Here is a 57,671-nt window from a genome sequence, read left to right as displayed (position 1 = left end):
CGTGCCACAGCTTGCCGCTGTGGAACTGATCCCGGTCGTACTCGGCGAGGCCCTCGGCCTCGCTGAACCCGCCGTCCTCGTCGAGCGAGTCGCGCTCGCGCGTCAGCCCCTGGAGCGCACGCACCATCTGTCGGTGCATGCGGTAGGCGCCGATGATGTCGCGGTTCTTCGACTGGAGCACGAAGTCGAGGTACTTCGTCGAGGTCTCGAAGACGTCGGGCAGCGGATCGCCCTTCATCGTCTTCGTGAACATGGTGAACAAGATCGCCCACACGACGAACAGGAACTCGTCGACTTGCGGTGCGACCTCGATGGTGGTCGCGTAGTACTGGAGGTTGGTCTCGAGCGGGTTGAAGTAGGCGTTGAGCGTGTGTGCGAAGATGTTGCCCGCCTTCGCGGTGATCCCCGCGTCGGGGTAGAGCTGGTTGAGCCGCATCGCGAGCCGCCCGAACTGGTAGCCGCGGGGGTAGTCCCCCTCCAGCCCCTGCATCAGCCCGTAGATGACGTAGCCGAACGGCGAGATCGTCGTGTGGCCGTGCTCGAGCGACGTCGTCACCATGAGGTAGGCCATCAGGCTGCTCACGGTCAGATCCCGCGCCAGGTAGGCCGCGCTCCAGCCCACCATCATCAGGTCCATCGCGGCCCGCCTCGTTGGATCGGTCATCGCGAAGTGACCCTCGAGCTCGGCGATCTCGCGACCCTCCATCAGACGATCGAGCCTGGCGATTTCTCGGTCCACGGCGGCCTTGCGCTCGTCCTCGGTGGCCGGGATCGCGTAGCCGAGCAGGCCGAGCGCCTCGATGGCGATCTCGGTGGCTCTGACGAAGCTCGCCCCCTCGGACATGTAGAGCTGGACCCGCATGGAGTGGATCGCGGCCTTGTCCAGGGGCGTCTTGCTCCGGGCGCTCGCGATTGCGGCGATCTCGTCGGCGCGGGAGAAGTTGCCGATGATGTACTCGCACTCCGCACGCTCGCGGTGCAGCTCGAGCGCGAGTCGATCGTCGAGCGACCAGACCTCGGACCCGAGCAGATCCATCGCGATGGCATAGTGCGACACGGCCGTTCGGTAGGCGGTGGCCGCCCTCGCGCGCTGAGCGGCCCGATGGTTCAGCCGCGCGATGCGAAAGCGCTCCTCGGAGTCGGTCACCAGCTCGATCCCGAGGTTCAGATGCGACACGATGTCGAAGATCTTGTCGCTCAGCGGATCGGCGATGCCGTCCCCGAGCAACAGCCGCCCCAGCTCGAGGTGCGTCACCTTGCGCTCTTCGGGCGGAATCAGGGCGTACGCGGCCTGCTGCACGCGATCGTGGAGGAACCGATACACGACCCGCAGATCGCCGTCCCTGACGGCACGCTCGACCTGCTCGTGGAGCTCCTCGTGCGCCAGGCCCGTGCTCGCCGAGAGCCCGGAGCCCAGCAGCACCGCGTAGTCGTTGGTGAGCGGCAGGACCAGCCCGTCCTCGAGCGTCGGCCACAGGCTCGCCGCCACGTCCCGGAGCGGCCGGCCGCTGGCCCTCGCCAGCACGCCCAGGTCGAACTGGTTGCCGATGCAGCTCGCCAGCCGCAGCAGCGCCTTGGTCGACTCGGGCAGCCGCGTCAGGCGCGACGCCATGAGGTCGACGACGTCGTCGGTGAGCCCGAGCGCCAGGATCTGCGGCATGTCCCACGTCCAGCGGCCGTGGTCGTCGAGCGAGAACAGGCCGTCCTCGTGCAGCGTTCGCAGCAGCTGCACGAGGAAGAAGGGGTTGCCCGCGGTCCGGCGGTGGAGCAACGTGGCCAGCGGCAGCGCAACGTCATCGCTGCCGCGCACCGTGGCTCCCACCAGGGCGGTGACGTCCGGCAGCGCCAGCGGTCCGAGCTCGATGCGATCGACGGTCGTCGCCGACCGCTCGATCTCCTGGACCGCCAGCGTGAAGGGGTGTGCGGCGTCGACCTCGTTGTCGCGGTACGCGGCAATGACGAGCAGGCCCGGCGTGTCCGCGTCGACGAGCAGCGACTCGAGCAGGCCGAGCGACGAGCGATTCGCCCACTGCATGTCGTCGAGGAACAGCACCAGCGGGTGCCCGGGCCGAGCCAGCGCACGCACGAACGCCCGAAAGGTTGCGGTGAAGCGATTGCGTGCCTCGGTCGCGGAGAGCGGGGACAGCGGCGCCGGCGGTCCGATGAGCAGCTCCAGCGAGGGCACGATGTCGACGACGACCTTGCCGTTGGCCCCCAGCGCCTCCTGGATCCGGGCACGCCAGTGCTCGACGTGCTGCGGCGGCTCCATCAAGATGGCCTCCACCATGCCCTCGAACGCCTGGGTGATGGCCGAGTAGGGCACGTCGCGCTTGTATTGATCGTGCTTGCCCTTGATGAAGTGGCCCCCGCGCGCGGCGATCGGCTTGTGGACCTCGTTGACCAGCGATGACTTGCCGATGCCGGAGTAGCCGGCGAGCAGCAGCAGCTCCGAGCCCCCGCGGGCCACGCGGTCGAAGGCCCCGAGCAGCAGCGACAGCTCCTCGGAGCGGCCGTACAGCGTCTGCGGTACCTCGAAGCGAGGAGACGCATCACGGGTCCCCAGGACGAACGGCGCCACGGTGCCGTGCTCGCGCAGCTGCGCGAGGCAGTGCTCGAGGTCGTGCAGCAGCCCCCGCGCGCTCTGGTAGCGGTGCTCTGCCGACTTGGCCAGCAGCTTGGTGACGATCTGGGAGACGCTCGGCGGGATCCAGGGAACCTCGCCGTGGAGCGGCTCCGGTTCCTTGGCGATGTGATGATGGATGAGCTCGAGCAGGTCCTCCGACTCGAACGGCGGCGCGCCCTGGGCGAGGGCGTGGAGGGTCGCGCCCATCGAGTAGAAGTCGGAGCGATAGTCCTGCGTGCGATTCATGCGCCCCGTCTGCTCGGGAGACATGTACTCGAGCGTTCCTTCGATGCGCTCGGGGTGCCTCAGATCCCGGGCCTCCCGCGAGAGCATGGTGGAGATGCCGAAGTCGATGAGCTTGACCTCGCCCGAGCGCGGGTCGACCAGCACGTTGGTCGGGTTGATGTCCTTGTGGACGACCCCTCGCTCGTGGATGAAGGCGAGCGCGCGAGCGAGCCCGATGGCCAGCTGGAGGAAGCGCTCGAGCGTCGGCTCCCGTGCCCCGAAGTACTCCCGCAGCGTCACGCCGCCGAAGTCCTCGGTCACCAGCACGAGCCGATTCCCGACGCGCTCCAGCGACAGCGCGCGGATGACCCACGGGCCCTCGAGCCGCGTGAGCACCTCGAACTCGTGTCGATAGCGAAGAACCTCCGAGAGCGATGGGTACTCGGTGTTCGGGTACTTGAGCGCAACCGCGGCGCCGCTCGTCTCACTCGTGGCGCTGCACACGACCGTGTGGTGGCCTGCGTAGAGCGTCTTGCCAAGCACGTAGTTGGGGAACTCCACCGTCTGCTCCTCGGCCCGTCATGCAGGCGGCGACCCCACCACCGGGTGAGCCGGTGGGGTCGCCGTCGAGGGCCTCGTGTGCGCTCAGACCCTGCTCAGGCTCTGCCAGCCTCGGTTCGCGAGCGCCTGCATCCCCGCGCGCTCCACGATGGCCGCCGAGGCGGCCTGGGCGGCTTCGAAGAAGTCGCGGCGATCCGCGTTGGGCAGGAAGGAGAGCTCGCGATTCCGAAGGATCACCTGGCCATCGATGAGCACGGTGCGGACGTCGTCCGCGTGCGCCTGGTAGACGATCACCGACGGCAGGTGATGCCGCGGGTACCACCACGGGCGGTTCGTGTTGAACAGGACGATGTCGGCTTTCTTGCCGACCTCGAGCGATCCGATCTGATCCTGGAGGCCGATCGCGCGGGCGCCATCGATCGTGGCCATCTCGAGCACCTTCTCCGCGGTCATGGCCCCGGCGTCACGCAGGTGCCCCTTCTGCACCAGCGCCGCGTTCCGCATCTCGGTCAGGATCGAGATGTTCGAGTTGGTGTTCGTGTCGTCGGTGCCGAGCCCCACCGTGAGCCCCGCGGCGAGGAACTTGGGCACGGGCGCGATCCCGGAGGCGAGGAACATGTTGCTCGACGGACAGTGCGAGATCTTGCAGTCGTGCACCTTGAAGTAGCGAATGTCCCGATCGTCGAGGTGCACGCAGTGGGAGCCGAGCAGGCGCGGGTGGAGACCGCCGATGCAGTTCAGGTAGTCGGTGCACGACAGCCCCGGGCCCGACTCTCGGAAGATGCGCGCGTCGGTCTCCGACTCGCAGTGGTGGAGGGCGACGATCGTGTCGAACTGCTCCGCGAGTGCGAGCGAGCCGAGGTGGCCCTGCGGCGTGACCGTTTGAGGCAGGATCGGGCCCGGGCAGACGCTGATGCGTCCGTTCTCCGAGCCGTGGTGCTGGTTCATCAGGGCCTCGATCCTGGTCAGCGCGTCCTCGGTGGGCTCCACGAGCGTCGCCGGGTTGAGCACGATGCCGGGCACCTTCTGCAGCAACGCGCCCACGAGCGGCCCCCAGTAGTCGGGGAAGGTGTCGCTGAACATGCGCGCGAACATCATGCGGATGCCCGTGGTCTTGTACATCTCGATCGTGGCCTGAGCGCACTCGTTGACGCGGATGGGATCGTCGCCGTTGTTGACCCCCCAGTTGTCGGTGATCGTGGTCACCCCCGAGGAGATCGCCTCCGAGACGTTGAGCTTGGCCGCGATGGCGCAGTCGTCGGGGGTGTAGGCGGACGTGCCGGCATAGTAGACGTTGACCAGCCAGTCGAAGAGCCCGCGATCGACCTCCAGGCCGCCTCGGATCAGCGAGTCGATCACGTGCTGGTGCGTGCTGATCATCCCGGGCATCAGCACGCCGTGGTGGCCGTTGATGTGCTCCACCGCGGGCGCGGGCCCCATGTAGTTGCCCTCGCCGATCCCGTCGATCAGGTTGCCCGTGACGGAGATCCACCCATCTTGGATGATCTGGCGCGCCGGGTTCATGGTCAGGATGGTTGCGTTCGAAATGATGATGTCCGGCATCTCCTACCCTCGCTCTGGCCTGCTTGGCCGCTTCGAAACCGCTCCTACGGAAAACGTGGACGGCACACGTGGACGATGTCTCGTAGAAACGTCGCCGCGAGAGATCATAGAACTCGGATCGTCATGGGGAGTCAAGTCGGTTGCTCGCGGAGGATGCCTCGGTGGGAGCGAATCCAGGGCGACCCAACGTGATCGAATGATCGAACGGCTCGAGCCACGCGGTAGGCGGCCGACCACCCGCTACCACCTGTGCCGACCCTGACGGTGGCGCGAAGCTGCGCAGGACTCCGAGAGCACCGACGGGTGTGCCTGGCTACGGAGGCGGCGGGCACCCGTACGTTGCATCCAGCAGCCCCTCGGCCGCCACCGCCTCGCACGCGCCGCCGCAGAGCTGGATGCGGTCGTAGGGTCCATCGGCGCTGGTCCACCGCCAGCCGTCTCCGTCGGCGCAGTCTTGCACCTGCTCGATCCGCTCGCCGCCGAGCTCGAATTGCACGTAGTCCGGGTGCTCGGGCACGGGCTCGATTGCCACCGTGCAGTCGAACTGCTCGGCGGCGATCTCCGCGAGCGCGTTCTCGAGCTCGACCTGGTCGTTGGCCGCGTAGTACTGCGTGGGACCGTCGGCCCGCGGTCGGCCGCCCTGCTGCGCGAGCAGCTGCAGCTGCTCGTGCGGGTTGATCCCGTCGGGCGACCCGTCGACGGTGTTGGGCAGCATCTGGTCGCGGATCGCAATGCCGACCACGTAGGTCGGGATGCCCTCATCGCTCCACGCGTCCTCGACCACCGTGTGCAACGAGTGATCGTAGATCTCGAACAGCTCGGGGCCCACCTCGGCGTCCGCCCGGCAATTGGCCTCGCCGTCGGTGATGAACAGGATCGCCTGTCGGCCGCCGTCATCGCCGTCTCGCAGGGTCTGCAACGCCACCGTCACCGCCGCCGCCGAGGGCGTTCCCCCCTGGATCACGTCGGTCTGCCACGGGCCTGGCAGCGCGTCCATGATCGCGGCCGCGTTGTCGGGGGCGGGCAGGATCTCGGGCGAGTCTGCGACCCAGCACGCGTTCGCGTCGTAGGACGAGGTCGCACCGATCGAGGGATAGAGCAGCGCACCGAACTCGATCGAGCCCCCGAAGCTCGAGGTGACCACGTCGACCGTGGCATGGAGACTGGTCCAGCGCGGGATCTCGCCCGTGGTGGGGTCGCCGTCGTGATCCCAGCTGTTGGCGGCCATGCTGCCCGACTTGTCGAGCACGAGCATCACGCGCGACGGTGCGACCTCGAGCGCCAGGTGGCTCTCTCCACAGTTGGGCACGTTGGGCTCGTCGCCGCTGGAGCCATCGGTCGAGTCCGACGAGTCGGCGTCGGTGTCGGTGTCGGTATCGCCGGTGCCACCGCCGGTCCAGTCGGTGTCGAAGGGGCTGTCGGTGTCCGTGGCACCAGCATCGGCGCCCGGTTCGCCCTCGCACGCCGAGATCGCGAGCACGGCGAGCAACCCGAGGTGTTGGAGCGCCGCAATGGCGGGGGTGGAGGTGAAGAGGGTACGAAATGAACGATTGCGATGCTGCGCGAAGGACATGGTGTCTACATGGCGAGCTCGTGCAGGTGCTGCTCCTACGTCATCGTGAACAGCGAGCACACGAGCGGCTCTCGATTGGAAACGCGGCGACCCGGACTTGGATGACGCTTTGCGTGAATTCCTGGCAGAACGATACGACTGACGATTTACCACACGCACGAGCACACGCCAGAGTTCCCCGCGTGCGCGTCCCGATTCGGGCGATCGTGACGCGATCCGGGATTTCCCGACCGGTGTCGCTCACCGCAGTGGCACATGCGTTCGTGCCACCACGCTCCCACCGAGAGCCTACTAGAGGCGCACCGTCGCGCCCGCGCGAACCGATAGATTGCGGTCGAGGAACACGTTGCCCGACACGTTGCCCGCGGTCTTCCCATCGAGCGAGAGATCGAGCGACGCACGGCGGTGGTATGGTGCCGCACCGATGCAACGCCTCGCCATCCTGGTCGCCCTCGCGCTGCCGCTCTGCGCTTGCAAGAAGTCTCCCGAGCAGGAGCAGGCGCAGGCGCAGGCCGACGCCAAGGCCCAGGTCGACCGGATCTGCGACGCGATGAACGACCTGAGCCTGCTGTACGTGGCCGGCCTGCAGGACATGGAGGTCGAGTCGCTCGACGAGCCGGCGGGCACGCGCGAGAAGCTGCGCGAGGTCTGCAAGACGCTGCCGCTGACGGTCGCCCAGTGTGCCGATCGGCTCGCCATCGACGACGCCACCTGCGACGAGGCACTCGAGCAGCACATGGGCATGACCGACAGCGCGCCGCAAGGGACTGGCCCCACGCCGCGCTGGGTGGTCGAGACGCCGTTCGAGGCGTTCGACATGGCGGTGTCCTCCGACGGCCAGGTGGCGCTCGCGGGGGAGCCAGGACTGGCGGTGGTGGCCGACGGCGAGGTGCGATGGTCGGTGGAGCTGACGGGAGGCGCGACCCGGGTGGGCTGGTCCAGGGACTGCGTGCTCGCGGGCGTGGGCGGCGAGCTGCGCTGCTACGACGCCGAGGGCAAGGCGAGCTGGTCGACCCGCGTGGCCAAGGGTGAGTATGGGTGGCTCTCGGCCATCGAGGTCGGGGACGAGGGCTCGATCACGGTGATCACGGACGCGGGCGCGATCGTTCGCGTCGACGCGGCCGAGTGCGCGGCTTCGTCCGAGGACTGTGCGACGCCGGTCGCGACCGTGGAGTCGCTCGGCGGGGCCTCGATCGTGCTGCTTTCCTCGGGGGCGATCCTGGGGTCGAGCGACACGAGGGTCACGCTCGTGTCGGCCACCGGCACCGTGCTCGCCTCGCGGTCCGCCGATTATGACGCGAGCGTGCCGAGCGGCGAGCTCATCGTGGTGGGCAAGGAGGTGCTGCGAGCCAACCCCTCGTGCAGCCCCAGCGCCGAGGATTGCTTCACGGTGGTCACGACCAACGAGGACATCGAGCTCGTGGCGCCGGTGGAGCTGCCCGAGGGCGTGGTCATTGCCGACACCTACGGGGTGATCCGCATGGTGGGCAAGAGCGAGTGGAAGATCGATGCGGGCAACGACGCCGATCTCTTCAGCGATGGGGCCACGATCTACTCGGTCGGCCACGAGCTGGGCCTGGGTGACGCGCTGGAGGCACCGCCCCGGTTGCGGGCGATCGATCCAAGGTCCGGTCGCACGCGGTGGATCACCACGCTGGGCACCCAGCGTGCGAGCTTGCTGGCCGCCTACCTGGTCGAGCTTCGAGCCGGCAGCCTGGTGGTGGCCACCAAGACGCAGCTCGTCTCGGTTCCGCTCGAGTAGGGCGCCCCGAGCCACGCACCGCGCTACCATGCGGGTCATGCCTTCACCACGCTGGCACGCGCGCTGCCTCGCCCTCGTGCTCCTGCTGCCCGGACTCGCGTGCGACTCCAAGCCGACCAAGGCCGATGGCAAGGCCGAGTCGGCGGACGCCAAGGGCGAGCCCGACGCGAGCGAGGCCAAGCCCGCGCAGAGCGAGGCCAAGCCCGCGCCCATGGCCCCGGCCCCCGAGGGAGCGGTGGTGATCGATCGCGTCTACGTGCACACCTGCGCCGCGACCGACTCGTGCCCCGCGCTGCTGCAGGACGCCGGAGCCGCGCACTGCAAGTCGCTGACGCTCGGGGGCCTCTCGTGGCGGCTGCCCACGGTGGAGGAGCTCGAGTCGTGGCGGGGCAACGAGGCGCTCTCGGGCTACGACGTGTTCCACTGGAGCGGCAGCGCCTGGGACGAAGACCCGGGGCAATTTTGGATGTACGACCCGGGCTCGGGCAGCAAGACCACGGCCAAGCCCGACCGCAAGCCGTTCACGATCCGCTGCGTCGCGCAGCCGTGAGCGCGCCCCCGTTTCGTCTGCCCGGAGGCGCGCCCCCGCGGGACGCGATGCGCTCGGCCGCGACGAGGGCCTACGGACCCACGTTGCCGCAGGCGTTGTTCGAGAACGTCACCGAGCCGAGCGCGGGCGCCCCGACGTCGTCGAGCCAGATGCCCCAGCAATCGCTGTCGGCGATGAGCGTGTTCGACAGGGTCGGCGAGGCACCGACGAGCTGGAGATTGGCGTGCGAGTTGAAGCCGCCGCCCGAGCGGATCTGCACGTGGTCGAACGTGGTCTGGGCATCGACGGCGTCGTCGTAGATCCAGATCCCACCCCAGGCCCCGGGATCGAGCGAGTCGGCGCCGGTGAACACGATCGGCTGCGCGGGGGTGCCAACGGCCACGAGACCCGAGGCGCCCTCGTGGTAGCTCATGCGCAGCGCGGTGTCGGCCGCGAACGCGAGCGTGACCCCGGGCTCGAGCGTGAGGATCCCAGGGCTCACGCCGGTGCCCTCGAGGTCGAGGTGGGTCTCCATCCGGTAGGGCACGCCGAGGTTGGCCCAGGTGACGGCATGATCGACCTCGTGGCCGGAGAAGCCCCACACGGCGATCAGGTCCTGGTCGTTGCCGGTCAGCGCCACGCCCTCGGTGGGGATCGTGTGGACCTGGTTGGAGCGCAGCTCGCCGCTGCGATCGCTGTCGTCGACGACCAGGTGGGTGCTGCCGTCCTGGAAGCGGGCGTCACCGTCGAACACGAACCCGGCGCTCACGCAGCCGCGCAGCTCGAGGTGATCGGCGAGCACGGCGGCGTCCTCGACGTAGAGACAGCCGTCGCTGTTGAAGCCGCCGCCCCACTCGATGACGGTGTGGGTGAGGCGGAAGGAGGCATCGACGGTGTTGTCGTAGGCGCGAATGCCCGGCCAGGCGCCGCGGTCGAGCGAATTCATCGAGCTGAGCACGACCGGGGCGTTGGCGTCGCCGAGTGTGACCAGGCCGGCCGCGCCGTCGTGGTAGGCGAGGTCGAGCGGGATCTTCTCGTCGAAGCGCACCGCCACGCCCGGACCGAGCTCGAGCACCGCGGGGGCGAGCCCGGTGCCCTCGAGCCGCACGGGGGTGAAGGCGAAGTAGTCCACGCCGAGATCCTCCCAGCTCACCTGCTTGGTGATCTCGTACTCGGGCAGGCCGGAGGCGCTCATGTAGATCCCGTCGAAGTCGTTGCCGGTGTAGTCGCTGTCGGTGGCGGGCAGGGTGTGGGCCTGGCCGGGATCGACGAGCACGGGCCAGCCGGCGGTGTCGTGGATCTGGAGCGCGGTGCTGGCGGGCGCGAGTGATGCGCTGTCGCGCAGCGACAGGCCCCACTCCTCGGCGCGGGTGAGGGTGACGTGATCGAGGAGCACCTCGGTGCCCTCCACGTGCAGGTTGGCCTCGGTGTTGAAGCCACCGCCCGAGTCGATCACGGTGTGGTGCAGCTCCACGGTGCCGGCGGCCGAGAACACGCTGATGCCCTTCCACAGGCCCGCGTCGGTGCCCGAATCGGAGTGGATCTCCACCGGGGCCCCGGCGTCGCCGAGCACGAGCAGGTCGGCGGTGCCGCCGTCGCGCGAGATGAACAGGCCCACGTCGTTCTCGGCGCGGAGCTCCACGCCGGGGCCGATGGTGAGGGTGCCGCCCTCCACGAACACGTCGCAGGTGATGACGTGGGGGTTGCGATCGGCGGCCCAGACCTGATCTCCGGTGATCTCGCCGCAGTGCTCGGGGCCATCGGTGCTGGTCCAGACTTCGCCGGTCTCGTCGCCGGTCTCGTCGGGGTCGGTGCCGGTCTCGTCGGGGTCCATGGTGTCGGCCGTGTCGGCCGTGCCACCGGTGCCATCGCTGCCTTCGGTGCCGGTCGCGTCCTCGGTGTCGCCGGCACCGTCGCCGAGATCGATGACGCAGCCCAGCGCGGGCGCGAGAATGAGGAGGGCCGAGCACACGGTCGGGAGGGTGGTTCGCATGGCCGCCTCCGACGACGGCCCCCGCCCGGGAATGCCTCGTAAGGGGCTTAAACGGGCGTTAAGCGGGCTTAATCTCGAGCTCGAGCTCGGGCGCGAGCAGGTAGCCGTTGTCGGTGCGCTGGATGTGATCGCGCAGGCCCAGCTTGCGCAGGGTGGTGAGCGCCACGTAGACGCGATTGGCGCCCGCGCGCTCGACCACCTGGTCGTCGGGCCAGCCGAGCGCGAGCAGCTCGCGGGGGCGCAGGGGCTGGCCGGGGCTGGCGATGCGCTGCTCGGCCAGGCCCCGCACGAGCCGGGCGAGGGGCTTGCGATGGCCGATCTCCACGCGCGGCTCACCGGGCTCTTCGAACCAGCTGCCGTCGGCGGCGATCCGAAGGCGCGGCAGCGCACGACCGGGCTCGGGCGGCACGCGCACGCCGTCGTCGCGGCCGAGCCGCGCGTGCACCCGGGGCGACAGCGGCAGCGGGCGATCGGGCTGGGCGTCGATGCAGGCGCACTCGATCACCGCCTCGAGCTCGTGCAGGTTGCCGCGCCAGTCGTGCAGCAGCAGCGCGAGCGCGAGCTTGGCGTGCAGGGGGCGAGCCTCGCCCGCGTGGCGCTCGACGAAGGCACGGGCGAGCAGGGTCACGTCCTCGCGGCGGGCGAGCAGGGGCGGCACGTGGATCAGCCAGCGCTCGAGCCGGAGCGCGAGGTCGTCGCGAACGTTGCCGCCCGCGCTGGCGCGGTGCAGGGGCGTGCGGCTGGCGGCGAGGATCCGCGGGGCGTGCTCGCGGCCGTCGTCGAGCCGCGCGAGCAGCTGGGCCTGCAGGGCGGGGGTGGCCTCGTCGACGTTGTCGAGCAAGAGCGTGGAGCCGGGCGCGACCGTGTCGAGGGCAGCCTCGCGCTCGGGCACGCCGCAGTGGATCACCTGAAGCGGTCCTGGCCGCGCACCGTGGTGGTGGATCGCCTCGGCGAGGTGGGACTTGCCCGCGCCGCTCGGCCCAATGAGCAGCACGGGGGTGGATCGCGCGGCGACCTTGTCGATCGCATCGCACAGCACGGCGTGGGCGGAGCCACTGCCGACCATGCCGAGGATCGCAGGCGCATCGGGGAGCCGGACGGGGCCGCGGTGCAGCAGCACCAGCGTGCGACCCAGGCCGATCACGGCGCCGGCCTCGAGCGCGGCTCGCTCCACGCGGTGGCCGTCGACGAAGCTGCCGTTGTGGCTGCCGAGATCCTCGAGCGCCACGCGCTCGCCGGGGGTCAGGCGCAGGTGCTCGCGCGAGATCCGGTCGTCCTCGAGCGCACCCGGGCCGAGCACCTGGGCGCCGCGGCCCAGCGTGATCGTCTCGCCGGGCTCGAGCACGCGACGGCGGCCGAGCGCGCCGGGGTCGTGGGCATGCACGAGCGTGAGGCACCACCGCTCGGGCTCGACCCCGCGCGTGCTGGGGTCGGCGCAGGTGGTGGCGGTGCCGGCCATCGTCCCCCGGTCTTAGCGCGCCTTGGCGTTGGCGGCCAACCACGCCTCGCCGCGGGCGACGACGGCGGCGTGCATGGGGCCGGCGTTGCGCAGCACCTCGAGCGCCTCGCGGATCTGCTCGAGCCCGGCCGCACGCTGGCCCTGCTGCCACCGCGCGCGCCCCAGGGCCAGCTCGGCGAGCGCTCGCTCGATGGGCTGCTGCTCGCCCGCCAACGCCAGCGCGCGCTCGAGCCGGGCGATGCCCTCGGTCAGCTCGCCCAGCTCCACCCGCGCATCGCCGCCGCCCGTGAGCGGCTGGACGAGCGAGGGATGCTGGTCGCCCAGGCTGCGCTCGAGCATCTCCAGCGCGCGATCGTGGCCGTCGCGTGCGCGCTCGGGCCGGCCGCTCTGCGCGTGGGCCTGCGCGAGGTTGGTGATCACGTAGGCGATCTGCGGGTGGCCGGGCGACAGCGTGCGCTCGCGGATCGCCAGCGCGCGCTCGAGCATGGCGATCGCCTCGTCGTGCCGCCCGAGCGCGCCCTGGAGGGTGGCGAGGTTGTTGAGCGTGGCGGCCACCTGCGGGTGCTCGAGCCCCAGCGTGGCCTCGTAGGCTTGCAGCGCGGCCTCGATGTGCGCGGCCGCCTCGGACAAGCGGCCGGCTCGGAGCTCCGTGGCCCCCAGGTTGTTGAGCGCCGCGCCCACGCTGGGGTGGTGATCGCCGTAGGTCTCGCGCACGATCGCCACCACGCGTTCGAACTCCCGGCGGGCCTCCTCGAGCGCGTCGCGCTCGCCGTAGGCCGCACCCAGGCTGAGCCGCGCCGCGGCGACCCGCGGGTGCAGCGGCCCCAGGTGCGCCTCGTAGAGCATCACCGCGCGATGGAGCTGCTCGATCGCACGCTCGCCCTCGCCGCGGCGCATGGCCAGGGTGCCGAAGGTGACGAGCAGATCGGCACGGGTCGAGCCGTCGGAGCCGATCGCGTCCACGAGCGCCTCGGCCTTGCGCGCCCACAGCAGGCCCTCGTCGGTACGAGCCAGCCGCACGCCGGTCACGAACGCGAGCAACTTGGCGGCATGCAGCCGGATCATCGGGTGGTGCGAGGCCTCGGCATCGAGGTAGGCGTCGACGAGCGTGCGCTCGGCCTCGTCGTAGCGCGCGAGCGCCTCGAACAAGAAGCCCACGCGCAGCCCGGCCTCGGCCACCAGCGGTCGATGGCCGAGCGTGCGGGCCTCGTCGAGGACGGCGAGGGCCAGCTCGAGGCCCGGCTCGAAGCGACCAGCGCGCTCCTCGGCCGCGGCGTGGGCCAGCCGGGCGCGCTGGGCTTCCACCTGCTGGGCGAGCGCAGGGTCGTCGGGTGGGCCGAGCTCCATGCGCAGCGCGACGAGATCGCCGCACTCGCGCACCTCGGGCAGCGCCAGCGTGGCGCGCACCGACTGCTCCACCACGCGTGCATCGGCATCGGCGAGCACGTCGACCAGCGCGGCCAGCTCCACGCGGCGGCTGGCCAGGCACGCCATGCGGCGATCGAGCAGCGTCTCGGATTGCTCGCCGCGGTGATGGGCCAGGCAGGCGTCGCGGTGCATGGCCACCCACGCCTCGGCGTAGGCCCCGAGGTGCGCCTGGATGCGCGGCCAGGCCTGCTCGGCGTAGGCCGACGCGCCGAGCAGGGCGGTGCGCACCTGCTGCGCGCGCTCGGGGTCCCACACGCCCGCCAGGGCCGACGCCGCGTCTTCGCAGGGTGGCGTGGGCTCGGGCTGCCGCGGGCGCGACCACGCCACGGCGGCGAGCGCTCCGATGCCGAGCACCGCGATCGACCCGAGCACGCGCCGGCGTCGGCGCAGCCGCGGATCGTCGCGCAGCGCGGTCAGCAGCGCGCCGAGCTCGGGCCAGCGGTCCTCGGGCCGCAGCGCCAGTCCGCGACGGACCACGGCGGAGAGCCAGCCCGGCACGTCGCGATCGTCGGGCACGCTCGGCTCGCCCTGCGGGATGCCCTCGAACGGTCGGCGGCCATGGAGCGCCTCGAACAGCGACACGCACAGGCCGAACTGATCCGAGCGGGCATCGGCCGGATGCCCTCGATGCTGCTCGGGCGCCATGTAGCCGGGCGTGCCCACGATCCTCGCCGGGTGCTCGTGCCCGTCGGCGAGCTGGGCCAGCCCGAAGTCGAGCACGCGCACGCGGCCGTCGTCGCCGAGGATCGCGTTGTCGGGCTTGAAGTCGCGGTGCACCAGCCCGGCCGAGTGGGCGGCGCGCAGGCCCTCGCCGCACTGCAGGTACACCGCCACGATCTCCGGCCACCGCCGCGGCGCCTCGGAGAGCCACGCCCGCAGCGTGCGACCCGGCACGTGCTCCATGGCCAGGTACACGCGCTCGTCGTGCTCGCCCACGTCGTACACGTGCACCACGTTGGGATGGGACAGCCGCGCCAGCGCCCGCGCCTCGTCGAGCACGCGCTGGCGCAGCCGTGGATCGCCGACCCCGCGATCGCGCACCAGCTTGATCGCCACGCGACGATCGAGCTGACCGTCGTAGGCGGTGTAGACCACGCCCATCCCACCGCGCCCGAGCTCCTCGAGCACCACGAACCGGCCGATGCGGCTCGAGGGCAACAGCGGCTCGGCCCGGTGCACGAGTCCCATCGGCGCGTCCTCGGGCTGCGTGGCCGACAGCGATCGCTCGGGCAGCCGCACGTCGAGCGAGCCGCTCGCGGTCTTGGTGGGCTCGGAGGGCAGGGGAGGATCGTAGCGCGGCGTCACGCCGTGGGTGGTGCACGCGGCGGAATCAGGCACAGATAGAACGCCAGGCTGATGAGCGAGAACGGTCCCACGTTGATCGACACGAGGATCCCCAGGTGCAGCCCCACGCCGATCGTGGCCCACACCTTGCGTAGATCGTGGCGATTGAGCACCCGCCGCAGCCATCCGCCGCGCTCGGCCGTGGCCCTGGCCCAGTAGACCAGCAGCAGCAGGGGCGCCAGCACCTCCCACCACCACGTCACCGCGGTCATGAGCTGCATCAGCGGAAATGCCGAGGCGGTCCACGACATGTCGAAGCGACGCCACGTGGGCTCCTGGAACACCCAGTAGAGCGCCGAGCAGTCGCCGCCCGGGGTCCAGGTGGGGCTGAGCTTGTGCAGGCCGGTGGTGGTGTAGATGACCACGAGCTGCAGGATCACCAGGTAGCGCGGCCACGCGGGCACGAGCTCGTCGCTTCGCAGGCGCCGGGTTCGAATCCAGCAATCGGCCGAGAGGGTGGCGGTGCTGCGAGCCAGCAGCAGCAGCCACAGCGCATTGGTGATCATCGTGTCGTAGCCACCGGTGAGCACGGGGCTGGCGGTGGTCAGCGCGTAGTAGACCTGCAAGGTGGCCAGGATCACCAGCCGGCCGCCCAGGCCCAGCACGACCAGGGTGGCGAGCAACAGACCGCTGCCCACCAGCGTCCACGCGGTGCTCGCGGTGCGACCGCCCAGCAGCGGAACGAGCCAGTGGCGGGTGGAGAGCGTGAGCAGCCCGCCGTGCTCGGCGTCGACCCACATCACCTCGACCAGGTCGGCCGCGATCATCGACAGCAGCGAGTAGAGGATCACCAGGCCGACGGCGATGCGAAACCACGCCAGCGTGGTGCCGAGCTCGCGGGTCGAGGTGAGCTCGACCCATGCGGACCAGCGGCGGCGCAGCCAGCCGATGAAGCCGATGCGACCGGCGGGGCTCAACGCAGGGCCTCCGCGTCGAAGACCCGCTCGTGCTCGTACTTGTCCAGGGCCGGTCGCTCGCCGGCACGTACTCGCTCGGGGGGCAGGGTCTCGTAGCGAGCAAGCCGCACCCTCACGCGCGAGGCCTCCGGGTGCTCGCGCGCGGCCTTGGTGGCGATCCAGCGGGCGGATTGATCGTAGTGCGAGCGGATGAAGCCCCGCGCGAAGCGACCGAAGAACTTGCGGAAGCGGTTGTGATCGAATTGCTCGCGGTTCCAGGCGTGCTCGTCGGAGTGCGGGCGGTAGAGCAGCTGCCACTGCGAGCCCGCCGGCCCGGAGAGCTCGATGTCCACGTGGACCTCGGCCGGGTGCCGCTGCGGGCTGGCGAACATCTGCCATGCCTGGCGCGAGCCGGTCAGCTCGGCGTAGCGCTGGAACGGAGCGGCGATCGGGCGCTGCACCCGAAGGTAGGCGTCACCGGCCGACCACAGCGCTTGCTCGAGCTGGTGCTCGTCGGTGGCGAGGCCCCACGCGGTCAGGCGCGCGGCCATTCGGCGCAGGTCGTCGCGGGCATTGGCGGTCTGCCAGCGCCGGCGATCGTGGATGGCCCCGGCGGTCGGCAGCGACAGCACCACGAGCGACAGCACGTGGAGGGCGATGAGGATCGCTCGAACGTGCGGCCACGCCGGGTGGTCGAGCCAACGACGCATGGGTGAGGGACGATACCCCACCACTCGCGGGCGTCGGGCCGGACGGCTATCATGCCGCTCCAGGGCCGCCACGAACGAAGCCCCGCCGCCGATGCCCGCCACCCTGTTCGAGCCGCACCCCGTCACCGGCTATCGCTTCGCCCCCGGTCTGCACGTCCGCGTTCCCCACGAGGGCGGCGGCTACCTCGTGCGCACCAATTCGATCGGCCAGCGCTGCCGCCACGAACCCACCCCCCAAAGGCCCCCCGGCATGTTCCGCATCCTGGTGTTCGGCGACGGCTGCGTGGCGGGCACGGGGCTCGACGACACGGAGCGCTTCACCGAGCTGCTCGAGCGTCGGCTCGGCAACTACGTGCAGGTGCTGAACTTCGGCCTGCCGGGCTCGGGCACCGATCAGCAGCTGCTCGCGTTTCGCCACCATGGCCGCGAGCTCGAGCACGACCTGCTGCTGCTGTGCCCGCAGGTCGAGAACATCCTGCGCAACCTCGAAGGCCACGCCCCGGTGCCTTCGGCCGATCCCGAGGCCGACCCCACCGCGCCGCCGCTGCTGCCCAAGCCGCGGTTCTCCCTCGAGGGCGAGGAGCTGGTGCTGCACCCGCCCCCCACCGAGCCGCCCGCGCAGACCCCCGAGGGCCCCGCGCCGCCGCCCAGCCTGGTGCGGGGCATCTTGCGGCGCGTCACGACCGAGGTCGACAAGAAGGTGCCGGGCTTCCATGCGTTCGCCCGGCGCCTGCGTGGGATCGGCTACCCCGAGGAGTACGCCGACCCGCAGCAGCCCGCGTGGCGGCTGATGCGGGCCATCCTGCATGCATTCATCGGCGAGGCGCGCACGCCCGTGGTGCTCGCGCCCATCCCCACGTTCGAGCACGTCGACGGGGGGCTGGCCGCCGATCCCTACCTGGCCCGCTTTGGCGAGGTCGCGTTCGAGACCCAATGCGAGCTGGTCAACCTGTTGCCGAGGTTCTTCGACGAGCCGAGGAGCGTGCGCGAGCAGTGCCGCTTCGCCCGCGACCACCGGCCCACCGCGTTGGGACATGCGATGTACGCGGACGGGCTGCTGCCGCATCTCAAGCGTTATCTACCGTAGGCCGAACTTCGCCCCCTTGCGTGTCGCTGCGCTTGCGGTATTCAGCGGCGTCCCTCCCGGAGCCCCCCCACCATGGACGTCGTCTTCATCGCCCCCGCCTATCCCCCCGAGATGCCCGAGTTCACCCGTGGCCTGGCCGAGGTGGGTGCGCGCGTGCATGGCATCGGCGACACGCCGCTCGCCCAGCTCTCGCCCAAGGTCAAGGCGGCACTCACGAGCTACCTGCAGGTGCCGGCGCTGCTGCACGAGGACGACGTGCTGGAGCGCGCCCATCACTGGCTGCGCGGGCGCAGCGTCGACCGGGTGGAGTCGCTGTGGGAGCCCACGGTGCTGCTGGCCGCCCGCATGCGCGAGCGCTTCGGCGTGCCGGGCATGAGCGTCGACTGCGTCACCGGCTTTCGCGACAAGCAGCTGATGAAGGAGCGGATCGCCGCTGCGGGCTTGCGGGTGCCGCACTCGGCCCGCTGCCGCACCAACACCGAGGTCCGCGACGCAGCCGAGCGCATCGGCTACCCGCTCATCATCAAGCCGATCGACGGGGCCGGCAGCGCCAACACCTACCGCGTGGACTCCGAGGACGAGCTCGACCGCGTGCTCCCGCGCCTCGCTCGCGTGCCCGAGGTCAGCACCGAGGAATTCATCGAGGGCGAGGAGTTCACCTACGACACCATCTGCATCGAGGGCACTCCCGTCTACGAGAACGTGGCGCAGTACCTGCCGCGCCCGCTCATCGCCCGCACCGTGCACGACATCAGCCCGGTGATCTGCACCGTGCGCAACCTCGACCAGCCGGCGATCCGCCGCGGCATCGAGCTCGGCCGCGGAGTGCTCGAGGCCCTCTCCATGGGCACCGGCTTCACCCACCTCGAGTGGTACCTCAAGGCCAACGGCGAGGTGGTGTTCGGCGAGGTGGGCTGCCGCGTGGGCGGGGCGCGGCTCATCGACCAGATGAACTACACCTCCGACTGCGACCTCTACCGCGAGTGGGCGCGCGCGGTGTGCTGGCATGCGTTCGAGGCCGACACCACGCGCCAGTACAACGCGGCGATCGTGTTCAAGCGGGCCTACGGGCGCGGCCGGATCCACCGCATCGAGGGCCTGCGCGAGTTCGTCGCGCGCAACCGCCAGTGGCTGTGCACCGAGGACCTGCTGCCGGTGGGCGCCCACCGGCGCGACTGGACGCAGACGCTGGTGAGCGACGGCTATGTGATCGTGCGGCACCCCGAGTGGGCACAGGCGCTGCGCATCGCCAAGGACGCGGCGGACAACGTGCGGCTGTTCGCGGGGTGAGGCGCGGGGGCGAGGCCTGGCGCCGTCGATTTCGGGTCGAGGGGAGCATGCGCCATTGCGCGCCCGACAGCAGCCCGTTTGGTGCTAGACATGAACCCCGGTGACCACTCGCCCCCTCACGGCCACCCACGACGAGCTGCAAGCTCCTCGCTGGCAGCTCCGCGTCCTCAGCGGCCCGCTGCGCGGTGCCGTCCACCAGCTCGGTGATCGCCTGAGCATCGGTCGATCCGGCAGCAACGACCTCCAGCTCGCGCACGAGGTGATCTCTCGCCAGCACGTCCACGTGGCCGACGACGGCCAGGGGCGCCACGTGGTCATCGACCTGGTCAGCCGCAACGGCACCTTCGTCGACGGCCGGCGAGTCGAGCGGCAGGTGCTGCGCCCGCATGCCGTGATCCGCATCGCCGACATCGAGCTGATCTACGAGCCGGCCAATCCTCGCGCGACCATCACCTGGATTCGCTGGGGACGAGATCGCCACCCCATCCGCTTCGTGGCCCCCGACGGCACCGAGCACGGACCGCGGCTGCTCGACGAGATCATCGAGTACCGCACGCTGCGCGCCCAGTCTCGCCGCGGCGAGCTGCCCAACCCGCGGCAGCAGGCCCGCCACGACGCGCTGCTCGCCCACCTGCGCCAGCCGGCGGGAGTGGGCGCCGACGAGCGCCGCACGTTCTGCCGCTTCGAGTGCCGGTTCCCGGCCCACCTGCGCCTGGCCTCGGGCTACGAGCGCGACTGCCAGATCGACGACCTCGGGGTCGACGGGGCCCGCATCACCGTCGCCGGGCTCGACCTCGGCCCCGACCAGAGCAGCGCCGATGGCCTGGGCTTCGACGAGTTCGTGTGGCTGAGCATCCCGCTCGAGGGCAACGGCCATCCTCGCGACGAGATCCTCACCAGCCGCATCGCCTGGGCCGCCGGCAGCACCGTGGGCCTGGCCTTCGCCGGTGCCCCTCGCTCCGAGCGTCACCGTGCGGCCGCCGGCTCGCCCGAGGCGTTCCGCGAGGATGCCCCCACCATGAAGCTCGAGTCCCGACCGGCCGCGGCCACCCTGCGCTTCGAACGACTGCTCGCGCAGGGCCTGACACGAGGCCCTTCGCGCGACGGGTCCGGCGACGCGAGCTGACGGCTACCCGACGGGCACGATGTCCTCGGGCGGCACCAGGATGAACACCTCGCGGGTGTCCAGATAGCTGCAGTCGTCGGCCAGCACGGTGATCTCCGCGACGAACAGCCGCGGCTCCGGCCCCTGGGGAAGGAACGAGTTGAACGCCTCCACCGTGAAGGTGACCGAGGTGTTGGGAATCACGCCGAGGAACGCATCCGGGGTGAGGATCGGGTCCGGCACCCCGGGCAACGGCACCGGTCCGTGCTCGAGCGGGGTCACCGAGAGGATGAAGTCGGCCGAGCTCGTGCCGGGCGGCAGCGGCAGCCCATTGCTGTCTTCGGTGCTGCCGCTGACCTGCGTGGTCACGTCGAAGGCGGCGTAGGCCGCCATGTTCTGCACCCCGTCCACCACGCCCGCACCCAGCCCCGAGCCGTCGAAGCTCACGCGGTAGACCAGCGGGCACAACCCCATGCCATCGGTCGGAACCCCCGCTCCGTCGATCCCCGTGCAGCACTGATCGGGGGCACAGCCGGGCGGGCGCCCGCCCGGCGCGGAGTCCCAGGCCACCGGGGGAATGACCGCGCCCGTCTCGGCGGCCAGCATCTGCCCGTCGGGCAGCGGCCCGCACATCTCGTTGAAGTTGCTGACCACCACCGTGACCACGCGCGCGCAGATCGCCGCCAGCGCATCGAGGGCCTCCTGGCTGTCGTGGGCCGCGGCCGCCACCATGGGGTTGCTGGCGTACGACTGCATGCCCAGGCACATGTTGCCGGCGGCGTCCTCGTTGGAGATCGCATCGGTGATCGACACCACCACCGGCATCGAGCCCTCGCGGAAGCCCACCCCGCCGATCCCGGTCATGTTGGGTGCAACGCTGGTGGGCCCCGGGCCCATCAAGCCCTCGCCGGTGGCGATCTGGTAGAGCGACTCGAAGTGAGACTCGGGCCCGTCGTTGCCGCAGCCGATGGGCTGACCGCCCGGCAGGGTCATGCTGTTGACGGCCGCCTGCACGTCGGCGCTCACGTTGGTCATCGCCACCAGCAGCTCGAACGGCTGATCGGTCCCCGAGGGCTCGAAGTAGTCGCACACCTCCTCGCCGAACGGATCGACGGGGAAGTCCTCGAAGATGCCCGCCCCGAAGTAGGTGTCGGGGATCTGCGCCTCGATCCCCGGGATCACCTCGGCCGTGAGCGAGGCCTGCAGGTTGGCGATGGGGCTGCCCATCGAGCCCGTGGTGTCCATGTTCACGAACACGTCGAGCGCCTTGATGTCGGTGCTGAACGTCAGGGGCTTCTCCTGCGGCCCGGCTGGATCGGCAAACGGCAGCACGAAGAAGAAGTCCTGCTGGTCCCCGGTCTGACGGTAGGCAGCCACCGTCAGCTGCGCCTGCCCCTCGATGTCGCCGATGTTGGCGGTGACCAGGGTCGAGGCGAAGAACGAGTCGGCGAACGCCGGCACCTCGAGGGTGGCCCCGTTCATCATGCCGACCTCGGGGTTGGAGACCACCCAGCCCTCGACCTCCGCCGTCACGTCCATCTCGGAGCCGTCGGCGAACACGCCAATGACCGCGTAGTCGAAGGTCCCGGGGGTATCGAGGTCGAGCTCGAGCACCGCGTTGGGCGGCTCGATCCGCAGCAGCTCGAGCACCCCGGGCTCGCCCACGGTGGTCCCGGTGTCATCGGGATCGATGGTATCGGTCGCGTCCCCGGTGACATCCGTCGCGGTGCCGATCGTAGGGTCGGTGTCGGTGTCGGTATCCAGCGGCGTGACCTCCGGATCGAACGGGCAGCCGACGACGAAGGGCAACGCAAGGAGCAAGGGATAGGGAAGTACGCGCATCATGACCAATGGCCTCGAGGTTCGTGGCACGCCCATGGTCCCTCGCCGCGCTCGCGCCGTCGAGCGGGATGTCGATCACGGCGAACGCCGTGCGGCGCCGCGTCGTCGTGGGCCTGCGATTTCGCGCCCGAGCACGGTCCTGCTCGCGGATTGCGGCCCGAGATCGCGCCTGCACTCATCCGGCCGGCTCATAGCCCACGTCGCAGCCAAAGCGCACGTCGAGCGCCGCGCCCGAGTCCGATTGCACGCTCGTGCACGCCTCGGGACACAAGAAGATCACCCCGCCCGAGATGTAGAATGCATCGGGCTCGCAAGCACCCGGTCCCGTGACCTGGTGGAACGACTGCAGTGGCCCTCCGCCGCCCGGTTGATAGTCGATCTCCACCGTGTCGGGATCGATGGTCTCGCCGGGCGGTGGCTCGGGGATCTGGAACGAGCACGAGATCGGCACCACGTCCACCACGCCCTGGGCGATCTGCTGGAACACCACGTCGAAGCTGCCGGCCTCGCTGAGCGGAAAACGCCAGCCTCCCGAGATCACGCTCACCTGCTGGATCGACTGTCCCGAGCCCTGGAGCGGATCGCCCGGCAGCCACGGAGCGGTGGGTGGCATGTTGGGTGCCATCGAGATGATGCTGTGGAACACGTACTGGCGATCACCCGGGACCCCGAACAAGGGTGGCACCAGCGACAGCAGCTGCTGGTCGAAGGCATCGCCGTCCGCGGTGCCGTTGCTGGCCGAGGTCCCGTCGGTCATGGCCAGGATCACCTTGAGCGAGTCCTCGCGCAGCCACCCGGAGTAGCCGGTGGGCGCCAGGCCGTGGGGATCGGGCGCCGAGTACCACGCGACGATGTTGTTCAGGAACGCGCCCGAGCCGGTGATCCCGTCGTAGTGCTCGTACACATCGGTCACGGCCGGCACCGCCGGCGGCGGATTGCAATCGGTCCCCGACAGCGGCGCCGTGATGCAGATGTCGAGCTGCTCTCCGGGCGGGTAGTCGCCGGCCACGATCACCTGGTAGGGAATCCCGCTCGCGCCCAGGATCGCCGCGAAGTCGTCGTTGATGCTGGCCTCGACCGCATCGATCGCCGCGGCCATGGAGTTGGAGGTGTCGACCACCACCAGCACGTCGACCGGGCGCAGCTGCAGCTCGGGCTCGAGACTCTGCGACACGCACTCGCCGGTGGTCTGACCGTCGTCGGCCATCCCGCTGGTGGCCGGCACGTCCAGCCGCATGCCTGCGGTCTCGTCGCTCGCCTCGGTGGTGCCCGAGGTCCCGGGTCCGATGGTGATGCCGACCGTCGACTCGCTGCCGTCCTCGCGACCGCCGTTGCCGCAGGCGGCCAGCACCAAGCCCGCCCCGATCCAGAAGCCTCGTCCTCTGCCCATCCGCATCGATACCCTCTTCGGTCGGGTGAGACACCGACTCACGGGATCCTTCCGAGCGTGTGTATTCGCCGTGAGCCACACCGCGCCCCAGGCAGGAGACGCGCGCCGCCGAGACCCCATGAGCCGCTCCTCCCCTCGGAACGAGCGTGCCCGAGCCGGTCCAAGCACTCGTCTCCGTTGCGAGCGGCTGCGCACGACCGCCCAAGCGGTGTGCGCGAGCCTTCGCTATCCTCCCGGTTCCCCCATGAAGCGCGTCACCGTACCGTCTCGTCGTCGCCCCTCCCGCTGGGCCCCACTGGCTCTGGCGCTGGGTCTGCTCCCCGTGGCTTCCGGCTGCACGGGCAAGCTGCAGGTCACTCGCCTGAACTCCGAGCAGAAGAAGCCCAACAACGTGTGGGTGTTCTTCACCGTGGAGGATGACGAGGAGCCCGTGGGGGGGCTGACCGCCGACGACTTCGCGATCTACGAGGACGACCAGCTCGTCTCCACCTTCGAGAGCAAGCAGACGATCCAAAACCCCGACGTCGCGGCGGTGATGTACACGCTGCTGTTGCTCGACATGAGCGGCAGCATCACCGAGTCGGGCCAGAGCGACCTGGTGGTCGACGCCGCCGAGGGCTTCGTGGAGCGGGTGGGTCAGTCGCAGAAGGTGGCCGTCTATGCGTTCGACGGGGGCAAGGACATCCGCTCGGTGGTGCGCTTCACCGAGGCCAAGGGCTCGGTCGAGGGCGGCCTCGAGGGCCTGCGCACCTACAAGGCGCGCGACCCCTCCACCAACCTCCATGGCGCCATCGTGCAGGGCCTCGACGAGCTGCACGAGGCGCTCGAGAAGGACGATCGCCCGCTCAAGTTCGGCACCATGGTGGTGTTCACCGACGGCACCGACCGCGCCGCGCGGGTGAGCGCCGAGGAGATGAAGGAGGCGCTCGAGGACGAGAAGCACGCCGACTACGAGATCTTCGCGATCGGCGTGGGGGCCGACGTGGAGGAGGGCGAGGGCAGCCTCAAGACCATCGGGCGCGACGGCACCGAGATGGCCGCCAACGACAGCGACGTCAAGCTCGCGTTCGAGAAGGTCGCCCAGCGCATCGACAACCACAGCAAGCGCTTCTACCTGCTGTCGTACTGCACCCCCGCTCGCAACGGCGAGCACACCGTGCGCATCGAGGCCCAGGCCGACCGCAACAACAAGGGCAAGGCCCGCAAGAAGGGCGAGACCACGTGGACCTTCGACGCCGCCGGCTTCGGACCGCCGCCCGACTGCGACCCGAACCGTCAGCCGACCTTCAAGCTCGATGCCGTGACGCCCAAGGACGGCGAGGACAGCGGCGGTGGCGGCAGCAAGGGGAGCAGCGGCAAGGGGAGCGGCAAGGCCAGCGCCAGCAAGGGCGACGGCAAGGCCGAGGGCAAGGCCAAGGGCGGGTTCACCTTCGGCAAGCCCAGCGGGCCGGGAGGTGGAGGCGAGTAGGTGGATATCACCAGCTCGTAGCATCACGCCAAGAACGGCGTTCCTGTGCCTTATCAACAAGACGAAATCGTCATATGACGATTTCGTCTTGAAATTTTGAAACATCCGAGGCAGCGTCGACGGGTGCTCGGCAGCGACATGCGCTCGGTTCCGCCCAATCCTGGTGGGAGCCTGCCACCCGACCAGATCCTCGGCCGTGATTCCCTGATCGACGGCTACTGGTCTCGCCTCGAGCACCAGAGCCTGGCGTTGTTCTCGCCTCGGCGGGTGGGGAAGACATCCATCCTGCGCCGCATGGAGCACCGCGCTCCCGTGGGATGGCATGTGCGCCATCGCGACCTCGAAGGGCTCGACTCGGCGCATTCGTTCGCTCAGCGTCTATACGAGGACGCGAGTGCTCTGCTGCCCGGCGGGGCCAGGGCGCTGGCTCGAGCGCGCGCCTTGCTCGAGCGCCTGACCGGCTCGGTCGAGCTCAAGAACGTGACGGTCACACTCGCCGATCAGAACTGGCGCCGCCTGATCGAGAGCTTGTTCGAGGATCTCGACGAAGAGATGGGCAAGCGTGGTGAGCGACTCGTGTTCCTCTGGGACGAGTTCACGCTCTTCATCGGTGACCTGACGCTGCGTGGGTCGGAGCGAGACGCGATGGTCTTGCTCGACACGCTGCGGGCAGCTCGGCAGCAGCACCTCAATGTTCGGATGGTTCTCACGGGATCGATCGGCTTCCACCTGGTCATGCGGCAGCTCGACGCCAAGGGCTACCGCAACCGCCCCATCAACGATGTCCGCGTCGAGCGGGTACCGATGTTCGAGGCCGAGGATGCGCGGCCCGTGGTCGCGGCACTGCTGCGGGGCATCGACGTCGAGCCGGAGGCGGAGGTCGTCGAGACGATCATCCGCCAAAGCGAGGGGCATCCGTTCGTCATCCAGCACCTGGTCGAGAGCCTGCAGGCTACTCGAAAGCCGACTGCAGACGACGTTGCAAGCTCCCTGACGCGGCTCCTCGCCCCGCCCAGCGTGCTCGACCTCGGGCACTACGCCACCAGGTTGTCGAAGTACTACGCAGAGCGCGAGGCCCCGGCCCTCGCCGTGCTCGACCTCCTGGCGCGAGAACCCGAAGGCGTCGACGTGGACGATCTGTTCGTGCAGGTGCCCCATGAGCGAGAGCTGCTGCGAACGACCATCCAGGATCTGCGTGACGATGACTATGTCGTGCGACGCGGCCGGAGCCTGCGTTTCTCACTGGACTTCGTACGTCGCCACTGGTGCGAAGACAGGATGCTCTGACCATGTCGCGTCCATCTCGATTCTCGCCGAGGTCCGAGCCCCACGCCGCGCTCGAGGAACGAACGGTCCGTCGCGAGGAGCTGTGTACATCCATCGTACGCGGCCTCACGGACGCGGTGGAGACCAAGCAGGCACGCTTCGAACTCGTCCTCGGCCCGCGAGGCTCGGGCAAGAGCCACTTGCTGGGGTTGGTCGAGGGACGGCTGCTCGAGCTGCTCGAGGGCAAGGCGATCGTGGCCGGCCTCCCGGAGGAGTTCCACCCGAGCTCCCTGGTGCACTTGCTCGCGGAGATCCTGCGATCGCTGCCGCGAAGACCCGAGGACGGGCCCATCGAGCGACAGCTCGCGATCCTCGCCGCATCACCCGAGGATGCCCGCGACCGAGCGGTGACGATGATTCGCGCGAGCCTGAGGGGCCGACCGCTCGTGATCGTGATCGAGAACCTCGACATGGTCTTCGTGGCAATCGGTCGTCAGGGGCAGCACCAGCTTCGATCGATCCTGCAGACGGAGCGAAGCTGGTCGATCGTGGCCTCGTCGCGATCGCAATCACCCGCCTTTTCGAAGGAATCGGAGCCCTTCTACGGGACGTTCATCCCCCGCACGCTCGAGCCGCTCTCGGCCGAAGACTGCCGGGAAATGCTCGTACGTCTGGGACGCGCGTGCGATCGCGAGGAATTGGTCGCAGAGCTTCGATCGCCCTCGGGCCTCGCCCGGGTTCGGACGCTTCGGCACGTGCTGGGCGGATATCCGCGGGCGATGGCCTTCATCTTTCCGCACCTCCATCACGACCGTCCCCTCGCGGTGGAGCAAGCCCTCGACGCACTGGCCGAGGAGCTGACGCCGTACTTCCAGGAACAGGTGGGCCGGCTCGCTCCCGGACAGCGGCCAGTCGTCGAGCTCCTTGCCGAGCACTGGAGTCCGCTGTCGGTGAGCGAGATCTCCAGTGCTACGTTCAGTCCGCAGGCCACGACTTCGACGTTCTTGCGGCGCCTCCGCCAGGACTCGATCGTTCGCTGTACCAAGCTCGGGCGAGAGCACTTCTATGAGATCTCCGACCCACTGTTCCGCATCGCTCGGGCCATGCAGCGCGAAGAGATCCGGGCGAAGACGTTCCTGCGCGTGCTCCGAGGCTGGTACGAGTTTCGCGGGCTGGATCCCTCGTGGTGTGCATGTGCACTGGGCAAGTGGCCGGTCGGTGCTCCCCATCAGCCGGAGCTTGGTGAGTACCACTCCAAGCTCTTCGTTTCGCTCCTGGCCAAGATCATGTCTGGTCAGCCTCACCAGGCCCTCGAAGAGCTGGACGCGATCGACGACCACCACCCCATGAGGAACGCGGTGCGGGCCGTGGCATACGGCTGCCTCGGAGATCACGATCGCTCGTTCGTCGAGCTGCTCTCGGTCGAGTCCACCGAGTTTGCAGCCACGGTCGGATTCGTGGCGGCCCTCGGGAGGGATCCGCCGTTCATGGGAGGCGATGCGGAGCTCCCGGACGAGCACCCGGAGCCCCTGGTCCTGGAGCTCTGCAACATGCTGTACGCGATCCACGAGGCGTTCGATGGACGGGCCTGGTCGTCGCTGCAGGCCGTGGAAGCCCTGGAGAAGGTCCTGGGTCGGGTACCGGCAGACGCTCGCCGAAGCGCCGCCGACGTCGTGTTCCGCACGGAGGTCCTCCCCAGGCTGGCCAGTGCCCATCAGCTCGCGTGTTGCTGGCGCATCCTCTCGTGCCTGGAGCCCGGGCACGGCGAGCCGTGGAGTGTGGCGCTGCTGATGTCGATGAGGCAAGCATGGGCGCTGGGATGCCTGGGCGAGGTCTTCCCGTCCCCTTCCGCAGCGCTCGGGGCCACCGAGTCGTCGAGCCCCCTGTGCAGGGTGGGCTGTGTGCTGGCGGCGTCCGATGAAGGCACGACCTCCTCGGGCGTCCTCGACGAGGTCGAGGCCTCGCTCGCCCGGGTGCAGAGCATTGCGCTTCATCGGCTGGGCACCATGGACGCCATGTGGCTGATGTTGATCTCGATGATCCTCCTCGAACGCCCGCACGAACCGGCCCTGCGGGGGCGGTTCCTCGCGTGGTTTCACGCGTTGCCCGAGGAGTCGCGGGCCACGGTCAGTGGTGCCGCTCGGGCCGGAATCCTCCACTGGGTCGCTCTGGGCCGGAGCCTCGAGCCGCTGCATGCACCTGGAGCACGCGAGATGCTCGACGGCCTCGATCTCGGCGACCCGTGGATCTCGATGCCAGCCGAGGCCAACTCCGCCTACGTTCGGATGTCGGCTTTCGAGCGGGCCTTGATCCGCGACATCGCCCGATCACTGGGCTTGCACGAGCGTCATCGAGCACTCTGCGAGCTCTCGGACGTCGGCTCCTGAACGCGCTCCTCGCACGCCTTCACCCCCCGCTCCTCCAGCCACTTGCACAGCCCGTCCGCGCCCGCATCGCTCATCCACCCGTCCCCCGACCACCCGCGGAAGCGCAGGCCCGTACCGTGGTGGAAGCCGATCTCCGCCACCAGCCGCTCGCCCCGGTAGAGCTCGATCGTCGGCTGGCCACAGCACATGCACGAGCCGCGTTGATCGCTCTCGTTCACCGTCAGCAGCGGCAGGAACGCGCGAACCTCCGCCGGATCGGCGACCTCGAGCAACGTCTCCTCGCTGCCGGGATCGCGATGGCAAAGCCCCCCCGAGCGCACGCGGATCCGCTCGGCACACGCCGTGGAGTCGGCGAGCGCCTGGTTCATCCCAAGCGTCACTCTCGCGGCGGGCACCTGCTCGCGGAACCTCGCGACGTCGGCCGCCGACACCTTCGTTCCCACCAGCGTCAGGTCGCGAAGCGCCGGCATGGGCCCTGACGGCAGCTCGGCGACGTCGCTGCCCCGGGCCTCGATCACCTCGAGCGAAGCATGCCCGGAGAGCGGCGCCAGGCTCCCGAGCTTCGCGCCTCGCAGGTCGAGCCAGCGCAGCTCCGACAACGAGGCGAGCGACTCGAGGCGCAGGCCGTCGATGCCCGACACGTCGAGGCTTCGCAGGCTCGTGAGCGCCGCGAGGTCCTCGGACCCCGTCGTCATTCGACCGTAGGTCTCGATGGCCAGGTGCCGAAGCGACCCCAGCGGACGGAGCCATTCCAGGTCGAGCGGGGCGTCCGGGCCGTTCGACGTGCGGATCACCAGATGGCGAAGCGCGGTCAGACGCGCGAGCGCACTCAGGCCCTGATCGGGATCGGTCTGGGGCTCCTCGGTGCCCGGGAGGAGTCCAATCGCGAACTCGTACGCTTGCAGCTCGAGGTAGCGCACCTCCACGGGCAGAGGCGGCACCGCTGGCACGGAATCCATTTTCGCGGGCCCGGCCTTCATCATGGCGTCGCTGCGGTCGTAGGCCACCACCACGTGCTCGAGCGGCAGGCGCTGCAGCTCCGCGGTCATCGCATCGCTCCACCCGGCCAACCGAACCCCTCGCAGCCCCCTGCGCTCCTGGTCGGTGAGTGCGGCGAGCACCGCCGCATCGTCGACCACCAGCCCCACCAGCCGCTTGGGACCTCCGTCGAGCGAGAGCGACACGCGACGGCCGTCATCCTCCACGAGGTACCGGTGGTGCCCGAGCCCGTCGAGCACCAGCGCCAGCTCGCCCACGTGCACCACATCGCCGGCCGCGAGCTCGCCGGGGCGCCCGGCCAGCGACGTCACCCAGGGCTCCCCGTCGCTGCCCTCCACCTCGAGCCACTTGGAGATCGGCTCGCCGGCCCCCAGCACGGCCGGGTCGCGGCACTCGTAGACCACGGTGGCATCGCGCCCCGTGCCCTTGCAGGTCGTCGACCCCACGAGCACCGCGAGCAGGGCAAGGGCACCGATTCCACCACCACGTCGGCTCACGCTCACGGCGATCAAGCTAGCGCGATCGCCTCGCTCGCGCCCCTGCCGATCGCACCCCCATCGACACTACGCTGCCTTCGCCTTCGCCCTGGCGCGGGCATGCGCGGCCAGGGTGGTGTCGATCGCTTCGTCGAGCGGGGTCGGGCCCACCCCGAACGTCCGTCGAAAGTCGCCGTCGTCGGCCAGGTAGGGCACGTCCCACTGATACGACATCTCGGCCAGCGCGGAGGCGAGCGGAACGAACACGCCGACCGAGCGCAAGGCCCACTGCGGCACGCGTCGCACCCGAACCTTGGTGCCCGCCCGCGCGGCGAAGCGCTCGATCGCCTCGCGCGTGGTCAGCTGCGCCGCCACGGGCAGGTTCCACACCCGACCCAGCGCCTCCTCGTGCGAGCCGAGCACCTCGAGGCCCCGCGCCACGTCGGGGGTGTACGAGTAGCTGTGCGGCATGTCGGGGTTGCCGAACACGTACACCGTGCCGCCCTTGACGATGCGGTCGTAGACGTCGGGGCGCAGCACCGCCGCCTGCGGGGTGTCGGGACCGAAGTAGTCCGAGGCGCGGCCCGAGGTCGCCCGGACGTCGCCGCGGCGGTGGGCCTCGAAGAGCTCCTCCACCAGCTGCTTGCGCAGCTCGCCCTTGGGGCTGCACGGATTCATGGGCGTGCGCTCGTCGAACGGCGCGTGCTCGGGCCTTCCGATCATGTAGAAGCAATCGAGCTGGACCAGCCGTGCACCCGCTCGCCCCGCGGCCTCGCGCACCGCCCGGTAGAGCGGCAGCAGCACGCCGTCCCACCGGGTGTAGTCGGGCGGGTTGGCGCAGTTGTAGACCGCCGTCGCCCCGCGACAGGCCTGGTCGGCAAAGGCGGGATCGGTCACGTCGCCCTGCATCCGGACCACCCCCGGCAGCTCCGCGGTGAACGCGCTACGACGCACGATGCGAACGGTGTGGCCCCGCGACGCGAGGAGACGAGCGAGCTGGGTGCCGACCTGGCCGGCGCCGATGACGGTGTGGATCTCGGTCATGTCCCCCAGCATGGGGTTTGCTTTCGTGCCCGCGTAGTCGAGAATGAGCAAGAGGGGTTTGCATCCATGCAATTGGCGTCGGAGCTGGCCAAGACCCTGCGCTGGGACGATCTGAAGGTGCTGCTGGCGCTGCACCGCCGTGGCTCGCTCAAGCAGGCGGCGCAGGAGCTGGGGGTCAACATCTCGACCATCTCCCGACGGCTGGCGGCGCTCGAGGAGCTGCTGGGCGCGCAGCTGTTCGATCGCACGCCCGATGGGGTGATGCCGACGGCCGCGGCCGAGCAGCTGGTGCCGCATGCCGAGGAGATGGAGCAGGCGGCCGTGGGGTTCGTGCACGGGCTCGAGGGCTTCGAGGTGGAGCCCGAGGGCGTGGTGCGCATCACCGCGCCTCCGGGCCTGGTCGACCACTTCCTGGCGCCCGCGCTGGTGGAGCTGCTGCAGACCCACCCGCGGCTGCGGATCCAGATCGTGGCGAGCATCGGCTATGCCGATCTCACGCGCCGCGAGGCCGACCTCGCGCTTCGGCTGATGCGACCGGCGGCGGGCGACTTCGTGGCCACGCGGCTGGTGTCGACGGGGTGGTGCGTGCTCGGCAGCCCGGCCCACGCCGAGGCGCTGGGCGAGCTGCGCGACCCCGCGGCCACCCGGTGGATCACCTGGGGCGAGGACCTGGCCCACCTGCCCGACGCACGCTGGCTCGCGACCCACGTCGAGCGCGAGCGCGTGGTGCTGGAGACCAGCAGCATGACCGCGCAGATCGAAGCGGTGCGCACGGGGCTGGGCGTGATGGTGGCTCCGCTGGCCTACGCGGGGCTGCGGGACCTGGTCGCGGTGCCGTGCGGCAAGGAGCTCGCCGCGTCGCTGGCCGCGCTGCCGGAGGGCTCGCTGTGGCTGGTGGGCCACCGCGCGCTGCGGCAGGTGCCGCGGATCGCCGCGGTGTGGAGCTGGCTGCGACAGCAGTTCGAGGTGGCACTGGCGCAGAAGCCGAGTCAGTAGTCCGTGGCACGCAGCACCACGTCGTGGCCCACCGAGAAGTCGCCGCGCGTGGTCTCGAGCGTCCCCGTCAGCGTCGCGGCCACGCCGTCGAGGTCGGTCAGCAAGTAGTACTCGTTGAAGCCCACCGGCACGTACTCCATCGCGAGCACGCCGTCCTCGTTGCACACGAGCGGGGTGTACTCGCCAAAGAACCGCACGTAGGCCAGCGACTCGGCGGTGTCGGTGGTCACCACCTCGACCCGCAGGTATTGCAGCTCCGACAGCTCGAGGTTCTCGATCGTCACGTCGAGCTCGGTGAACACGCCGCCCTGCGGCGGTGGGAACACGTCGACCTCGATCCCGTCGTCGAGCACGGCCCCGCCGCCACGGTTGGTGAGGGTGAGCACCGGATCACCCTCGCCGCCGCATGGGCCGGGATCGGGGCCGGGACACCCGAGCAATGCCCACGCCATCGCCAGCAGACCGAGCAGGCCGACCACGACGGGCGCCATGCCGTTGCTCCGCGCGCTCATTCGTCCTCCCCCGCCGCCACGAGTCGGCCCGACACCAGCGACTGTCGCACGAACTCGATCACCCCGCTCGCAATCTCGTCGGGCTGGACCTCACATGCCTGGGCGTAGCGCTCGACCAGCTCGGCCACGGTGGCGGGCTCGCGCAGCTGCTCCACCAGCATCGCCGCCGCGTCGCTGAGCGCTTCGCTGCCGCCCCGACCCGCGGGCAGCCGCAGCGACAGCCGGGCCTCGCTGCCGTCGGCGGCCAGCTCCTGCACCAGCCAGGCGTCGTCGGGCAGCCCCACCAGGGTCCGCAGCAGCCGCGGCGACGGCAGCGAGGCGGTGGCGATCGCCTGCCACGTCTGCTCGATCACCTCCGCGCTCACTCCCGCCAGGGTCGCGCGCTCGAGCGTGACCGAGAGCGGGGGAGCCTGCTCGTCCGACGACGCACGATGGCGCAGCACCGCGAGCGCGTGCTCGCTGCGCTCGATGCCCTGGGCGTGCAGGTGTTCGCGGTAGCGCTGCACCGCCCGGGCATACTCGGGGCCCAGCCGGGGGTGGCTGTTGGCGGCGTAGCCGATCGCCTGCAGCTCGGGCGAGTTGCCGGGCGCCACGAACAAGAGCTGCTGCAGTGCGTCGTCGCCGTGGGCGTCTTGCAAGCGACGCCACAGCGGAGCATCGGGTCGCACGGGGCTGTCGAAGAGGATCCGCGCCTGTCCGCCGGGAGCGAGCACCCGGGGTAGCTCGGCGATCAGCCGCATCGTGAGCTCGTCGCCCATCGCTCCGCCGTGGAGGTAGGTGGTGGCCTCGACCTGCGGCGGATGGACCACGAACGGCGGCTGGGCGATCACCAGGTCGAAGCGGCGGCCGGCCACGGGCGCGGTGAGATCGCCGGTGTGCAGCTCGATCGCCAGCCCGTTGAGCGCGGCATCGAACCGAGCCCACGACTCGGCGCGAGGGTGCAGATCGACGCCCACGACCTCGGTGGCCCCGCGCGCGGCGGCCACCAGCGCCAGCGAGCCCGCGCCGCAGCCCACGTCGAGCACGCGGCCCGCACCGTGGGGAATCGCCCGCGCCAGCTCCTGCGTGGTCGCGCCCGGGCCCATCACCGGATCGGCCCCGTGCATGTCGTCGGAGGCGATCCACAGCTCTTCGAAGGGCAAGAGCCGCATGCCGCCGCGCCAGCCCTCGGCCGACCGCCGCAGCGCACCCGCCCGCGACAGCCAGTCCACCAGGCCACGATCGAGCACGCGCGCGACCGCGTGATCGTCGACCGCGTCGCCGTAGGCCCAGAGCCGCGCGAGCACGGCGGCGGGCTCGGTCCGATGGCGCAACCACCAGACCACCGCGGGCAGCCGCACGGCATCGAGCATGCGCGGCGCGATGGCCTCGCAGCGCCCGAGGAACGCGTCGTCGAACGCGGCCTCGCGCAGCACCGCGCGCAGCTCGTCGATCGGACCCTCGAGCAATTCGGACAGCGACAGCGCATCCGCCATGGGCCGCAACATTAGCCTCGTTTGACAGGGCCCGATCGCTTACGTGTAATGCGCTCATGGGGCGCTCCCCATTCGTTCGCGACGAGGCCAAGCAGCGCTTGCGCGAGGCGGTGCAGTCCGTCGAGGCGCGCTCGAGCGCGGAGATCGTGGTCGCGGTGCAGCCGTGGTCGGCCAGCTGGTCCGCGGTCGACGGCTCGTTCGGGGCAGCGCTCGCCTACGTCACGCTCCTCTACACCCTGTTCGCGCCCGAGGAATTCGGCCTGACGTGGATCGCCCTGATGGTCCCGGCCGCGTTCGTGGTGGGGTTGGTGCTGTGCCGCGCGCTGCCGGGCTTGCGCATGCGCCTGGCCGGCCGCGGTCGGGTCCGCCGCGCGGTGGAGCAGGGCGCCCGTGCGCGCTTCGTGGAGCTGGGCGTGAGTGCCACCCGCGAGCGCTCCGGGGTGCTCGTCTACGTGTCGATCGCCGAGCGGGTCTGCGTGGTCGTGCCCGACGTCGGCGTCGTGGCGCGCGTACCCAAGGACGCGTGGGCCAAGGCGGCCGCACGCGTGCAGGATGCGGTGGCCATGCACGGCGTGAGCGAGGCCGGCCTCGCCGCCCTGTGCGAGGCCGTGCAGGCCCTCGCCGAGGTGCTCGAGCCGCCCATGCCCCGCCGCGAGGACGACACCAACGAGCTGGAGGACGTGGCATGACCCCACGACGACGCCTGGGGGTGCTCGTGGCGCTCGCCGCCCCGCTCTCGCTGGGCGTGGCCAGCTCGGCCGCGGCGGCCGAGCGCCCCGGCGGCGGCTCGTCGTTCAGCGGGGGCTCTCGCTCGTCGTTCGGCGGAGGCTCCAGCAGCAGCAGCTACCGCAGTAGCAGCAGCAGCAGCTACCGCAGCAGCGGTGGCGGCGGCGGCGATCTGGGCCCCGAGGGCTTCCTGCTGTTCATCGGCTTCGGGGTCGTCCTCGTCACGATCAACCTCTTCACGCGCTCGGCCAGCGACGACGACGGCTGGAGCAGCGGCAGCAGCGACGACACCGACTACTCCACGCTGTTCTCCGCGGTACCGGCCAGTTCATCGTTCGGTCCGTTCAAGCCCAAGCCGGTCTCGCTGGAGCCGCTACGCAGCCACGATCCCGACTTCTCCCAGATCCTGCTCGAGGACTTCCTCTACGAGCTCTACACCCGCACCCACGAGTCGCGCACCAGCCCCGAGGACCTCGAGCTGCTCGCCCCCTACGTCGACGCCAAGACACGCGCAGCACTGGCCACCCGTGGGCGCCGCAAGGCGGTGGCCGTGGGCGGGGTGATCGTGGGCTCGATGCGCGTCGCCAAGCTCGTGCAAAAGGACGGCTGGGACGCGATCGAGGTCGAGTACGAGAGCAACTACACCGAAGCCTACGCCAAGGGCGACGATCCCATGCAGTCCAGCCGCCTGGGCTTCTACGCCAAGGAGCGCTGGCACTTCGTGCGCAAGCAGGGCGTCGCGAGCCGCAAGCCCGACCAGACCCGCGGCTTCAATTGCCCGAGCTGCGGTGCCCCGGTCGAGCACAGCCAGCACGACGCCTGCAGCTACTGCGGAGCCAAGCACGGCACGGGCGACTTCGACTGGCTGTGCAATGGCATCGTGGTCACGCGCGAGGAGACCCGCGGCCCCACGCTCACCGGCTACGCCCCCGAAGTGGGCACCTACGACCCCACGGTGCTCGACGCTCGGCGCGACCAGCAGCTCGCCGCGCTGCAGTCGATCGATCCAGACTTCGACCGCACCCGCTTCCTCGCGCGGGTGGAGATGATCTACCACGAGCTCAACGACGCCTGGTCGAGCCTGCGGTGGGATCGCGCCCGACCGTTCCTCAGCGACCGACTGTGGCTGTCGATGCGCTACTGGATCCACGCCTACGAGCAGCAGGATCTGCGCAACCAGATGCTGGGCGCCAAGGTCGATCGCCAGGAGATCGCCAAGGTCGAGCTCGACCCGTTCTTCCACGCGATCACCGTTCGGGTGTGGGCCAGCGCAATCGACCAGACCGTGCACCGCCAAAGCGGTGCGGTGGTCGGTGGTGATCCAAGCACCCCTCGCGACTACAGCGAGTACTGGACGCTGATCCGTTCGGCCCAGCGCCGCGGCCCGGCCTCGGTCGAGGCCAATTGCCCGAGCTGTGGGGCAGCCCTCCAGCTCAACATGGCGGGCAATTGCCATTCCTGCGGGGTCAAGGTGACGTCGGGGCAGTTCGACTGGGTGCTCAGCAAGATCGAGCAGGACGAGGCCTACCTCGGGTAGCACCGACGGCGCTGCCGCCCGGGCGGTGGTTCGAGCGGATCCTCATACTCGCCCCAGTGCCGTGAAACGGGCGAGAATCCATCGTTTGCCGGGTCCTACGGGCGATCTCGGAATCCTTCGGTCCACTCGGTAAGAGTCTGGCCCGGTCGCTCCTACGGGGTTGGGCACTGCGATCAACGACTGGCGTTGCCACCACGGCCACGTCGGGTCGGGCGCTGGTGCTGTCCCCTGTGCAGGACCGACCCCATGCCAACGAAGGACGACGCCCCCGAGCCATCCCCCGTACACGTGGTGCCCCCACCGCCAGGCGCCAACGACCCCAACGAGTCGACCGAGGACCCGACCGAGGACGACGAGGCCCTGCTGCGTGCGCTCGGCCAGTGGCTCCACGCGCGCGAGGCCGCCGATGCGACCGAGGTCGACCTCGTCGTTCCACCACCACCTCCGGCGATCGACGATGCCGAGCTCGGCGCCAGGGTCGACGCGCTGGTGGGCTCCAGCGGGCCGCGGATCCTACGGAGGGTGCTCTCCCACGTTGCCGTCGCGGCGGCCGCGGTGGGGGCGGTGCAGCTCGGCACGATGGTGGTCGAGCGCTCGACCGAGCCCCCGGGCGCGAACTACAGCCTCGACCTGCGCGGTGGCGATGGCCAGGTGTTCGCGCCGTCGAGCGGCGACCGGATCTACTCGTCCGACAGCACCTTCGAGCTCAAGCTGCGCCCCGACCGAGCCGTCACCGCGCCCGTCGAGGTGATGATCACGGCGTGCCGCGAGGGCACCGACTGTGACACCGGCACCTTTCGGATCCGGCTCGGGCCCGAGGCACTCGAGGTGGACGAGCGTGGCGGGCTCCACTACCGAGCCCCGGTCTCGAGCACGCTCCCGCTGGCCCCGGGGCGCTGGACGCTGACGTTTGCCGTGGGCGCCCCCGGGGCATGCCTGCTCGAGGTCCCCGAGCAACCGTGCCGCGAGCTCGGCCGCGCCTCCGTGGAGCTGCGCGAAGCCGGGGGTCGGGATGCCAAGTAGCCTTCGCAGGCCCCAGCCGCGCTCGATCGACGAGTCGACGCTGCACGCGGCACGGGCCCACGACGTCGAAGCCATCGGGCTCGTGGTCGAGGCCATCGGCACCGCGCTCGATCGGGTGCTCGACGACCGCCTGCAGCGGTGCTCGCCGACCGAGCGCCACCACTACGAGTGCACCGCCCTGGCATACCTCACCGACGGCCGCCTGGCCGTGCTCGGTGAGTGGTCCTCGTCGATGCCCGTCTCGTTCGAGCAATACGTGGTCGACGTCACCTGCGCCTGGCTCGACGGCATGGTCGAGCTGGCCCAGCGGTCGCCCGCACTGCGCCCCGAGGACTGGACGCCCTCGATGGTGACCGCCGCGCTCGACGGTCGTCGGGCGCTGGTCCGAGAGCTGGCCGAGCTCCTCGTCGTCCACCTGCGGCACGTCGCCCGGCTCACCCTGCGGTGGGCCGGCTCGGCGCCCGATGCATCCAACGTGGTGGTCTCGGCCGAGGACATGGCTCAGGACTATGCCGCCGTGCTGCTGGGCCGTGGCGGCACCACCCTCCGCCGCTGGGATCCCGGGCTCGGCCGACGCACCCTGCCCAGCTACCTGTCGCTCATCGCCCAGCGCTACTTTTGGCAGCGCATCAAGCAGGAGCGCAAGCGGCTGGATCGTGAAGTGCTGGTGCTCGAGCCTGCCGCGTCGGTGGGGGGCGACGAGCTACAGCAGGCCCTCCGCCGAGAGCAGCGCATGCGGACCCTTTGCTCGCGCCTCGAGGCCGAAGAGCGTCGCTTGCTCGACCTGCTGCTCCAGGGGGTCTCCGCCGAGCAAGGAGGGCTCGAGCTGGGCATCAATCCCAATGCCTTCTACCAGCGCAAGCGGCGGCTGATGGCGAGGATCAAGGCAATCGTCGCCGCGCTGGACGACCAAGAGAAGAACGACGGCGAGACCTGACTGGACCTGGGGGATCCGCTTTGGCCGAGCCACACGAGAACCAACACCCATGAAGATCACACGACCCCCCCTCGACTCCCATCTTCGTTCCCCGGGCCTTCCATGGTCGATGCTCACCTCGACTCGTGGCCCGGGCAGGGCCGTCGTCACCCACCTCGGCGTGGCCGTCCTCGCGGCGGTGCTGGTCCTGCTCGCGAGCCCCCGTCCTTCCACGACGGCCGATGCCCCCTGCGGACTGGCCCTCGGCGAGTCGACCGGCGTCCCTCGTGATCCTCCTGCGCCCAGCGAGGTCAGCGTGGACGTTCGCGGCGGCGTGCCCTCGACCGACGGCACGAGCGTACCCACCTTTGCGCCCACCGATCGGGTGAGCATGGTGGTGCGGCACAATGGTCGCCGCAGCGAAGACGCCCGCTTGCTGCTCCGCGTGCAACGGCTCGATCGGGCCAGTGCATCGACGTCCGCCGGCTCCGAGATCTACGTCGTGCTCGACCCGCGGCGCGTCGCCTGGAAGGGACAATCGCTCCACTATGAAGGTACGATGAGTGAGATCCTGCCCCTCGCTCGAGGTCTTTGGCGCCTGACCGTGATGATCAGCGATCCCCGCGAGTGTGCTCGCATGCCGCTCCACGTCTGCACCCGCTCCGAGACCCACGTTCGGTCGATCTGACCGACACCCGAGCGGCGCTCCCATCCAAACCGCTCGCTTCGAGGCTCCCATGCGCAACCGTCACCTCGTGCTCCTCGCGTCGCTGGCCATCTCGGCGATCGTGGCGCTCTCGTGCCGGATCACGACCATGACGCCGGCCCGACCCTCGGCCGTGTCGGGCTGCGACTTCGTGCGCACCGAGAGCGGCGGTCTGCAATGCCTCCTGCCGGCGCCGGCCGAGGGCCACGAGCTGGTCCTGTGGTTCCAGGGCCAGGAGCTGCTCGACCCCGAGGTGACGCTTCGGGGGTGGCGGTCCTGGTCCTTGCCGGTCGACCGTGAGTTCGTGGGCGTGGGCACGCGGCTCGTGGTCCGCGTGGGTCACCCCGGTACGCTCGAGATCACGGGAGCCGTCGTCGAGCCGAGCACCGGGCTCACCACGCAGGGCACGTGGGCCGTGGAGCTGGAGCAACGCCCGACCACCCCCAGGCTCGACGCGATCGCCAGGCGCTGGCGGACCACGCCCGCCGATGCCGAGGCGCTCCTCGAAGATCTCGAGGTGCCGGCGATCATGGCGTCACGGTGGCAGGCAGCCGAGGCCTGGGCGCTGCGCGGCGAGATCCTGCGGCGCACCGCAACTCCCGTAGAGGCGCTCGATGCCTTCGAGCGCGCAATGCAGGTCGCCGGGCCCGACGAGCTGTCGCTACGCTGCCGATTGACCATCACGATCGCCGAGCTGCACCTGGTGGACCGCGAGGACTTCGAGGCGGCCGATCGCATCCTGTACGAGTCCGAGTGCCACGCGCTCGGCCTCGTCCACGGGGCCCCCGAGGCGATGCTGCAGGGGGCACTCGCCTTCCGCGAGGGTCATCTCGACCAGTCCATCGCGCACTTCGAACGCGCCGCCGAGGGAGCGCATCGGCTGCGCCTGCCGCAGGTGGGGCTGGCCGCGGCCGGGCAGCTCGCGGTGGCCCAGGCACGAGCCCAGCGCTTCGAGAGCGCAGCGCGGACCCTCGCCCGGGCCCGCGCGCTGGCCGAGGAGCTCGAGGTCGACTGCGAGGATCGGCTCGCGCTCGCGGGCCACGAGCTGCTCATCGCCACCGAGCAGGGGCACGGTCGAGAGGCAGCGGTCGCGCAGGCCATGCGCGGGCTCGAGACGATCCCGAACGACTGTGTGACCTCGGCGTCCGCGCATGCCCTCACCGTGCTCGGCATCGCCTACGCCATGCAGCAAGCGGGTCGCATCGACGAAGCGCAGCGCTGGCTCGACGGGCTCGACGACCGCACGCTCCACCCCCAGCAGCGCATGTATCGAGCCTCGATCGCAGCCGACGTGGCCGTGGCCCGAGGCGACCGGGGAAGGGCCACGGTGGAGATCGACCGCCTCTCCGAGCTCGTCGACCGTCATCCCCACGAGTCCAACCCCGAGCTCGAGGTGCAGCGCGAGTACGTTCGAGGGACGATCGCGGCCGCCGAGAACCGGCTGGAGTGGGCGAGCTGGCACCTCGGACGAGCGATGCGCATGCAGGAGGATCGGCTGCGCCTGGTCCCCCTGGGGCTGTCGGCCAGCCGCGTGTCCGCGCGCGAGGCCGATCCCGGGCGCGCGCTGGTGGAGCTGCAGCGGCGCCAGGGCAACGACGAGGCGGCGCTGTGCACCGCCCGCTTGCTGCGCAACCGCGCGGGTCGCATGCTGCTGGACGCGGCCCGCCTGTATGCCGAGGACCGCTCGCGCTACGAGCGGCTGGTCGACCGCGTCCACGATGCAGAGCAGGCGTTCGAAGACGCGGAGGCCATGGGCTCGGACGCCACCCTCGACCGAGCCAAGGCCGAGCTGCTGGCGGCTCAGCGCGCCCTGGTCGAGTCGCTCGGCCAGGCGGCGGGCCTGCACGACTACTCGCCGTCGTCGCTGTGCGCGGCGCTGCCCGAGCCCGAGCCCGGCGAGCTCGCGTTGCTGTTCCACCAGGACCCTCGGGGTCGCTGGTGGCTGTTCGAGTGGTCGCACGCCGAGCCGGTTCGCATCCACGACGTGGGGCCGCTCGATCCCTCGCCCACCGACGAGCCACGGCAAGTGGTGGAGCGCTGGCTGCACCCGGCGCTCGATCGGCTGGAGCATGCCTCTCGCATCCGCCTGCTGACCGAGGGCCCCACCAACGGGATCGTGTTCGAGGCCCTGCCGTGGGAGGACGGCACGCTCGAGCAGCGCTTCGCCGTCACCTGGGGCCTGGACCTGCCGCGACGCCCGGAGCTCGCGCCGAGCCCCGATCAGGGGGTGCGCCCCGTGGTGGTCTACACCGACTACTACCACGAGTTCGATCGCGACCAGCCGCGGGCCAATGCCATGATCGAGTCGATCGAGCGCGTGTGGGGACGCGAAACGCCGGTGCTGCCGGTGCTGGTCGAAGGGTCCTCCACCCGAGATCTCGAGCGCCTGTCCGGGGGTGCCGCACCGCTCATCGTGATCGGACACAACTCCGCGGTCGACGAGCTCGAGATCGACAACCCCGAGTGCCCCACGCCCCGCTCGTCCCGCGAGCGCGGTGAGCACGGGCGCACGCTCGATCCCAGGCTCGATCGCGATCCCAAGCGACCGACCCCGGGGCTGTGGATCAACCAGACCTCGATGGGCCTGGGTACCCTGCTCACCCTCGAGCCCCCGCGGGTCGCGATCCTCGAGAGCTGCGCCACGGGCCCGGTCGACGAGCTAAGCCTCGACGGCACCGTGGGCCTGGGACACGTGCTGATCGCGGCAGGAACCCGGCAGGTGCTGGTGACGCGACGCAAGGTCTGCCCCGCTTCGGCCTTCGACTTCCTTCGAGCGCTCGTCGAGGCGGCCGCGGGCGAGCCCCTCGATCTTCCCGCCCTGCTGCGAGCGGCACGGCACGCCGATTCCGACCACGTGCATCGCGTCCTCGTCCCGTAGCGATCGCGGTGGGTGCGCGGCGGTTCGAAAGGTTCATCGTTGAAATGGCTGTCAGCTTCCTTGGACCTCGCCACTATGGACTCGGTACGATGCTCACGATCGCGCTCGAACCGCTGGATGGACCGCCACCACCACCGCCTCCGATCTACGTCGGCAAGTCGCGGGGATCCAGGCAGCTCATGGGATCCGATCTGCTCCTCACCTTCGCCTGCGAGTCGCATCTCGCGTCATCGCTCGCCTCCAGCGGTGCCATACTCTGCCTGCTTGGCCCATCCGGGACAAGGAGATGGGCCATCGTGCCCGAACGGGCCTTCGAAGGATCGGGCACCGTGATCGTGGGGCTCCGTGTGACCGGCGTCGACTTCGAGCCGACGAAGATCAGCATCCAGCCCCCGGGCGAGAACGAGGCCTCGCTCGTGGTGACCGATCCTCCGGCGACCGATCTCATGGCTCCGCCGCCCACCTGAGAGACGGCGTAGACTCGCGCGAGCCGACGCTTCGAGCCCATGTCGTCCTTCGAGCCCAGCCTCTCGACCCTCTCCCACGAGGGCTTGATCGCGCTGCTCGATGGCGACGCACGACAGCAGTGCCAGCTCGCCCGGCTCTTGATCGCACGCCTCGATCGGTCCGTGTTCCTGGCGCTGCGCGACTTCCCACGGGGCACGACGTACCGGGACGACATCGTCGCCGAGCTGCTCGCCTACCTCTACCGACGCAACGCGAAGATCCTGCGAGACTGGAACCCCGAGCGCGCCGGCCTGCGCGGGTATCTCGACATGATCGCGGGGCGCTTCGCACGGCGCTGGCTGGCCAGCCAGCCGGACACGGCCGCGCTCTTGGAGGAGCAGCTCGGTCCTCGGCTCCTGCTCGGTGCCGAGCTCGAGGTCGAGCTCGAGTATCGTGACGGGCTCGCCCAGATCGAGACCTTCCTCGACGCCCACGGCAGCCCCAAGGACCGCGTACGCTTTCGTGCCCTGTTCGTGCTGGGCCGCTCGCCCGCCGAGGAGGCCAGGGACACGGGAACGACGGTGGAGGCGCTCCACACCTGGGCATCGCGTCTCAAGAAGCGGGTTCGTCGGGCGTTGCCCGAGCTGCGCGAGTTGTTCGATGTCACACTCGAAGATCGAGTCAAGCGTGTGAGGCGCCGTAAGGATCTCGATGACGAATGAGTCTGGGCACGATGTCCCATGTCAGCGATCCTGATGCGGGCGCCTATCACCGCGAGAGACCAAGCGATGGACGATGACGAGGCCACGCGGCTGGGCGCCCCCGACGAATTCCGCCCGTTCGAAGATCTCGGGCGATGGATGCGACACCGCGAGACCGCCGAGGCCCTTCGCGAGCGGCTCGGCGACCGAGACGAATCCGCATATGTGCCTCTCTCCGAGGATCGGGTCGATGCGCTGATCGATCGTGTGCTCGAGGCTCGACCCGGGGCTCGACGAGCAGAGCCGACGAGCGTCTCCACATCCGAAGCAGCCCCGCGGCGAGCGTGGGGCCGCCCGCTGTCGGTGGTGTCCGCGCTGGCGGCCGCCGTGGTCGCCGCGTTCGTGATTTCTCGCCAGGGCTCCTTCGCTTCATCCTCGGCGGCACCCCCGAGGTTCGCATCCATGCGGATCGACGGCGGCGGGCCACCGCCAGCGCACCAGGGGGCGTCCCCGTCCCCCGAGGCGCAGCTTCTGTGTCAAGATCGGCCCATGCGGCTCGTGCTCGCAACGCCGCTGGGCTCGTCGATCGACACCAACGCGCCCCTCGAGCTCACGCTGGAGGCCACACCACCCGCGGGCTCGGGCCACCGCTTCGCGTTCGACGTGCGTCGCGACGAGCGCTGGCAGTGGGTCGACGGCGGGCGGGCACTCCTGTTCGCCGGGACGCTCGAGCAGCTCGCTCCGCTGACGCCCGGGCGCTGGACGCTGCAGGTGAGCGCCGGAGCCCCGGGTGCGTGCAGCGTGCGAGGGGGGCTCGGCTGCTCATCGCTCGAAGTCCGCACGATCGAGGTGATCGCCAAGGGCTCGTGCGATGCCCCCCCCTGAGCCCAGGCGCGGGCTCTGGCGGGGCCTGCTCGGCATGGCCCTGCTGCTCGCGCTGGGAGGGCCGCACACCCTGGAGGCACCGAGTCCCCGAGCCCCTGCTTCGCCGGAGGGCACGTTGTGGGCGGGGTGCGAGGAGCTCGAGAGAAGCCCCGAGGGCGAGCCCATCACGTGCACGCTGTACAGCGACGAGAGGCCCGACGAGTCGACCCTTCGCGTGTGGTTGCCGTCGGGCGTGGCCGAGCCCGTGGTGTCGCTCGATGGCGTCGTGATCACGGCCGACACCGCGGAGGTCGACGACGGCTGGGGCCTGATCTTGCACCCGAGTCACGGCGGGCGCCTGATCGTGTCGGGCCACGTCGACGGCAGCTGGAAGGAGTTCCTGACGCTCGACATCGACTACCGACCACGGCCGGACAAGGACCTTCGCGATCGTCTTGACGGAATGGTGGGGGACCACCAAGCCCAGCGAGCCATGGCCGCGGAGCTGCGGGAGGAGCTGCGTGGTGACATCGAGCCCTCGCGACGGCTCTTGCTCACCCGCTACCTGTACTACGTGCTGCACGACCTGGGGGACCATCGGGAGGCAACGGAGATCGCGATCGAGGCGGCCCGCCTGGCGAGGGCCCAGGGCAAGCCCATGGCCGAGTGCAGCAGTGCCTGGTCCGCGAGCTTCTTCCTCGGGGAGGATCTGGGCGACAAGGGCCGAGCCTTCGAGGTGCTGGAGACCATGTGCCGCGACCAGGGGTCGCTGCCGGAGGTGGAGCTCAAGGGCTCCTACCATCGCGCGCTCCTGGAGCTCGCCGAGGGGCGATCTTCCCGCGCCCGAGGGCTGCTCCAGCGGGCGGCGCAGGTGGCCCGCCGACTCCGCTGGCCTCGCTGGCAGCTCACCGTGCTCAACCCTCTGGTCGAGAGCCTGGCCAACCAGGGGCGCTTCGACTGGGCCCGCCAAGTCCTCGAGCAAATGCGCGAGCTCGAAGCTGCCCACCCTCACGAGGGGGTGCTCGGCCCGTGCAAGTCCGAGTCCCGCTACCACCGCAAGCGCGGCGCCTTGGCGTTTCGCGAGGCCGAGCTGCACGACACCTCCCTCGAGCCGGCCCGAGAGTACTGGCTCGAGGCTCGCGAGATCATCGTCGATCGCACACGCTGCCCCGACCATTCTTCCGTTCGCGATCAGGCACAGCGGGTCGACGTGGACTTGGCCTTCGTTGCGTTGGAACGAGGCGAGCTCGCCGTCGCTCAGGCCTTCCTCGAGGGCATCCCCCGCACGACCGTTGCGACCACCACCGACGTGCGCCGTCGCCTGGTTCAGGCCGGACTCGCCCTGGCCAGAGACGAGGTCGAGACGGCGGCACGAGTCCTCGAGGAGCTCGAAGTCGACCGACGGCAAGGCAAGCTCGGCGATGGAATCGAATCCGAGGACGACTGGCTCCTGCAATTGACCTGGGCCCGCATCCACGAGCAGCGCGGCGAGCTCTCTGCCGCCCTCCTCGCACTGAACGAGGCCCAAGCACACATCGATCGCAGCCGAGGCATCTCGGGGGTGGAGACCGATCGTCACGCTGCCATGCGGCGCAAGAGCAGCCAATTGTTGGTGCGTCTGCTGCTCGAGCACGGGCTCTTGCACCAGGCACTGTGTTCCGCCAGGGTCGCGCGGGCCCGCGGCTTGATGAGCCTCGAGCCCTTGCTCGAGGATCGAGCAAGGGCTGAGACGTTCGAGCGCTCGAGAGCGAAGTTGTTCGAAGGGTACAAGTGGTATGATCTCCGCGACATCCCCATCGATCGTCGCATGCGGCACGAGGCCGAGCAGTACGCGCTCGAGACCCGGCTCTCCGCCCAGTCCATGCCGGTCGAGTGTGATCAGCTTCCGACTGGCTCGTCGGGGGAAGCAAGCGTGCTGTACTTCCGCGACGGGGAAGGCTTCCTCGGCTTCGGATGGGGCGCGAACGGCCGAGTGCTGGTGCAACGCCTCTCCAAGTGGTCCATCGAGGACTCTCCCGAGTCCCTCGCGGAAGTGCTGATCTCCCCGTTCACAGAAGTGTTGGAGGGTGCTACCCGCCTGCGCGTGCTCTCCCCAGCAGCCATGCACGAGGTGAGCTTCGCCGACCTACCATGGCAGGGCCGCCCACTGGGCGAAGGGCTGGCAGTGGTGCATGCGCTCGACCTGCCCGCCATCCCAATGAAGGCTCGACGCGACGGAAGCGCCGTCGTGGTGTTCTCCGATCCGAACAAGAAGCTGGCGCACGAAGACGACTCGCTCCGAGACCGCTTTCAACGGTGGCGAGAGGGACTCGAGGCCAAGGCGTTCGACGTGACCTTCTTGGGAACCCCTTGGGAGCTACCCTCGCACGTCTCGGTGACCGACGTGCTCCGGCAGACACGAGGCGTGGAGCTGGCAGTTCTCTACGGATTCGGCGCCGTTCGGCCCTCGTACTACGATCTGCTCTCTGCGCATGACATGCGACCCGAGCCCGATCAGGACGGCTTTGGCGTGGGAGCAGACGTCTTGACCCGTTCGGACCTGCTGCTGGAGATGGGCATGGTGCCACGTCACGTCATCTTGGCTCACTGCGACTCGGCGATCGTCGACGCGTACGGGATCTCCGGCGCGATCGGTCTGGCGCAGAGCTACGTACAAGCAGGAGCAGAGTGGGCCGTGGGCACCGTGGGCGATGTTTCATCGAAGTCCATGGAGATCGTCGTCGACGAGCTACTCGAGACTCTTCCTCGAGGGGCCAGCGTAGACGACGTCGCCATGGCACTGCAGCAAGCCAAGCGAGAGCTCGAGCAGCAGGACTTGCGCGATGATGCGGCTCGGCTGCGCTTGTGGTCGCTCTGAAATCGATCGATCGGCCGCGTAAGAAGTCGCGCTCCACTCACCAAAGGAAGTGGTGCATCCCGCCACCGACGAGCTTGACGTCGAGCCGCGGGTCATCACCCCAATCAGGAAGAGGAGGAGCGCACATGGGAGGCAATGACTGCCCCAGCTGTCGCGGCGAGCTCGTCGACGACACCACCAACAACAAGTGGATCATCACCCTCGTCACGCCCGATGCGGTCGCATCGGGCCTCGATCCCGACGAGTTCGCCATCGATGTCACGATGTCCGGCGGGAGCCACCAGCAAGGACTGTCGAGCAATTCGGGCTCGAGCAGCGGCGGCGAGACCACCTACCAGTGGACCATCACGCGGCCCGGCACGCCGATCAGCGGAGTGATCACCATGGACCATGGCTCGCTCGGACCACTTCAGAAGGCTCTGTCGATCTCGTAGCTCCGCGGCGACTCCACATCGCCGCGCGAGTCTCGAGCCCGGGGTCGCTTCCGATGGGAGCGACCCTCTTTCAATTGCGGAGCAACGTGTAGCCCACACCCAGGAGCACCGCGAGGATCGCCACCACCGCCACCACCAGGAACGGCGAGCTCTTGCGCGCCCCCGCCCTGGCTGCGACTCCCTCGGCCGTCGAGCGGCTCGCGGACGCCTTGGCCTTGGCGCTCGCCTTTCCGTCGGCGGCCCGCTTGGCCTCGCGCAGCGCATCGCCCAGCTCGCGCATGGAGCCGTAGCGATCCTTGGGATCCTTGCGCAGCGTCTTGAGGATCACGCGATCGAGCCACTTGGGCACGCCGGCCTCGGCCGGCGCCACCTCGCTGGGAGGGCTGGGATCGTCGTTGAGCTGCTTGTAGATCACGTCGTACTCGTTGGCCCCCTCGAACGGAGGGCGTCCGGTGAGCAGCGCATAGGCGCTCGCTCCCAGCGAGTAGATGTCGGCGCGATGATCGACGTGCTTGCCCATGGCCTGCTCGGGGGCCATGAAGTCGGGGGTGCCCATCACCACCCCGGTCTGGGTCACGATGCTGTCCTGGGGATTGGCCAGCCGTGCGATGCCGAAGTCGAGGATCTTGATGAAGTCCTCGTCGTCGCCCACGGTCACCCGGTAGAAGTTGGCCGGCTTGACGTCGCGATGGATGATCCCGGCGTCGTGCGCGGCCTGCAGCGCCTCGCACATCTGCTCGAGCACGTGCACCACTCGCGGCCAGGGGAAGAACTTCTCCTTCTTGAGCGTGGTGCTGAGGTCCTCGCCCTCGAGGTACTCCATCACGAGGTACGCCGAGCCCTGCTCGGTGGCGCCGAAGTCGTTGACGTCGACGATGTGGCGCGAGCCGATCTGGCTGGCCGAGCGGGCCTCGCGGCGAAAGCGGCTGACCGCCTCGGGCAGGCGGCACAGCGAGGGCCGCAGCACCTTGACGGCGACCTTCTTGCCGATCTCCACGTGCTCGCCGACGTACACCCAGCCCATGGCGCCCTCGCCGATGCGATGCAGCAGCTTGTAGCGCTCGGCCAGCACCGTGCCGAGCAGCATGTCGGCCATGGAGATCCCGGCCGAGGGCGTTCGGCTGCGGGGCCCCGCAGGGCGCGCAGGAGGCCGCGCCGGCACGCCACCGATGGCAGCAGCCCGTCCGGACCGTTCGGACGCCTGCCCCTCGCGACCCGGAGGCTCGGGGGTGGGGTGCGGGGGCTTGGTGTCCGTCATCGGATCCCGCACCGGAGTATCACGCTTCGGGGCCGATCTCCATGCGCCCCAGGGCCGTTCGCGCGCCCTGGAGGCCAGACCGTGGTAGCGTCCCGCCCCTCGATTCCACCAGCGAATTCCACGCACACGGCGCTGCGGCGCCCAGGAGAGCGACGATGACCATCAAGGTTGGCGACAAGGTACCCGAGGTGACCCTCAAGTGGCTCACGGCCGACGGCATGGCCGAGGTGAACACGGCCGAATTCTTCAAGGGCCGCACCGTGGTGTTGTTCTCGGTGCCGGGCGCGTACACCCCCACGTGCTCGAAGGAGCACCTGCCCGGCTTCGTGGCGCGCGCCGAGGACATCAAGGCCAAGGGCGTCGACGAGATCGTCTGCCTGGCCGTCAACGATCCCTTCGTGATGCAGGCGTGGGGCAAGGAGCAGGGCGCCGACGGCAAGGTCACCATGCTGCCCGACGGCAACGGCGAGTTCACCAAGGCCATGGGCCTGACGCAGGACATCTCGGTGGCCGGCCTCGGCGTTCGCGGCAAGCGCTTCTCCATGCGCGTCAAGGACGGCGTGGTGGAGACCCTCGGCATCGAAGAGGGCAAGGGCGTGACGGTGAGCGGGGCCGACCAGTGCATGGTGAGTCTTTCTTAGCCCCCCGCATCCGGCTGAGCGCTCGCGGTACAGCCAGCTTGCCCCCCAAAGGGGGGCGTTGGTGAGGCCGACCGGGGCGCTCTGCTCTGCTCGCCTCGCATCCGCCTGAGCGCTGGCGGTACAGCCGACCGGGGCGCTCTACTCTGCTCGCCTCGCATCCGCCTGAGCGCTGGCGGTATGGCCAGCTTGCCCCCCGAAGGGGGGCATCGTGCTACGTTCCGAGCCCTCGTGAGCTACGTCGTCCTCGCGCGCAAGTACCGGCCGATGCGCTTCTCCGACATGGTCGGGCAGGAGCACATCGGACGCACCTTGGGCAATGCGATCAAGCAAGACCGGGTGCACCACGCCTACCTGTTCTCGGGCGCCCGGGGGCTGGGCAAGACCACCACCGCGCGCATCTTCGCCAAGGGCCTGGTGTGTGTGAACGGCCCCACCGCCGAGCCGTGCAACGAGTGCTCGGAGTGCGTGGCGATCAGCGAGGGCCGCTCGGTCGACGTGATGGAGATCGACGGCGCGAGCAACAACTCGGTCGACGACATCCGCAACCTCCGCGAGCAGGTCAACTACCTGCCCCAGACGGCGCGCCGCAAGGTCTACATCATCGACGAGGTTCACATGCTGAGCACGTCGGCCTTCAATGCGCTGCTCAAGACGCTGGAGGAGCCGCCGCCACACGTGAGCTTCGTGTTCGCCACCACCGAGCCGCAGAAGGTGCTGCCCACGATCCTGTCGCGGGTCAATCGCCTCGACTTCAAGCGGGTCGCGCCCGGCGAGCTGGTGGTCTACCTGCGCTCGATCCTCGAGCGCGAGGGCCTGTCGGTCGAGGAGGGCGGCCTGCGCATCGTGGCGCGCGCGGGCGAGGGCTCGGTTCGCGACTCGCTGACCCTGCTCGATCAGGTGATCGCATTCGCCGAGGACTCCAAGCTCGTCACCGAAGAAGAAGTGCGACGCCTGCTCGGCCAGGCCGATGCCTCGGCGCTGCTCGAGCTCGTCGACGCGGTGCTCGACGGCGACCCGACCACCACCATGAAGCGCCTCGACGCCCTGGTGACCGCGGGCAACGACCTGACCGTGCTGAGCCTCCAGGTGCTCGAGCTGCTGCGCGACCTGACGGTGCTCGCCGTGTGCGGGACGTCCGAGGTGCTGCCCGACGCGACCGAGGCCGAGCTCGCACAGCTGCGCGCCCTGGGGAGCAAGGTGGAGCCCTCGCACCTCGGGCAGCTGTTCGATCGATTCTCGCGGGTGATCGACCGACTGCCCCAGTCGCGGACGCAGCGTCTGTTGGTCGAGATGGGACTGCTCGAGCTGGCGTGCGCCGAGCCGGTGATCCCGCTGGGCGACCTGGTCGATCAACTCCATGCACTGGGCCGTGGCGCACCACCTTCCTCGAGCCGTGGCGGGTCCGCGCCGCGGGCTCCCGGAGGAGGTACGGGCACCGCAGGTCCACCTCGAGGGTCCGGTGGAGGCGGCCGTCGGGCACAGGCCGACGAGCGACCCGGCTTCATGCCCCCCGAGCCGCCGCCGTTCGAGGACGTACCGCCGTGGCTGGACGAGGCGCCGCCGAGCCGCCCCATGGCCGCCGAGCCGCCTCCGAGACCGGACGCCCCTCGTGCGATGAACGAGCCGCCGCACCGCGCGATGAACGAGCCACCGCACCGCGCGGTGAACGAGCCGTCACACCGCGCGATGAACGAGCCGCCGCACCGCGCGATGAACGAGCCGCCGCACCGCGCGATGAACGAGCCACCGCACCGCGCGATGAACGAGCCACCGCACCGCGCGGTGAACGAGCCGCCACACCGCGCGATGAACGAGCCGCCACACCGCGCGGTGAACGAGCCACCCCGCGCGATGAACGAGCCGCCACACCGCGAGCCCGATCGACCTCGCGCAGCTCCGACCGCGCCGGATCCCGAGGTCAGTCCCTTCATGGCCAAGTGGCTCGACAAGGGCCGGTCGGAGGGGATCGTCATCGACGAGGAGCCGATACCGTCCGATCGGCGGCCACCCTCCACGCCACCCGTCGCCGGCCCCAGCTCCTCGACCCCTCGACCCAAGCCCAAGAGTGGATCACCGGGCTCATCGGGGCAGCCGGTCCAAACGAGCCCAGCGCCCGAGCAGGATTCCGTGCGCATGGGCGTGGGCCCGTGCCTGCCCCCGCCGCCGGCCGACGGAGTGATCCCGTGGGAGGAGCTGCCGGCCATCGAGGCCTGGGAGCAGCTGGTCTCGCGCATCGCCGAGGAGGACGACTTCCTGGCCGCGGTGCTGAGCCAGGTGGGGCTCTCGCGACTCGAAGGAGGGGTCTTGTGCGTGGCCGCTCCCCGCGGCGACTTCTCGCACACCGAGCTCGCTCGCAACGCGCAGCGGCGCGCCCAGATCGAGCAAGCCACTCGCGACCACCTGGGGGCTCCCTTCACGCTCGAGCTGGTCGAAGGGCGCCCAGAGCTGCCCGACCTCCCCAGCCTGGCGCTCGTGGTCGAGCAGCGGCGCAAGGAGCACCGGGCCGCGGTCGAGGCCGAGGCCAAGGCGCACCCCGCCATCCGGGCCCTCTTGCAGACCTTCGATGCACAGTTGCTCGGCACCAAGCCGCTGCACGAGCCCTGATTGCGCTATCCTCCCCCGCACCATGAGCGAGTTCGACATCGGCGCGATGATGGGTCAGGTCCAGCAGCTGCAGGAGCAGATGGCCAAGATGCAGCAGGAGCTCGACAGCATCACCGTCGAGGGCGCAGCGGGGGGCGGCATGGTCAAGGTCACCGCCACCGCCAGCCTGCGGGTCAACAGCGTCACCATCGATCCGGCCGTGATGGGTGAGGATCGCGACATGCTACAAGATCTCGTCACCGCGGCCGTCAACGCCGCGCTCGACAAGGCGCGCGAGAAGGCCAACGAGTCGGCCCAGCAGCGCATGAGCTCCCTGCTCCCGCCCGGTCTGGCCGGCCAATTCCCGGGGCTGTGAGCGCGCAGGATCGGTTCTCGCGCGGTTCCGGGTCCGCGCCCGGGGCTTCGGCCGGCGATCCCCTGCGCCGCTTGTCGGGGTTGCTCTCACGACTACCCGGCATCGGCGAGAAGTCGGCGATGCGCCTGGCGCTGGCCATGGTCAAGGCCGATCCCGAGTATCTGCGCGCGCTCTCGGAGGCCATCGGCAGCGTGCACGCGCAGCTCAAGCAGTGCCGAGTGTGCTGCGACTTCACCTCCGACGAGGTCTGTCCGCGCTGCGCCGATGCCCGGCGCGATCACACCACGATCTGCGTGGTGTCCCAGCCGCAGGATCGCATGGCGATCGAGCGGACCGGGGTCTTTCGAGGGGTCTATCACGTGCTCCACGGCGTGCTCGACCCGCTCGGCGGCGTGGGCCCGGGCGATCTTCGCATCGATGCCTTGCTCGCACGCCTGCACCGCGACCCCAGCGACGCGGCGGCGCTCCCCGGGGTCGAGGAGATCATCGTGGCCACCAGTCCCAACGTGGAGGGCGACGCGACTGCGCTCTATCTCTCCAAGCTGATCGGGCCGCTGGGGGTCCGGGTCAGCCGCATCGCCTCGGGCGTGGCGGTGGGCGGCGAGCTCGAGTACGCCGACGTGACCACGCTGCATCGAGCCCTCGAGGACCGACGCCGGCTATAGGAGCTTCGTGAGCCGAGGCCCGGGGGAGATCTCCCAGCGGCGCCGTCCCTGGAGGCCCTGCGTGGGTGGGACCCATCGCGCTCGCGTGGGCCCGGGCCCATCGTCGGCCGCCATCGGCCACCTCGGGGCCCATGTTGGGGCCCATCTCGGGGCCTCATTGGACATGCTCGCGCGTAGATGCCCCCTTTGGGGGCAAGCAGGGCCTCGGCAACGCTCGAAGTCGGTGGGTCGAGCCCCTGGATCCGTGTCCCGGCGGCCGTGGACTTGCATCAGCGAGTCTGCTAGCTTGGCCCCGCTTCCCGCCCTGCTGTCCTCGGCAGGGCTCCGCGTGCACCCGGCCGGCCCTCCGTGCCGGGCCGGGTCGAGCCTCGCCCCTCAGGAGTTTCCCCTTGACCAATCTCAGCGCTCAGCTCGTGATGTACGAGGACGAAGTGCGGCGGATCCAGGCCGTGGCCGACCGCCTCCAGCAAGACTCGCGTTCACGGGCGATCCTGGTGGTCGACAAGAACGGCCAGCTCATCGCCGCCTCGGGCTCTGCCCAGGAGCTCGATACCACCTCGCTCAGCTCTCTGGTCGCCGGCAACGTGGCCGCCACCGAGGGCATCGCCAAGCTCATCGAGGAGGACCAGTTCACGGGTCAGTTCCACGAGGGCAAGGGCATCAGCATCAACCTGACCATCGTGGGCCGCCGGGTGATCCTGGTGGTGCTGTTCGACAAGAACACCACCCACGGCTTGGTCCGGCTGCGCGTGAAGAAGGCCGTCACGGAGCTCGAGACCGTTCTCGAGGACGTGATGAAGAAGGCGGCGAGCCCCCAGGCCAACAACGTCTTCGCCGAGATCACCGACGCCGACATCGACAACCTGTTCAACGACTAGTCCCTGTGTGGCCCACCGTGGCTCGCCCCTGCAATCGTAGTCGCCGCAGCTCTCATCCGCCGCCGTCCTAGGAAGGCCGCGGCGTCCGAGGTCCACCCGTGTCGTTCATCAACTACAGCTCCCGCGAGATCAACTGCAAGCTGGTCTATTACGGCCCGGGTCTGTGCGGCAAGACGACCAATCTGCAGTACATCTACAACAAGACCAAGGCCGACGCGAAGGGCAAGATGATCTCGCTCGCGACCGAGACCGAGCGGACCTTGTTCTTCGACTTCCTGCCGTTGTCGTTGGGTGAGATCCGTGGCTTCCGCACGCGATTCCACCTCTACACGGTCCCGGGCCAGGTCTTCTACGACGCCAGCCGCAAGCTGATCCTCAAGGGGGTCGACGGCGTGTGCTTCGTGGCCGACTCGCAGATGGAGCGCATGGAGGCCAACATCGAGAGCCTCGAGAACCTGCGCGACAACCTGACCGAGCAGGGCTACGACCTCGACAAGCTGCCGTACGTCGTGCAGTACAACAAGCGCGACCTCCCCAGCGTGGTGCCGGTGGAGGAGCTGTCCGAGGCCCTGAACCCCACGCGAGTCCCCGAGTTCGAGGCCGTGGCCCCGACCGGAGTCGGGGTGTTCGACACGCTCAAGGCACTCGCCAAGCAAGTGCTCACCGAGCTTCGCAAGGGGAGCTAGGGCCTTTCGTTCTTGGCCCCCCGCAGCCGGCTTCCGGCTGGCGGTACAGCCAGCTTGCCCCCAAAGGGGCACGCACCCGTGATCCCAACCCCGCGACACCCCACGGCTTTTCTCGCAATAGGTTGGGATCACGGGGTTTTGCCGTTCTCAAGAGTACCCAGGTGTCTCGGGGGCGTGGATTGGATCCTGATCACGCAGCGTGGACCTCGCCGAGTAGGGTTTGATGGTAGCCATCGAAGGCGGAGTCCCAGCGGTCGGAGAGCGACAGGCCGCGCGCGGTCATCACCCCGCGCAGCCCTCCATCGACGCCCGGCGAACCCCAGTGAGAGCCTGGTCGCTTGATGCGGAGTTGGAAGAGAGCGCAGCCAGACTCGGTCGCACCGCTGCCGATCGGGAGCCCTTGGGCATGGACATGGAGCTCCGCGTAGTGCATCAGGGGACGACGAGCGTCACAGTAGCGGATGGCCGCGGTGATCGCCTCATGCTGCGACGACGCAGGCCGGTGTTTGTCGCGTGCTCGCGTCAGTTGCCGCAGCACGTCATCGACACCACGCTCGTCGAAGAGTAGCTTGGCTCGATACCAGTCGCGCATCCCGTCGGGGTCGTTCGGTGGCTCGCAAGCCGCCACGACGGCATCGAGGTACGAGACGGCATGATGGGAGTCCACGACGTGGCACCGTTGGACGCCCTCGGGCAGGTGCTCCCGAAGCCGGGCGCGAAGGACCTCGAGATCACGGGCACCGTCTTGAATGCAGACCACGGTTGCACGAGGAAATGCATCGACGATTGCGACCACGTCATCGACGATGCGTGCCGCGAGCACCTCGGCATCATCGTCGTGCGGGAGCCCGTAGCGGAGGGTTCGGCGAGCCTTGCCCTCGTCGTCGTACAAGGTCACGCTCCCCGTCCATGCCATCCGCCACGCCGATTGGAACGGCTCGGGAGGGCGACGTTGGTACGTGCGCTTCGCTCGCGCTCGCAGCTTGGCGTCGCGCTCGGGACCTTCAGGGAGGACCTCATCCATGCGCACCGACATGCGGTCCATTCCGCAGCTCACCGCCGCGACCTCGAAGTCGAGCTCCTCGTGCCCTCGGGCCGCCTCTTCGAGAGAGCGGACATCGAGGGCCATCTCGTCGAGCATGTCGCCAACGCGCCTCTCGACCACGGCACGGCTGGGCGGCCGCAGGCCGAGGCGTACGAGGGTCGCTTCGACCTCACGGCTGGTCATGCAGCCCATCAAGGCTCCGGCCGCGCTGGCCAGGTCGGGCAACAAGGAACCTTGGACCAGACCCAACCGCTTCACGAGCGGCTTGACCGTTGGCCCGTCGTGCACGCCCATGCGGCGATACAGCGGCTCTTCGATCTCGTGCGAGCCATGCAGACCGTGGACGATCACGCTCGAGTGCTGCGAGAGGCGACGATAGGGCTCTCCATCGACCTCGATCCGCGGCGTCGTGGTCGCCATCCGGCGAAGTCGTCGGTCTTCGTACACCCACAACGCCTGAGCGACCACCGCCCGCGCCGCCGCGGAGCGTTCGGTGAAGTCGGCATCCTCGCCGCACCGCTTGGCTACGAGCACCTCGAGTTGCTGCACGAATTGGTCGAAGCCCTTGTCGTTCACGGGCACGTCTGGGATCTTCAGGTTGCGGGGCACCACATCGCTCCTTGTTGTTTGAGCAACCCAAGCTTGCGATGTGGATCCTGCCCCGCTCATCGAGCGTATCTCGTACTTCGATCGATCAGCCCATCATGCACGGAGCAGGGGCCGATCCACGCCCTGTCTCGGGGGTACCCAGCGATCCTGGGGATCCGTGGAGACGGTTTGGAGACGGGCGGGCCAGGTCCTGAGGCGTGATCTCTCGCGGCTCGAGCTCGCTGCGGCGAGGCAAGCACCCTGCTTCTGATACGAAGAAGGGAAGGGAGCTCATGACGTGTGGCCGACGGTCCTCGTCGTGCGACGTCACGAGCACCACGGAGGCCGAAGTGGTCACGGCGCTCGGGTCTCGGGCTTGCCGACCCACACATCGGACGCTCGCGTTCGACGAAGACCGGGACGAATCGCTCGACGCGGTGGTCCTCGGTGCTCCGGCGCCACGGACAGACCGTTGCTGCGAGTCACGTCCTCGTGAGCGGCCGTGCCGCTCTCCGCGGGTGGCCAACCGGCGGGCCACGTTGGCCACCCATTGGCCAACGGGTTGGCCACTCGACATGAGTCGGCGCGCCATGTCCCCGAGATCGTTGTAGCGCGTCCTCGGCATCATCTTGGCAGGGCACTGGCGGCGATCATGCTCGCTTGCCACGCCGCCCGGATCGACTCTCGCGCCGTTCACTACGAACGACGGCGGCCCGAGCAGACCGTCCTCTACCAGACCCTCCAGCGCCACCTCGAGACTTTCATCGCCGATGTGGAGGACAGCGGCGAGAGGACGCTGCCGCGGTTCGTCAAGAAGGAGCTCCGGGACTTCTTGGACTGCGGGATCTTGGCCAAGGGCTTCTTGCGGGTTCGGTGTGCTCGGTGTCGCCACGACCGCGTGGTCGCGTTCGCGTGCAAGCGCAGAGGCGTGTGCCCGTCATGCGGTGGGCGGCGCATGGCCGAGACGGCTGCGAACCTCAGCGACCACGTGATCCCCGAGGTCCCCGTGCGGCAATGGGTGGTCTCGCTGCCGCATCGGATCCGCTACCGTCTTGCGTACGACCACGAGGCGTGCACGCTCGCGCTGCGGGCCTTCGTTCGCACCATCTTTGCCGATCTACGTCGACGAGCGAAGCGGCGTCACCACATCGTGGACGGCAAGCCCGGTGGGATCACCGTCATCCAGAGGTTTGCGAGCTCGTTGGCGCTCAACGTGCACTTCCATTCCGTCCTCCTCGATGGGGTCTACACCGTCCGTGAGGATGGAACCGTTCGCTTCTTCCCCCTGCCGCCACCGACCGACGAGGAGATCGTCACGGTCACCAAGAAGGTCGGGCGCAGCGTGCGGCGAGCCCTCGCGCGCGCGGGCAAGCTCCTCGACGACCTCGATCCCGAGCCTGACTCGCTGGCCATGGACGATCCTGCTCTTGCAACACTCTATGGTGCTTCGGTCGCGGGGCGCGTGGCCTTGGGCCCCCGCGCGGGACGAGCCGTCGAGCGCGCGGGTGATCGCGTGGCCGTGGACGACGCCGAGCAGCTGACTTCACGTCGCTGCGCACGGGTGCAGGGCTTCTCGTTGCACGCCGATGTCTCCGTCCCGGCCCGCGACCGCAAGCGACTCGAGCGGCTGCTGCGATACGTTGCTCGGCCGCCGGTGGCGACCGAGCGTCTCCATCGCAGACCCGATGGCAAGCTGCTGTACCTGTTCCGCAAGCCGTGGCACGACGGCACGCGCGGGGTCTTGCTCACGCCGTCGGAGCTCATCGAGAAGCTCGTGGCCCTGATCCCGCCTCCACAGGCCAACGTGCTGCGGTACCACGGGGTGCTCGCGCCGGGCTCGAAGCTGCGTGCTCGAGTGG

Annotated in this window: 43 protein-coding genes (1 of these 43 running past the window's edge); 27 read left to right on the top strand and 16 right to left on the bottom strand. The window is 69.7% G+C overall.

Going from position 1 to position 57,671, the window contains the following annotated elements; all coding sequences use genetic code 11:
• The 3 genes from OEB96_RS08340 to OEB96_RS08330 form a co-directional block, all read right to left on the bottom strand.
• On the bottom strand, positions 1 to 3,409 hold the 5' portion of the coding sequence (locus OEB96_RS08340) for a trifunctional serine/threonine-protein kinase/ATP-binding protein/sensor histidine kinase (protein WP_266214953.1). Its footprint begins 2,054 nt before the window's first position; the window shows 3,409 of its 5,463 coding nt (coding positions 1-3,409); the start codon lies at positions 3,407 to 3,409; the stop codon falls past the left edge of the window.
• Positions 3,410 to 3,493: 84 nt separating this feature from the next.
• The gene (locus tag OEB96_RS08335) at positions 3,494 to 4,933 is read right to left on the bottom strand and encodes an amidohydrolase (protein ID WP_266214952.1); all 1,440 of its coding nucleotides are present in this window, start codon (positions 4,931 to 4,933) and stop codon (positions 3,494 to 3,496) included.
• A 352-nt stretch (positions 4,934 to 5,285) separates the two neighbouring features.
• On the bottom strand, positions 5,286 to 6,545 hold the full coding sequence (locus tag OEB96_RS08330; protein WP_266214951.1) for a vWA domain-containing protein: 1,260 nt from the start codon (positions 6,543 to 6,545) through the stop codon (positions 5,286 to 5,288).
• Positions 6,546 to 6,969: 424 nt separating this feature from the next.
• Here OEB96_RS08330 and OEB96_RS08325 point away from each other — a divergent pair, with 424 nt between their 5' ends.
• On the top strand, positions 6,970 to 8,307 hold the full coding sequence (locus OEB96_RS08325; protein ID WP_266214950.1) for a hypothetical protein: 1,338 nt from the start codon (positions 6,970 to 6,972) through the stop codon (positions 8,305 to 8,307).
• A gap of 37 nt (positions 8,308 to 8,344) precedes the next feature.
• Positions 8,345 to 8,857, top strand: a complete 513-nt coding sequence (locus OEB96_RS08320) for a hypothetical protein (RefSeq protein WP_266214949.1) — start codon at positions 8,345 to 8,347, stop codon at positions 8,855 to 8,857.
• A 70-nt stretch (positions 8,858 to 8,927) separates the two neighbouring features.
• On the opposite strand, the gene OEB96_RS08315 is transcribed toward OEB96_RS08320, so the two are convergent.
• From OEB96_RS08315 to OEB96_RS08295, 5 genes are read right to left on the bottom strand one after another with little or no spacing between them, the layout of a single operon-like run.
• The gene (locus OEB96_RS08315; protein ID WP_266214948.1) at positions 8,928 to 10,829 is read right to left on the bottom strand and encodes a hypothetical protein; all 1,902 of its coding nucleotides are present in this window, start codon (positions 10,827 to 10,829) and stop codon (positions 8,928 to 8,930) included.
• A 58-nt stretch (positions 10,830 to 10,887) separates the two neighbouring features.
• Positions 10,888 to 12,288, bottom strand: coding sequence for a sigma 54-interacting transcriptional regulator (locus OEB96_RS08310; RefSeq protein ID WP_266214947.1), 1,401 nt, complete (start codon positions 12,286 to 12,288; stop codon positions 10,888 to 10,890).
• Between the two features lie 12 nt (positions 12,289 to 12,300).
• Positions 12,301 to 15,021 carry a serine/threonine-protein kinase gene (locus tag OEB96_RS08305; protein ID WP_266214946.1) on the bottom strand — a complete coding sequence of 907 codons (2,721 nt, stop codon included), beginning with the start codon at positions 15,019 to 15,021 and terminating at the stop codon, positions 12,301 to 12,303.
• The gene (locus OEB96_RS08300) at positions 15,018 to 15,977 is read right to left on the bottom strand and encodes an HTTM domain-containing protein (RefSeq protein ID WP_266214945.1); all 960 of its coding nucleotides are present in this window, start codon (positions 15,975 to 15,977) and stop codon (positions 15,018 to 15,020) included. Before OEB96_RS08300 ends, OEB96_RS08305 begins: the two co-directional genes overlap by 4 nt.
• Entirely contained in the window at positions 15,974 to 16,666 is a 693-nt protein-coding gene (locus tag OEB96_RS08295) for a hypothetical protein (protein WP_266214943.1), read from the bottom strand. Before OEB96_RS08295 ends, OEB96_RS08300 begins: the two co-directional genes overlap by 4 nt.
• Before the next feature lie 91 nt (positions 16,667 to 16,757).
• Here OEB96_RS08295 and OEB96_RS08290 point away from each other — a divergent pair, with 91 nt between their 5' ends.
• The 3 genes from OEB96_RS08290 to OEB96_RS08280 all read left to right on the top strand — a co-directional run bounded on the left by OEB96_RS08290 (position 16,758) and on the right by OEB96_RS08280 (position 20,169).
• The gene (locus OEB96_RS08290) at positions 16,758 to 17,753 is read left to right on the top strand and encodes an SGNH/GDSL hydrolase family protein (protein ID WP_266214942.1); all 996 of its coding nucleotides are present in this window, start codon (positions 16,758 to 16,760) and stop codon (positions 17,751 to 17,753) included.
• Positions 17,754 to 17,825: 72 nt separating this feature from the next.
• Complete coding sequence (locus OEB96_RS08285; protein ID WP_266214941.1) at positions 17,826 to 19,043, top strand: ATP-grasp domain-containing protein; 1,218 nt, start codon at positions 17,826 to 17,828, stop codon at positions 19,041 to 19,043.
• 100 nt (positions 19,044 to 19,143) lie between these two features.
• On the top strand, positions 19,144 to 20,169 hold the full coding sequence (locus tag OEB96_RS08280; RefSeq protein WP_266214940.1) for an FHA domain-containing protein: 1,026 nt from the start codon (positions 19,144 to 19,146) through the stop codon (positions 20,167 to 20,169).
• Between the two features lie 3 nt (positions 20,170 to 20,172).
• Here OEB96_RS08280 and OEB96_RS08275 read toward each other — a convergent pair whose 3' ends face one another.
• Positions 20,173 to 21,993: a hypothetical protein gene (locus OEB96_RS08275; protein ID WP_266214939.1), complete on the bottom strand. Its 1,821-nt coding sequence runs from the start codon at positions 21,991 to 21,993 to the stop codon at positions 20,173 to 20,175.
• Between the two features lie 172 nt (positions 21,994 to 22,165).
• Positions 22,166 to 23,380, bottom strand: a complete 1,215-nt coding sequence (locus OEB96_RS08270) for a hypothetical protein (protein ID WP_266214938.1) — start codon at positions 23,378 to 23,380, stop codon at positions 22,166 to 22,168.
• 244 nt (positions 23,381 to 23,624) lie between these two features.
• Here OEB96_RS08270 and OEB96_RS08265 point away from each other — a divergent pair, with 244 nt between their 5' ends.
• From OEB96_RS08265 to OEB96_RS08255, 3 genes are all read left to right on the top strand, one after another.
• Entirely contained in the window at positions 23,625 to 24,848 is a 1,224-nt protein-coding gene (locus OEB96_RS08265) for a VWA domain-containing protein (RefSeq protein WP_266214937.1), read from the top strand.
• Positions 24,849 to 24,971: 123 nt separating this feature from the next.
• On the top strand, positions 24,972 to 26,135 hold the full coding sequence (locus OEB96_RS08260) for a hypothetical protein (protein WP_266214936.1): 1,164 nt from the start codon (positions 24,972 to 24,974) through the stop codon (positions 26,133 to 26,135).
• A 2-nt stretch (positions 26,136 to 26,137) separates the two neighbouring features.
• Entirely contained in the window at positions 26,138 to 28,501 is a 2,364-nt protein-coding gene (locus tag OEB96_RS08255; protein WP_266214935.1) for an AAA family ATPase, read from the top strand.
• Here OEB96_RS08255 and OEB96_RS08250 read toward each other — a convergent pair.
• Positions 28,462 to 30,003, bottom strand: a complete 1,542-nt coding sequence (locus OEB96_RS08250) for a leucine-rich repeat domain-containing protein (RefSeq protein ID WP_266214934.1) — start codon at positions 30,001 to 30,003, stop codon at positions 28,462 to 28,464. The genes OEB96_RS08255 and OEB96_RS08250 overlap by 40 nt on opposite strands.
• A gap of 60 nt (positions 30,004 to 30,063) precedes the next feature.
• A complete protein-coding gene (locus tag OEB96_RS08245) occupies positions 30,064 to 31,020 on the bottom strand; it encodes an NAD-dependent epimerase/dehydratase family protein (RefSeq protein WP_266214933.1) in 957 nt (318 codons plus the stop codon).
• A 66-nt stretch (positions 31,021 to 31,086) separates the two neighbouring features.
• Between OEB96_RS08245 and OEB96_RS08240 the strand changes: the two genes are divergently transcribed.
• Positions 31,087 to 32,016 carry a LysR family transcriptional regulator gene (locus tag OEB96_RS08240; protein ID WP_266214932.1) on the top strand — a complete coding sequence of 310 codons (930 nt, stop codon included), beginning with the start codon at positions 31,087 to 31,089 and terminating at the stop codon, positions 32,014 to 32,016.
• On the opposite strand, the gene OEB96_RS08235 is transcribed toward OEB96_RS08240, so the two are convergent.
• Positions 32,010 to 32,528 (bottom strand): hypothetical protein, encoded by a 519-nt coding sequence (locus OEB96_RS08235; RefSeq protein WP_266214931.1) that lies wholly within the window; start codon positions 32,526 to 32,528, stop codon positions 32,010 to 32,012. The genes OEB96_RS08240 and OEB96_RS08235 overlap by 7 nt on opposite strands.
• Entirely contained in the window at positions 32,525 to 34,003 is a 1,479-nt protein-coding gene (locus tag OEB96_RS08230; protein WP_266214930.1) for a PqqD family peptide modification chaperone, read from the bottom strand. The genes OEB96_RS08235 and OEB96_RS08230 overlap by 4 nt, the downstream gene beginning before the upstream one ends.
• 56 nt (positions 34,004 to 34,059) lie before the next feature.
• Here OEB96_RS08230 and OEB96_RS08225 point away from each other — a divergent pair, with 56 nt between their 5' ends.
• From OEB96_RS08225 to OEB96_RS08175, 11 genes are all read left to right on the top strand, one after another.
• Positions 34,060 to 34,692, top strand: coding sequence for a hypothetical protein (locus OEB96_RS08225; RefSeq protein WP_266214928.1), 633 nt, complete (start codon positions 34,060 to 34,062; stop codon positions 34,690 to 34,692).
• Positions 34,689 to 36,266, top strand: coding sequence for a TIM44-like domain-containing protein (locus tag OEB96_RS08220; RefSeq protein ID WP_266214927.1), 1,578 nt, complete (start codon positions 34,689 to 34,691; stop codon positions 36,264 to 36,266). The genes OEB96_RS08225 and OEB96_RS08220 overlap by 4 nt, the downstream gene beginning before the upstream one ends.
• Before the next feature lie 246 nt (positions 36,267 to 36,512).
• Positions 36,513 to 37,289: a hypothetical protein gene (locus OEB96_RS08215; RefSeq protein WP_266214926.1), complete on the top strand. Its 777-nt coding sequence runs from the start codon at positions 36,513 to 36,515 to the stop codon at positions 37,287 to 37,289.
• Positions 37,279 to 38,226, top strand: a complete 948-nt coding sequence (locus OEB96_RS08210; RefSeq protein WP_266214925.1) for a hypothetical protein — start codon at positions 37,279 to 37,281, stop codon at positions 38,224 to 38,226. Before OEB96_RS08215 ends, OEB96_RS08210 begins: the two co-directional genes overlap by 11 nt.
• A 109-nt stretch (positions 38,227 to 38,335) precedes the next feature.
• Positions 38,336 to 38,893, top strand: coding sequence for a hypothetical protein (locus OEB96_RS08205; protein ID WP_266214924.1), 558 nt, complete (start codon positions 38,336 to 38,338; stop codon positions 38,891 to 38,893).
• Positions 38,894 to 38,942: 49 nt separating this feature from the next.
• The gene (locus OEB96_RS08200) at positions 38,943 to 41,789 is read left to right on the top strand and encodes a CHAT domain-containing protein (RefSeq protein WP_266214922.1); all 2,847 of its coding nucleotides are present in this window, start codon (positions 38,943 to 38,945) and stop codon (positions 41,787 to 41,789) included.
• A 296-nt stretch (positions 41,790 to 42,085) separates the two neighbouring features.
• Entirely contained in the window at positions 42,086 to 42,256 is a 171-nt protein-coding gene (locus tag OEB96_RS08195; RefSeq protein ID WP_266214921.1) for a hypothetical protein, read from the top strand.
• A gap of 39 nt (positions 42,257 to 42,295) precedes the next feature.
• Positions 42,296 to 42,958, top strand: coding sequence for a hypothetical protein (locus OEB96_RS08190; RefSeq protein WP_266214920.1), 663 nt, complete (start codon positions 42,296 to 42,298; stop codon positions 42,956 to 42,958).
• Positions 42,959 to 43,024: 66 nt separating this feature from the next.
• Complete coding sequence (locus OEB96_RS08185; RefSeq protein WP_266214919.1) at positions 43,025 to 43,822, top strand: hypothetical protein; 798 nt, start codon at positions 43,025 to 43,027, stop codon at positions 43,820 to 43,822.
• Positions 43,809 to 46,658 (top strand): CHAT domain-containing protein, encoded by a 2,850-nt coding sequence (locus OEB96_RS08180; RefSeq protein WP_266214918.1) that lies wholly within the window; start codon positions 43,809 to 43,811, stop codon positions 46,656 to 46,658. The genes OEB96_RS08185 and OEB96_RS08180 overlap by 14 nt, the downstream gene beginning before the upstream one ends.
• Before the next feature lie 125 nt (positions 46,659 to 46,783).
• Positions 46,784 to 47,092, top strand: a complete 309-nt coding sequence (locus OEB96_RS08175; RefSeq protein WP_266214917.1) for a hypothetical protein — start codon at positions 46,784 to 46,786, stop codon at positions 47,090 to 47,092.
• A gap of 70 nt (positions 47,093 to 47,162) precedes the next feature.
• Here the strand turns inward: OEB96_RS08175 and OEB96_RS08170 are convergent, their stop codons facing one another.
• Positions 47,163 to 48,350, bottom strand: a complete 1,188-nt coding sequence (locus tag OEB96_RS08170) for a serine/threonine-protein kinase (protein ID WP_266214916.1) — start codon at positions 48,348 to 48,350, stop codon at positions 47,163 to 47,165.
• 155 nt (positions 48,351 to 48,505) lie between these two features.
• On the opposite strand from OEB96_RS08170, the gene OEB96_RS08165 reads away from it, so the two are divergent.
• From OEB96_RS08165 to OEB96_RS08140, 6 genes are all read left to right on the top strand, one after another.
• Positions 48,506 to 48,991, top strand: coding sequence for a peroxiredoxin (locus tag OEB96_RS08165; RefSeq protein WP_266214915.1), 486 nt, complete (start codon positions 48,506 to 48,508; stop codon positions 48,989 to 48,991).
• 228 nt (positions 48,992 to 49,219) lie between these two features.
• Positions 49,220 to 51,595: a DNA polymerase III subunit gamma/tau gene (gene dnaX, locus OEB96_RS08160; RefSeq protein ID WP_266214914.1), complete on the top strand. Its 2,376-nt coding sequence runs from the start codon at positions 49,220 to 49,222 to the stop codon at positions 51,593 to 51,595.
• 22 nt (positions 51,596 to 51,617) lie between these two features.
• Entirely contained in the window at positions 51,618 to 51,950 is a 333-nt protein-coding gene (locus OEB96_RS08155; protein ID WP_266214913.1) for a YbaB/EbfC family nucleoid-associated protein, read from the top strand.
• A gap of 71 nt (positions 51,951 to 52,021) precedes the next feature.
• Complete coding sequence (gene recR, locus OEB96_RS08150) at positions 52,022 to 52,615, top strand: recombination mediator RecR (protein ID WP_266214912.1); 594 nt, start codon at positions 52,022 to 52,024, stop codon at positions 52,613 to 52,615.
• A gap of 389 nt (positions 52,616 to 53,004) precedes the next feature.
• On the top strand, positions 53,005 to 53,493 hold the full coding sequence (locus OEB96_RS08145; protein WP_323137351.1) for a roadblock/LC7 domain-containing protein: 489 nt from the start codon (positions 53,005 to 53,007) through the stop codon (positions 53,491 to 53,493).
• A 98-nt stretch (positions 53,494 to 53,591) separates the two neighbouring features.
• Positions 53,592 to 54,179 (top strand): GTP-binding protein, encoded by a 588-nt coding sequence (locus tag OEB96_RS08140; protein WP_266214910.1) that lies wholly within the window; start codon positions 53,592 to 53,594, stop codon positions 54,177 to 54,179.
• Positions 54,180 to 54,369: 190 nt separating this feature from the next.
• Here OEB96_RS08140 and OEB96_RS08135 read toward each other — a convergent pair whose 3' ends face one another.
• Positions 54,370 to 55,833 carry a hypothetical protein gene (locus OEB96_RS08135; protein WP_266214909.1) on the bottom strand — a complete coding sequence of 488 codons (1,464 nt, stop codon included), beginning with the start codon at positions 55,831 to 55,833 and terminating at the stop codon, positions 54,370 to 54,372.
• Between the two features lie 631 nt (positions 55,834 to 56,464).
• On the opposite strand from OEB96_RS08135, the gene OEB96_RS08130 reads away from it, so the two are divergent.
• A partial coding sequence (locus tag OEB96_RS08130; protein WP_266214908.1) for a transposase occupies positions 56,465 to 57,671 on the top strand: 1,207 nt, incomplete at its 3' end.

Source organism: Paraliomyxa miuraensis (genome assembly GCF_026337845.1).
Taxonomy (GTDB): domain Bacteria; phylum Myxococcota_A; class Polyangia; order Nannocystales; family Nannocystaceae; genus Paraliomyxa; species Paraliomyxa miuraensis.
This window is presented reverse-complemented; position numbering and strand designations above follow the sequence as displayed.

What these genes read in the sequence shown, in the direction of transcription:
- OEB96_RS08240 (WP_266214932.1), top strand. Translation starts at nt 31,087, where the DNA reads ATGCAATTGGCGTCGGAGCTGGCCAAGACCCTGCGCTGGGACGATCTG.
- OEB96_RS08210 (WP_266214925.1), top strand. Translation starts at nt 37,279, where the DNA reads ATGCCAAGTAGCCTTCGCAGGCCCCAGCCGCGCTCGATCGACGAGTCG.
- OEB96_RS08220 (WP_266214927.1), top strand. Translation starts at nt 34,689, where the DNA reads ATGACCCCACGACGACGCCTGGGGGTGCTCGTGGCGCTCGCCGCCCCG.
- OEB96_RS08225 (WP_266214928.1), top strand. Translation starts at nt 34,060, where the DNA reads ATGGGGCGCTCCCCATTCGTTCGCGACGAGGCCAAGCAGCGCTTGCGC.
- OEB96_RS08235 (WP_266214931.1), bottom strand. Translation starts at nt 32,528, where the DNA reads ATGAGCGCGCGGAGCAACGGCATGGCGCCCGTCGTGGTCGGCCTGCTC.
- OEB96_RS08190 (WP_266214920.1), top strand. Translation starts at nt 42,296, where the DNA reads ATGTCGTCCTTCGAGCCCAGCCTCTCGACCCTCTCCCACGAGGGCTTG.
- OEB96_RS08175 (WP_266214917.1), top strand. Translation starts at nt 46,784, where the DNA reads ATGGGAGGCAATGACTGCCCCAGCTGTCGCGGCGAGCTCGTCGACGAC.
- OEB96_RS08215 (WP_266214926.1), top strand. Translation starts at nt 36,513, where the DNA reads ATGCCAACGAAGGACGACGCCCCCGAGCCATCCCCCGTACACGTGGTG.
- OEB96_RS08285 (WP_266214941.1), top strand. Translation starts at nt 17,826, where the DNA reads ATGGACGTCGTCTTCATCGCCCCCGCCTATCCCCCCGAGATGCCCGAG.
- OEB96_RS08270 (WP_266214938.1), bottom strand. Translation starts at nt 23,380, where the DNA reads ATGGGCAGAGGACGAGGCTTCTGGATCGGGGCGGGCTTGGTGCTGGCC.
- OEB96_RS08185 (WP_266214919.1), top strand. Translation starts at nt 43,025, where the DNA reads ATGGACGATGACGAGGCCACGCGGCTGGGCGCCCCCGACGAATTCCGC.
- OEB96_RS08170 (WP_266214916.1), bottom strand. Translation starts at nt 48,350, where the DNA reads ATGACGGACACCAAGCCCCCGCACCCCACCCCCGAGCCTCCGGGTCGC.
- OEB96_RS08230 (WP_266214930.1), bottom strand. Translation starts at nt 34,003, where the DNA reads ATGGCGGATGCGCTGTCGCTGTCCGAATTGCTCGAGGGTCCGATCGAC.
- OEB96_RS08310 (WP_266214947.1), bottom strand. Translation starts at nt 12,288, where the DNA reads ATGGCCGGCACCGCCACCACCTGCGCCGACCCCAGCACGCGCGGGGTC.
- OEB96_RS08265 (WP_266214937.1), top strand. Translation starts at nt 23,625, where the DNA reads ATGAAGCGCGTCACCGTACCGTCTCGTCGTCGCCCCTCCCGCTGGGCC.
- OEB96_RS08200 (WP_266214922.1), top strand. Translation starts at nt 38,943, where the DNA reads ATGCGCAACCGTCACCTCGTGCTCCTCGCGTCGCTGGCCATCTCGGCG.
- OEB96_RS08320 (WP_266214949.1), top strand. Translation starts at nt 8,345, where the DNA reads ATGCCTTCACCACGCTGGCACGCGCGCTGCCTCGCCCTCGTGCTCCTG.
- OEB96_RS08255 (WP_266214935.1), top strand. Translation starts at nt 26,138, where the DNA reads ATGTCGCGTCCATCTCGATTCTCGCCGAGGTCCGAGCCCCACGCCGCG.
- OEB96_RS08325 (WP_266214950.1), top strand. Translation starts at nt 6,970, where the DNA reads ATGCAACGCCTCGCCATCCTGGTCGCCCTCGCGCTGCCGCTCTGCGCT.
- OEB96_RS08180 (WP_266214918.1), top strand. Translation starts at nt 43,809, where the DNA reads ATGCCCCCCCCTGAGCCCAGGCGCGGGCTCTGGCGGGGCCTGCTCGGC.
- OEB96_RS08165 (WP_266214915.1), top strand. Translation starts at nt 48,506, where the DNA reads ATGACCATCAAGGTTGGCGACAAGGTACCCGAGGTGACCCTCAAGTGG.
- OEB96_RS08155 (WP_266214913.1), top strand. Translation starts at nt 51,618, where the DNA reads ATGAGCGAGTTCGACATCGGCGCGATGATGGGTCAGGTCCAGCAGCTG.
- OEB96_RS08330 (WP_266214951.1), bottom strand. Translation starts at nt 6,545, where the DNA reads ATGTCCTTCGCGCAGCATCGCAATCGTTCATTTCGTACCCTCTTCACC.
- OEB96_RS08315 (WP_266214948.1), bottom strand. Translation starts at nt 10,829, where the DNA reads ATGCGAACCACCCTCCCGACCGTGTGCTCGGCCCTCCTCATTCTCGCG.
- OEB96_RS08290 (WP_266214942.1), top strand. Translation starts at nt 16,758, where the DNA reads ATGCCCGCCACCCTGTTCGAGCCGCACCCCGTCACCGGCTATCGCTTC.
- OEB96_RS08245 (WP_266214933.1), bottom strand. Translation starts at nt 31,020, where the DNA reads ATGACCGAGATCCACACCGTCATCGGCGCCGGCCAGGTCGGCACCCAG.
- OEB96_RS08335 (WP_266214952.1), bottom strand. Translation starts at nt 4,933, where the DNA reads ATGAACCCGGCGCGCCAGATCATCCAAGATGGGTGGATCTCCGTCACG.
- OEB96_RS08275 (WP_266214939.1), bottom strand. Translation starts at nt 21,993, where the DNA reads ATGATGCGCGTACTTCCCTATCCCTTGCTCCTTGCGTTGCCCTTCGTC.
- OEB96_RS08205 (WP_266214924.1), top strand. Translation starts at nt 38,336, where the DNA reads ATGCTCACCTCGACTCGTGGCCCGGGCAGGGCCGTCGTCACCCACCTC.
- OEB96_RS08295 (WP_266214943.1), bottom strand. Translation starts at nt 16,666, where the DNA reads ATGCGTCGTTGGCTCGACCACCCGGCGTGGCCGCACGTTCGAGCGATC.